Raw genomic sequence first — 55,355 nt, 5'->3', positions numbered from 1 at the left:
CACGCGGTCGCCGGGTTGCTCGACACGTACTTCGGAGTCGAGCGCGTGCCAGCCCAGCCTCTCGTACAGCGTGACGAGTGGCGGGCGGCAGAAGAGCAGGGCGTGGTCGGGGCCCAGGGTGCGGGCGTGGGACAGGGCCGTCGTGAGGACCTCGCGGGCCAGGCCCCGGCCGCGTACGTCGGGAGCGACCGCCACGCCGCCGACCCCGATCACCTCCAGGTCGGTCCCGTCGACCGACAGGGGCAGGCGGCGCAAGCCCGCGTGGGCCACCAGCCGGCCCTCATGACGTATGCCGAAGTGTTCTTCCTTGGACAGCCAGGCCAGACCGGTCTCCGCGACGCCGAACGGGTCCTCGCCGTCGCCCAGGATCTCTGCCACGTCGGCGTGTGTGTACTGGGTGAGCCGGACCGCGGCCGGGCGGTCGGAAGTGGGGTGTGCGCTCATCCCTGCATGATGACCCAGCAGGATCCCGCAGCGCACGGCAGGCCCGGAACCGGCCGCGCCCCGCTCGGGTCAAGGGGGAGGACGGGCCGGTTCCGGGCTGCGGGGCCCGGCACGGAGGGGTGGCCGGGCCCGGTACGGAGGCAGGGGGGCGCGGGCGCAGCGGGTGTCAGAGCGACTTGCGCGCTGACGGAACCGCCAGTTCCGCCGGGTCCTCCGGGTAGTGGCATGCCGTCAGGTGGCCCTCGCGGTTGCCGTCGATCTGGACCAGCGGCGGGTCCTCCGACGCACACTTGTCCGTCGCCTTCCAGCAGCGCGTGCGGAAGCGGCAGCCCGAGGGCGGGTTGACGGGGGAGGGGACGTCGCCCGTCAGGAGGATGCGCTCGCGGCGCGGTACGTCGTCCGCCGTCGCCTCGGGCACCGCCGACAGCAGCGCCTTCGTGTAGGGGTGGCGAGGGTTCCCGTACAGGCTCTCCCGGTCGGCGATCTCCACGATCCGGCCCAGGTACATGACCGCGACGCGTTGCGAGAAGTGGCGTACCACCGCCAGGTCGTGGGCGATGAAGAGGAACGCGATGCCCAGATCCTTCTGGAGCTTCTGCAGCAGGTTCACCACCTGCGCCTGGATCGAGACGTCGAGCGCGGAGACCGGTTCGTCCGCCACGATCAGTTTGGGTTCGAGCGCCAGCGCCCGTGCCACACCGATACGTTGGCGCTGGCCGCCGGAGAATTCGTGCGGGAAGCGGTTGTAGTGCTCCGGGTTGAGGCCGACCGTCTCCAGGAGCTCGCGGACGCGGGCCTCGCGGCCGCCCGCCGGGTTGATGTCGTTGACCTCCATCGGACCCGAGATGATCTTGCCGACCGTCTGGCGCGGGTTCAGCGAAGCGTACGGGTCCTGGAAGATCATCTGGATCTCCGAGCGGACCGGCGCCAGCTGCTTGCGCGAGGCGTGCGTGATGTCCTGGCCGCGGTAGGAGATCTTCCCGCCGGTCGGCTCCAGGAGGCGCGTGATCAGTCGGCCCGTCGTCGACTTGCCGCAGCCGGACTCGCCGACCAGGCCCAGGCTCTCGCCCTCGGCGACGGTGAAGTTCAGCCCGTCGACCGCCTGCACGGCACCGATCTTCCGCTTGAACGGGAACCCGCCCAGGATGGGGAAGTGCTTGGTCAGACCGCTGACATCCAGGAGAGGAGTGCTGTCGCTCATAGTGGTCAAGTCCAGTCTCTTGTACGTCAGTCGGTGCGCGCGCCGCGCCCCGCGGCACCCGCGTAGTCCGCGAAGAATTCCGCCCGCTGCTCCGCGGTGAGGTGGCAGGCCGCGCCCCGTCCCCCGGTCAGTTCGAGGAGCGGCTGCTCGCCCGAGCAGCGTCCGCCCCCGACCTGCTCGGTGAACGCGCACCGCGGGTGGAACCGGCACCCGGAGGGCGGGTTGAGGAGGCTCGGCGGCGTGCCCGGGATGGGGGAGAGAGGTACGTCCACCGGGCCTTCCAGCGACGGCATCGAGCCGAGGAGGCCCCACGTGTAGGGGTGCTGCGGCGCGCGCAGCACCTCCTTCTTCGTGCCGCGCTCCACGCACCGCCCGCCGTACATCACCAGGACGTCGTCCGCGATGTCGGCGATCACGCCGAGGTCGTGCGTGATGAAGATGATCGCCGTGCCGAACTCCTGCTGGAGGTCCTTCAGGAGGTCCATGATCTGGGCCTGGACCGTCACGTCCAGCGCCGTGGTCGGCTCGTCGGCGATCAGCAGCGCCGGGTTGCAGACCAGCGACATCGCGATCATCGCGCGCTGGCGCATACCGCCGGAGAACTGGTGCGGGTAGTCGTCCACGCGCAGATCGGGCTGCGGGATGCCGACCTTCGTCAGCATCTCGATCGACCGGTCCCTGGCCTCCTTCTTGGAGGCGCCGGTGTGCTTGCGGAACGTCTCGCCGATCTGCCGGCCGATGGTGTGGTACGGCGACAGGGACGCGAGCGCGTCCTGGAAGATCATCGCCATCTTGTTGCCGCGCAGCCGCTCCAGCTCCCGCTCGGTGGCGCTGAGCAACTCCTGGCCGTCCAGCAGGATCTCGCCGTCGATGGCGGTGCTGTCCTTGTGGTGCAGACCCAGGATGGCGAGGTTGGTGACGGACTTGCCGGAGCCGGACTCGCCGACGATGCCGAGGGTCTTGCCCTTCTCCACTTCGAAGTCGAGGCCGTCCACGGCCTTGACCATGCCGTCCTCGGTGGAGAAGTGGACGCGCAGGTCGCGTACGGACAGGAAGGGGGTGGTGCTCATCAGATCTGTCTCCCTGAGCCCTAGGCGAGGCGTACGCGCGGGTCGATGAGGGCGTAGACCGCGTCGACGATGATGTTGAAGACGACGATCGCCGTGGCGGCCACCAGGACGACGCCCAGCAGCATGGGCAGGTCGCTGGTGTAGACCGCACGCACCGACAGGTCGCCGATGCCGTGCAGGGCGAAGGTCTTCTCGGTGATGATCGCGCCGCCGAGCAGTACGCCCAGGTCGAGGCCGAAGATGGTGATGATCGGCCCCATCGCCCCTCGCCAGGCGAACCGGAAGAAGACCGACCGGGTGGAGAGCCCCTTGGCGCGCGCCGTGCGGACGTAGTCCTCGCTGAGGGTCTCGACCATCTGGGAGCGGGTCATGCGGGTGTAGTTCGCCGTGAAGATCAGCGAGAGCACCAGCCAGGGGATCAGCAGTCCGGAGAACCATTCGCCGGGGCTCTCGGTGATCGGGGTGTACTGCGGCCGGTCCATCCACTGCAGCTGGTACACGAAGAGGTAGACGGCGAAGACGCCGACGACGTAGATCTGCAGCGAGGACGCGATCAGCGAGGCGGACGACGCGATCTTGTCGATGAGCTTGCCCTGCTTGGAGGCGGCCAGCATGCCGGTGCCCACACCGAAGACGACGAAGACGGCGGAGGCGCCGAGCGAGAGCGACACGGTGGTCGGGAAGCGGTCCAGGATGGTGCCGAGGACCGGCTCGCGGTTGCGGAACGAGTAACCGAGGCAGGGCGCGGGGCAGTTGCCGAAGCTGGCGTAGTCGCGGCCCACGAACAGGCCCTGGAACCAGTGCCAGTACTGCACCGGCAGCGAATCGGCGATCCCCAGGTTGTGCCGCACCAGGTCCAGGGTCTCGGGCGAGCAGACCTTGCCGCAGGCCAGCCGGGCCGGGTCGCGCGGGGCGGCGTAGAAGAGAACGAAGACGAGAACGCTGATGATCAGCAGGATCACCGCGCCACCGACGATGCGGCGAAGGAGGAAGCGGAGCATGGCAGTTGGTTTTCCTGACGGATGCCGTGGGTGAGGAGGAGGTGGGGCGGTCCTCGGCGAGGAGGGGCCGCCCCACCACTGGGGCCGGTCGTCAGGCCTTGACGTACGTCTTGTAGATCAGCGTCGCGGCGAACTGCGGGTCGTGCTGCGCGCCACCGACCTTGGAGCCGTGCAGGTAGAAGCGGCGCTGGTAGGTCTCCGGGATGATCGGCACGACCTCTTCCATGATCCGCTTGTCGAGCTCGGCCCAGGCCTTGCCCGCTTCCTTCTGGTCCGAGATGACCGCGTTCTTCTTGATCGCCTCGTTGATCCAGTCGATGTCGGTCTGCGAGATGTTGTTCTGGCCGTCGCCGATGGCGTCACCGTCGAAGAGCGGCTGGATCAGGGTGTAGGCGGTCGGCCAGTCCGGGGACCAGCCGAACCACATGACGTCGAACTTGTTGTCGATGCGCTGGGCCTGGTCGTAGTAGTCCGTCGAGTTGAGCGGCTTGATGACCGGGTCGAAGCCGGCGGCCTTCAGCGCGTTCTCGATGACGACCTTGGTCTTGTCGTACGTGGGGCGCTGCGGGAAGGCGTAGACGATCTTCTGTCCGAGCTTGCCGGCCTTCTTCAGAATGGCCTTGGCGGCCGCCGGGTCACCGGCGGGCTTCTTCAGCTTGCCGAAGACGTCGAACTTCTCGCGGCCGATGATGTCGGGGCTGAGGATGGTCGTCGCCAGCTCGCCCGCCGACTCGCCGCCGTAGATCCGGCGGATCTGCTCCAGCGGCCACGCGATGTTGAGGGCCTTGCGCACCTCGACGTCGGTGATGCGCTTGGTGTTGATCGCGTAGTAGTACGTGCCGGAGGAGAGTCCGTTGAAGGACCGCTTCTTGACCGCCGGGTTGGAGAGCACCTTCTGCATGCGCTCGGCGGGGATCGGCTCGTAGATGGCGATCATCTGCTGGTCCTTGCCCTGGTCCGCGATGAAGCGGTCGCAGGAGTCAAGGCCCGTCGGCCCGAACTCGAACTCGAAGCTGTCCGGGTACGCGGTGCGGATCGGGTCGGTCTTCGGGTCCCAGTGCTTGTTGCGCGTCAGCGTCATCGACTTGTCGATGGAGCGGTGCTTGACGATGTACGGGCCGCAGGAGAACGGCGTCTTGTCGTACTTCTCCTTGGTGTCGTGCTTCACCGGGGTGGCGGCGTACGAGTGCATCGCCAGCGTGAAGTTGAAGTCCGGGCGGGCTTCCTTCAGCTTGAAGGTGATGGTCTTCTTCGCCTTGTCGATGACGATCGAGTCCAGGTGGTCACCGCCGTACGGGCCCTTGTAGCCCTCGCGCCACTTGGCGCCCTTGCCGGTCAGCGCCGTCTGGACGTACGAGGCGCCCTCGGTGATGAACGAGGCCCAGGAGCGCTCGAAGCCGTGGCGGACGTCCTCGACGGTGAGCTCGCTGCCGTCCTGCCACTTCAGACCGTCCTTCAGCGTGAAGGTCCAGGTCTTGTTTCCGTTGGACGCCTTGCCCACGTCGGTGGCGAGGTCGCCGACCAGGGTCATCTTGCCCTTGTCGTCGATGTAGTAGCCGGTGAGGGTGCGGGCGTACAGGTTGGCGACGGAGGAGTTGTACGCGAAGTAGATGCGCTGCGGGTCCATGTGCGACACGTCGTCCTCAGCGACACCGTAGATCGTGCCGCCCTTCTTCGCTCCCGGGACCTTGGGGGCGGGGCCCTTCGAGTCCTCCGCGGTGCCGATCTTGACGGTGGCGCCCGTGTACTCGGTGGCGCCGCCGTGGTTGCCGCCCCCGCCGTCGCCGGAGCCGCCGCTGCTGCACGCGGACAGGACCATCGATCCACCGGCCGCGACCGAGGTCGCGACGACGAAGTTTCTGCGGGAGAGAGACATGTGGCTACCAACCCTGATTGTCGAAGAAAGCTGAATGAAGAGGAGCGGAGGAACGGCCCGGCACTGCCCCGTCGCGTGTGCCGGACCTGGGGAGTGTCAGCGTTTGGTCTTCGGGTCCAGCGCGTCGCGCACCGAGTCACCGAGGAGGTTGAAGGCGACGACGAAGATCACCATCGCGATGCCGGGGAAGGCCATGTACGTGATGTCCTGCTCGTACACCTCGGAGGCGCGCTGGATCATCACGCCCCAGTCGGGGGTGGGCTCCTGAAGTCCCACGCCCAGGAAGGCGAGTCCGGCCTCGGCGGTGACGAACATGGGCAGGGCGAGCGTGGCCTGGATGAGGATCGGCGTCCACAGGTTGGGCAGCAGTTCCTTGAAGATGATCCTGGCCGGTGAGGCGCCCGTGACCTTCGCCGCCTCCACGAACTCCCGCTCGCGCAGTGCCAGTACCTCGCCGCGGAGCAGGCGGGCGATGGATGCCCAGCCGAAGGCCGTCATCACCGCGATGAGGCTGGTGACCGTCAGCCAGGTCGGCGTCTTGTCCTCGGGAGCGACCACCACCGAGATCATCACGGGCCAGAAGGCGATGAAGAAGAGCGTCGAGGGGAAGGCGAGCAGGATGTCGATGACCCGGCCGATGAAGTAGTCGGTCTTGCCGCCGAGGTAGCCGGCCGTGATGCCGACGGCGATGCCGATGAGCGTCACGAGGATCGTGGTCGCCGCGGCGATGAGCAGCGAGTTGCGCATGCCGTACAGCAGGAAGGTCAGGACGTCCCGGCCGAGCTGGGGCTCGATGCCGAACCAGAACTCGCTGTCGATGCCACCGTTCGGCTTGATCGGATAGCTGAACTCGTTGAACAGGCTCGGGTCGTTGACGCCGTACGTCGTGTACGGGTCCTTGCCGTACACCTTCGAGATCAACGGCGCACACAGCGCGACGACGAAGAAGAACAGCACGACACACGCGGCGACGACGCCGGACTTGTCCCGCTTGAACCGGGTCCAGGCGAGCCGACCCGGCGAACGGCCCTTGCTGCCCTGGTCCTTGGGCGAAGAAGGCGTGCCGTCTGTTTTGTCCGTCACTTCAAGCGTGGCGGCAGCGGCGGGAGTTGGCGAGGTCATGGCGCTCCAGGCCCGGAGGGGTCATCAGGAATCCGCAGGACAACCAGCACCCACGGGCTAGGCGCGACTTTCGCAAGGCGTTTCCCACGCGGTCAATGAATCGTCAGGCGCTTTGGGTCGCTCTTGGGTTTCTTGAACAAGTCTTTGCGTGAACATGGGCATGCCATTACGTGGGCGTAATCATGCGTGATGGACAAGGGTGGGCACGCCGGGGCAACCAGGGCAATGAGTCCGATATGCGGGCGCCGACGTCTCGGAATGCGTACATCCGGATGGGCTCGCACTCGTACGGGCGGGGTAAATGTGCGGTTCGTTCAGCTTGCGGCGATATTTGGCGGTACGTGAGCCACTCAGTCGGAACGTACAGCCGGAACAGGAGGACTCCATGCGTGGAGCCACGCACGCCAAATGGGCCGCATGCGCGGTGGCGGTCGCTCTCGCGGCGACGGCCTGCGGGGGCGGGGGAAGCAGCGGCGGCGGCGGTGGCGACGGCTCCGGCATCGTGAGCTCCTCCTGGGGCGACCCGCAGAACCCGCTCGAACCGGCGAACACCAACGAGGTCCAGGGCGGCAAGATCCTGGACATGGTCTTCCGCGGCCTCAAGCGGTACGACCCGAAGACCGGCGAGGCCAAGGACATGGTCGCCGAGTCGATCGAGACCAAGGACGCGCAGAACTTCACGGTCAAGATCAAGGACAACTGGAAGTTCAGCAACGGCGAGAAGATCACCGCCAAGTCCTTCGTGGACGCCTGGAACTACGGCGCGAACCTCAAGAACAACCAGAAGAACGCCTACTTCTTCGGTTACATCGAGGGGTACGACAAGGTCCACCCCGAGAAGGGCGACCCGAGCGCCGAGACCCTCTCCGGACTGAAGGTCGTCGACGAGCGGACCTTCACGGTAAAGCTCAGCCAGAAGTTCTCCACCTGGCCCGACACCCTCGGCTACCCGGCCTTCGCACCCCTGCCCAAGGCGTTCTACGACAACCACGACGCGTGGCTGTCCAAGCCCGTCGGCAACGGCCCGTACACCGTGGACTCGTACACCAAGGGCTCGAAGATGTCCCTGCGCAAGTGGGACGGCTACCCCGGCGAGGACAAGGCGCGCAACGGCGGGGTGGACATGAAGGTCTACACCGACAACAGCATCGCCTACACCGACCTGATGGCCGGCAATCTCGACCTCGTCGACGACGTCCCCGCCTCGCAGCTCAGGAACGCCAAGAACGACCTCGGCGACCGCTACATCAACACCCCCGCCGGCATCATCCAGACCCTCGCCTTCCCCTTCTACGACAGCAAGTGGAAGAAGGAGGGCACGGAGAAGGTCCGCCAGGGCCTGTCCATGGCCATCAACCGCGAGCAGATCACCGACACCATCTTCCAGAAGACGCGGACGCCCGCCTCCGACTGGACCTCGCCGGTCCTCGGTGAGAAGGGCGGCTTCAAGAAGGGGCTGTGCGGCGACGCCTGCACGTACGACGCGGCGAAGGCCAAGAAGCTGGTCGAGGAGGGCGGCGGCATCCCCGGCGGCACCCTCAAGGTCACGTACAACGCGGACACCGGCTCCCACAAGGAGTGGGTCGACGCCGTCTGCAACTCCATCAACAGGGCCCTCGGCAACGACAAGGCCTGCGTCGCCAGCCCCGTCGGCACCTTCGCCGACTTCCGCAGCAAGGCCTCCAAGCAGGAGCTCGACGGCGCCTGGCGCGCGGGCTGGCAGATGGACTACCCGCTGATCCAGAACTTCCTGGAGCCGGTCTACTTCACGGACGCCCCGTCCAACGACGGCAAGTTCTCCGACAAGGAGTTCGACAAGCTCGTCAACGAGGCCAACGGCGAGACGGACACGAACAAGGCCACGGCCAAGTTCCAGGACGCCGAGAAGATCCTCGCCCGCGACATGCCCGCCATCCCGCTCTGGTACCAGAACGGCAGCGCCGGCTACTCCGACAACGTCTCCGACGTCTCCCTCAACCAGTTCAGCGTGCCGGTCTACAACGAGATCAAGGTCAACTGAGACGCCGGGAGCCCTCATGGGACGTTATGTGATCCGGCGTCTGCTGCAGATGATCCCGGTCTTCATCGGCGCCACTCTGCTGATCTTCCTGATGGTGAACGTGATGGGCGACCCCGTCGCGGGCCTGTGCGGCGACCGCAAGTGCGACCCCGCCACGGCCGACCGGCTGAAGAAGGAGTTCGGCCTCGATAAGCCGGTGTGGCAGCAGTACCTGACGTACATGGGCAACCTCTTCACCGGCGACTTCGGCACCGCCTTCAACGGCCAGAAGGTCACCGAGCTGATGTCGGCCGCCTTCCCCGTCACCATCCGGCTGACCGTCGTCGCCATCGTCTTCGAGATCGTCATCGGCATCTCGCTGGGCGTCCTGACGGGCCTGCGGCGCGGGCGCCCCATCGACACCGTGGTGCTGCTGCTCACGCTCGTCGTGATCTCCATCCCCACCTTCGTCACAGGACTCGTCCTGCAACTCCTGCTCGGCGTCCAGTGGGGCGTCGTCAAACCCTCCGTGTCGAGCGAGGCCCCCTTCAACGAACTGCTGATCCCGGGACTCGTGCTCGCCTCGGTCTCCCTGGCGTACGTGACCCGCCTGACCCGCACCTCCATCGCGGAGAACCGGCGCGCCGACTACGTGCGCACCGCCGTCGCCAAGGGCCTGCCCCGGCGCCGCGTCATCACCCGGCACCTGCTGCGCAACTCACTTATCCCGGTGGTCACCTTCATCGGCACCGACGTGGGCGCCCTGATGGGCGGCGCGATCGTCACCGAGCGGATCTTCAACATCCACGGCGTCGGCTTCCAGCTCTACCAGGGAATCCTCCGCCAGAGCACGCAGACCGTCGTCGGGTTCGTGACCGTGCTGGTGCTGGTCTTTCTGGCGGCGAACCTGATCGTCGACCTCCTGTACGCCGTACTCGACCCGAGGATCCGCTATGCCTGAACCACAGGAGCCGGAGCGGGCCATGGCCGCCACCGGCATGGGCGGCGCGATGGACCTCGCCACGAGCGAGGCGACGTCACTGGAGAGGACACCGGGCGGCCCCGACGGCAGCGGCCCCTCCACCCCGGCCCGCAGCCTGTGGTCCGACGCCTGGCGGGACCTGCGGCGCAACCCCGTCTTCATCGTCTCGGGCCTGATCATCCTCTTCCTCGTCGTCATCTCCCTCTGGCCCTCGCTCATCGCCTCCCGCAACCCGCTCGACTGCGACCTCGGCAACGCGCAGAAGGGCTCGGCACCCGGCCACCCCTTCGGCTTCAACGAACAGGGCTGCGACGTCTACACCCGGGTCGTGTACGGCGCCCGGGTCTCGGTCACCGTCGGCGTCTGCGCCACCCTCGGCGTCGCGGTCATCGGCAGCGTGCTCGGCGGGCTCGCCGGGTTCTTCGGCGGGGCGTTGGACGCGGTCCTCTCCCGCATCACCGACATCTTCTTCGCCATCCCCGTCGTCCTCGGCGGCCTGGTGCTCCTGTCGGTGGTCACCAGCTCCACGGTCTGGCCGGTCGTCGGCTTCATGGTGCTGCTCGGCTGGCCGCAGATCTCCCGCATCGCGCGCGGCTCCGTCATCACCGCCAAGCAGAACGACTACGTCCAGGCGGCACGGGCCCTCGGCGCCTCCAACTCACGGATGCTCCTGCGCCACATCACCCCGAACGCCGTCGCCCCGGTCATCGTCGTCGCGACCATCGCCCTCGGCACGTACATCGCCCTGGAGGCCACGCTCTCCTACCTCGGCGTCGGCCTGAAGCCGCCGACCGTCAGCTGGGGCATCGACATCTCGGCCGCCTCCCAGTACATCCGCAACGCCCCGCACATGCTGCTCTGGCCTGCCGGGGCCCTCGCGATCACCGTGCTCGCGTTCATCATGCTCGGCGACGCGGTGCGCGACGCCCTCGACCCGAAGCTGAGGTAGGCGCCCATGGCAACCGTGGCATCCGAGGCACCCGCCCCCGAGGGACCCCACTCCGCCAAGCTGCTCGAGGTGCGCGACCTGCACGTGGAGTTCCGCACCAGGGACGGGGTGGCCAAGGCCGTCAACGGCGTCGACTACAGCGTCGCCGCGGGCGAGACCCTCGCCGTCCTCGGCGAGTCGGGCTCCGGCAAGTCCGTGACCGCGCAGGCCGTCATGGGCATCCTCGACACCCCGCCCGGGAAGATCACGAGGGGAGAGGTCCTCTTCCGCGGCCAGGACCTCCTCAAGCTGAAGAAGGAGGAGCGGCGCAAGGTCCGCGGCGCCGGCATGGCGATGATCTTCCAGGACGCGCTGTCCTCCCTGAACCCGGTGCTCAGCGTCGGCGACCAACTCGGCGAGATGTACGTCGTGCACAAGGGCATGTCGAGGAAGGACGCGAAGGCCAAGGCCGTCGAGCTCATGGACCGCGTGCGCATCCCGGCGGCCAGGGAACGCGTCGGCCAGTACCCGCACCAGTTCAGCGGCGGCATGCGCCAGCGCATCATGATCGCCATGGCGATGGCGCTCGAACCCTCGTTGATCATCGCCGACGAGCCCACCACCGCCCTCGACGTGACGGTCCAGGCGCAGGTCATGGACCTGCTCGCGGAGCTCCAGCGCGAGATGAACATGGGCCTGATCCTCATCACCCACGACCTCGGCGTCGTCGCGGACGTCGCGGACAACATCGCCGTCATGTACGCGGGCCGCATCGTCGAGCGGGCCCCCGTCCACGAGATCTACAAGGCGCCCGCTCACCCCTACACCCTCGGCCTGCTCGAATCCATCCCGCGCCTGGACCAGAAGGGCCAGGAGCTCTACGCGATCAAGGGCCTGCCGCCGAACCTCATGAACATCCCGCCCGGCTGCGCCTTCCATCCCCGCTGCCCCATGGCCCAGGACATCTGCGTGACCGACGATCCGCCGCTCGCGAAGGTCACGTACGAGGGACTGACCGCCGAGCGCAGGAGCGCCTGCCACTTCTGGAAGGAGACGCTCGATGCGTCACGGTGACGGCGGCGCGCACGTGAGCGGCCCGGGTCCGGCGGGTGAACCGGTCCTTCAGGTCCGCGGCCTCGTCAAGCACTATCCGCTGACCCAGGGCATCGTCATCCGCAAGCAGGTCGGCGCGGTCAAGGCCGTGGACGGTGTCGACTTCGACCTGGCGCGGGGCGAGACGCTCGGCATCGTGGGGGAGTCCGGCTGCGGCAAGTCGACGGTCGCGAAGATGCTGGTCAACCTGGAACGGCCGACCGCGGGCGAGATCCGCTACAAGGGCGAGGACATCACCAAGCTGTCGGGGCGCGCGCTGAAGGCGGTGCGCCGCAACATCCAGATGGTGTTCCAGGACCCGTACACCTCGCTGAACCCACGGATGACGGTCGGCGACATCATCGGCGAACCGTACGACATCCATCCCGAGGTCGCGCCGAAGGGCTCGCGGCGGCAGAAGGTGCGGGAGCTGCTCGACGTGGTCGGGCTCAACCCCGAGTACATCAACCGCTATCCGCACCAGTTCTCCGGCGGCCAGCGCCAGCGCATCGGCATCGCCCGCGGCCTGGCCCTGCGGCCCGAGATCATCGTCGCCGACGAACCGGTCTCCGCGCTCGACGTCTCCGTCCAGGCGCAGGTCATCAACCTCCTGGACAAGCTGCAGAACGAGTTCGACCTGAGTTACGTCTTCATCGCCCACGACCTCTCGATCGTGCGGCACATCTCCGACCGGGTCGGTGTGATGTACCTCGGCCGGATCATCGAGATCGGCTCCGACGAGGAGATCTACGAACACCCCACGCACCCCTACACCCAGGCGCTGCTCTCCGCCGTGCCGGTCCCCGACCCCGAGGCGCGTGAGCACCGGGAGCGGATCATCCTCTCCGGAGACGTGCCCTCGCCCGCCAACCCGCCCTCGGGCTGCCGGTTCCGCACCCGCTGCTGGAAGGCCCGGGAGCGGTGCGCGCTGGAGGTCCCTGCGCTCGCGGTGCCCGCGGAGTTCCGGTACGAGGACGGGCCCGCGGCGCACGACTCGGCCTGCCATTTCGCCGAGGAGAAGCAGGTCGTGCCGTAGCCCGCGGGCCTGCCGTAGCCCGCGGGCTCGCGGCCGGTCACATCCCGGGTCACATCCCCAAGGAGCGCTTCAAGAAGTCGACCTGGAGCAGCAGCAGGTTCTCCGCGACCTGCTCCTGCGGGGTCATGTGCGTGACGCCGGACAGGGGCAGGACCTCGTGCGGGCGGCCCGCGGCGAGCAGCGCCGAGGAGAGCCGCAGGGAGTGCGCCACCACCACGTTGTCGTCGGCCAGGCCGTGCACGATCAGCATCGGGCGGTGCGGCTCGACCGCGTCGACCAGGCCGTCGTCCCAGATCAGGGAGTTGTGCCGGTACGTTTCCGGGGTGCGGGCCGGGTCGCCCAGGTACCGCTCCTCGTAGTGCGTGTCGTAGAGCCGCAGGTCCGTCACCGGGGCGCCGACCACCGCGGCGTGGAACACGTCGGGGCGGCGCAGCGCGGACATGCCGGCCAGATAGCCGCCGAAGGACCAGCCGCGGATCGCCACCCGGTCCAGGTCGAAGGGGAACCGGTCGGCGAGGGAGTGGAGCGCGTCGACCTGGTCCTCGAGCGTCAGGGTCTTGTCGTTCTTGATCGACTTTTCCCAGGCGGGGGAGCGGCCGGGGGTGCCGCGGCCGTCCGCGACGAGGACCGCGAAGCCCTGATCGGCGAACCACTGCGAGGTCAGGAAGATGTTGTGCGCACGCTGGACGCGCTGACCGTGCGGGCCGCCGTACGGATCGAGCAGCACCGGAAGGGGCCCGTCCGTCTCCTTGTAATCCGTGGGGAGCAGGACGGCGCACGGAATCTTCCGCGTGCCCCCTTCGGTGAGCGTCACGCGCGGAGTGAGCCCCGGGCGCTGGGCGTGTGAGGCGACGGTCGCCACCTGCTTGCCCTCGCGCAGCACCTGGACCTGAGCGCCGGGACGGTCGAGAGTGGCGGACACCAGTACGGTGAGGCCGCCCGCGCGGACCGCGGAGTGCACACCGGGCTCCCGCGACACACGCTCCACACCCAGTTCGTTCACTCTGTACACATGGATCTCACCGGTCTCCGGGTCGGCGGCGGCCGCACCGGCCGACGCCGAGATCAGAATGTCCTCCTCGGTGACGTCCAGCACCGCGCGTACGTGCAACTGAGCACCTGTCAGCGGCCGTTCGCCCCACGCCAGAACGCGCGCGCCGCCCTCGTCCACGATCCGCACCAGCTTGCCGCTGGGCGACCAGCACGGCACACCAGGGAAAAGTTCCAGCCATTCTGCGTCCTCCTCGGCATGCACCATCCGAGTCGAACCGCTGTCCGGGTCCACCGCCAGATACAGCTGGCCGCACTGGTCCCGCGACTGCACGAGCAGCAGCGGCGCACCGTCCGCCGACCAGTGCACCCGCGCGAGATAGGGGAAGCGGACGCGGTCCCAGATCACCTCGGTGCGCGACCCGTCCAGGCCCAGGACGAACAGCCGCACATCCGCGTTGGGCGTGCCCGCGGCCGGGTACGCGACCTGCTGCGGCTCGCGGTCCGGGTTCGCCGGGTCGGCGATCCACCAGCGCTGCACAGGGGCGTCGTCCACCCGCGCGACGAGCAGCCGATCGGACTCCGGCGACCACCAGAAGCCCCGTGAACGGCCCATCTCCTCGGCCGCGATGAACTCCGCGAGCCCGTACGCGACGGTCTCCTCCTGGCCCTCCTCGGGCCCCGCGAGGGCCCGGTCGCCCGCACCGTCGGCGCCGGTCACGCGCAGGGCGCCCCGTGCGACGTACGCGATGTGCCGCCCGTCCGGCGAGGGGCGCGGGTCGATCACGGGGCCCGGCGTGGGCAGTTCACGTGCCGTGCCCGCACGCAGCTCGGCCGTGAAGAGCCGGCCCGACAGCGCGAACGCGGCCAGTTCGACCGCCGCGTCCGTCGCGTACCCCACGATGCCCGCGCCCCCCTCACGGCTGCGCTCGCGCCGTGCGCGCTCCTCGGCGGACAACCGCTCGTCCGCCCCGCCGAGCAGCAGCTGGGGATCGGCCGCCACGCGCTCGCCGCCGCCGTCCGACACGTCAAGGACCCAGAGCCGGTTCGCCCGGTCGGTGCCTTCCGACGAGCGCAGGAAGACAAGGCGCGAACCGTCCGGCGCCACCGTGAACGCACGGGGCGCACCGAGGGTGAAGCGTTGCGTGCGGGCGTGCTGACGCGGGAAGGAGAGCCGCTGCGCCGGGCTCTCGTCGGGCCTGGGATTTCCGGGGTTCTCGGTGGTCATCCCCCGAGCCTATGGCGCATGCGCCCCCTTGTGCTGCTGTGCTCCGAGTCATGCGTCCGCACGGATAGTTATGATCCGTAGCGCTTGGTGGGTATGTACCTGCTGGCGTCCGCACTGGGTTACGGCAACGACTTGGAGGTGACCGCCGTGGCACTCTCGATTTCGGCGGTGGTGCTGCTGGCGATCATCGTCTTCCTGCTGGTCAAGAAGTCAGGTCTGAAGGCGGGGCACGCGGTCGTCTGTACGCTGCTCGGCTTCTACCTGGCGAGCTCGTCGATGGCACCGACCATCAACGAGCTGACGACGAACGTGGCAGGGATGATCGGCGACATCAAGTTCTGACCGGTGCTCGTAGGGTGGTCCCATGACGGAACTGCCCGCCCGGCGCCTGCTGCTCGTGCACGCGCACCCCGACGACGAGTCGATCACCACCGGCGCGACCATGGCCAAGTACGTGGCCGAGGGCGCGCATGTCACCTTGGTGACCTGCACGCTGGGCGAGGAGGGCGAGGTCATCCCGGCCGAACTCGCCCATCTCGCCGCCGACCGCGAGGACTGCCTGGGCGCCCAGCGCATCGGGGAGCTGGCCGCCGCCATGAAGGAAGTGGGCGTCACCGATCACCGCTTCCTCGGCGGCCCCGGGCGCTACCGCGACTCCGGAATGATGGGTGCCGAGCAGAACACCCGCCCCGGCTCCTTCTGGTCGGCGGACCTCGACGAGGCCGCCGCCCATCTGGTCGAGGTGATCCGCGAGGTGCGCCCGCAGGTCCTCGTGACGTACGACCCCGACGGGGGGTACGGCCACCCGGACCACATCCAGGCGCACCGCGTCGCCATGCGCGCCGCCGACCTCGCGTCCGAGCCCGCCTTCCGCGCCGACCTCGGCGAACCCCACACCATCGGCAAGATCTACTGGAACCGTCTCCCGCGGACCGTGGCGGAGGAACGGTTCCTGCGGATGACGCAGGAGCTGCCGCACTCGGCGTTCGACACGCCCGCCGTCGTCGCCGACGTGCCCGGCGTCACGGACGACGAGCGGATCACCACGGAGATCGACGGCACCGCCCACCGGACCGCCAAGACGGCCGCGATGCGGGCCCACGCCACCCAGGTCACCGTGGACGAACCCCTCTTCGGCCTCTCCAACCTGCTCGCGCAGCCCATTTTCGATGTGGAGTACTACGAGCTGGTGCGGGGAGAAACGTCGGCAGAGGGAACGTCCCGCGAGACGGATCTCTTCGCGGGACTCGAAAGGGTGACGGATGTGGCTGAGGTGACCGCACTGTGAGTACGCGATCCCGTGCGTCGTCGGGGGCGGGTTCAGGGGCGGGGGCCGGTACGGCACACGGGCCGGGCTCTGGCTCTGGTTCTGGCTCTCGTTCTGGTTCGACGTCATCCGGCGGGGGCGGGGGCGCGGCGTCCGCGGGGAGCTTCCTCGCCCAGCCCCTGCGGGTGGGCCGGCTCGCCGCCTACGCCGGGCTCTTCGTGCTCGGCGCCGTCGTCGGAGCGGCCGGCTCGCTCGTCCAAGGCGGCTTCTTCCCCGCCGGGTTGCTGCTCGCGCTCGTCGGCGCCGCCGGCGCCTTCTACGGCGGGTCGCGGGCGATCGGCGGCAAGGCGGGGGCCGTCGCGCCCGCCGCCGGCTGGCTGGTCGTGGTGATGCTGCTCACCGCCACCAGACCCGAGGGCGACTTCCTCTTCGGCGCGGGTCTCGGCTCGTACGGCTTCCTGCTCGGCGGAATGGCCGTCGCTGTGATGTGCGCCACGCTCGGGCAGGGGGCGCAACCGAGCGCGTCCGCCGCCCGACTTGGCAAGTGACGTACCACTTCGGCCCGTGGCCCGCAGGGGTTTGACGCCGGTCACGGGAGGAGTGCCGACGGCGGCCAGTATGGTGGTGCGGCCGCCGAGCCTCCCCCAACCTCCGGCCGGGGGGACCCCGGACGAGGTCGAGACGGGCGGCGGAGTCAACCAGGAGAACCTGCCTTGAGTCGTGAAACTGACAGTTCGTCCTCCGGGCCCCAGGGGCGCGGTGGAGCCGCATACCCCTCGGGGACGCCGCCGTACGGCTCCCCGGCCCAGGGCGCTGCCGCCGACGGCGGAGCGGACGGAGCGCGGCGGCAGGCCGCCGACGAGCGGCCCGACGAACCAGAGACCCAGACCACGCTGACCACCCGCATCCGGATCAACATCCCCGGCTCGCGGCCCATCCCGCCGGTCGTCATGCGTACGCCCGTCGGTGACGAGGGCCCACGCGGGGAATCGTCGCCCCTGGACGACGAAGGACGCCGTGACGGTGCCGCGCCGGGGGCCGGAGACACGGCTGCCTCGGGTTCCGGTTCCGGTTCCGGTTCGGTCCCGCGTGACGGGGGCGCGGGGGCGGGGGCGGGCGCGGCTGCGTCGCCGCCGAACGCGTCGCCCTCATCGGCTCCCTCGTCCTCCTCGGCCGACGAGAAGACGAGCGATTGGTTCGCGCCGCGCAAGCCCTCCCGGGGGGATGGCAGTTCGGCCGGTTCGGCCGGTTCGGCCGGTTCGGCCGGTTCTGGTGGTTCGACCGGTTCCGGTGGTTCCGGTGGTTCCGGGGCGAATGGTTCCGGCACAGGGTCCTACGACGTGTCCGGCGCCGTGGCGTCGGGCCCCCTCGGCACGGGCGCACCGCAGGGCGGCGACCCGCACCGCGGCGACCTGCCGTACTTCTCCGGCGGCGCGGGCGGCGCGAGCGGCTCCGGGGACTCCAGGCCCGCGGGGCCGACCGGCGGCCCCGTCACGGGCGACAGCCCGCTGGCGCCTCCGGGACGCCCCGGCGACCCGGGCCCGCGGCCGCCCCGTTCCGGTGCCATGAGCGACGACACCGCGATCCTCACGCCGCAGAAGGCCGGTCCGCTCTCGCCGCCGCCCGGTGGCCCGCGTCCGCCCGTCGGTGGCGGCCAGGTTCCCGGCGGACCCGGGGGACCCGGTGCGCCCGGCGCTCCGGGCGGCCCCGCGGGCCCCGGCGCTCCCACGCCCGGCGGCAACGTCTCCGGTGAGACCCTCACCAGCGGCATCCCCGTCGTGCCGCCCGCGCACGACAACTCCCCGTTCGCGCCCGGACCGCAGGGCGAAGGACCGGTGCCGCACACCCCGCCGAAGCTGCCCGAGCCGGTGCGTTCGGACGTTCCGCCCGCCGCCCCCGCGGCCAAGAAGGCGAAGAAGAAGGGCCGCAACAAGCTGGTCCTCCTCGCGGTCGCCGTCGTCGTCGTGGGCTGCGGGGCGTACGGCGCGGGCCTGTTGATGAACCACGCCGACGTCCCGAAGGGCACCACCGTGCTCGGCGTCGACATCGGCGGCGGCACCCGCGACGAGGCCGTCAAGAAGCTCGACGCGGCCCTCGACGAGCGCGTCACCAAGCCTCTGAAGCTGTCCGTGGACGGCGACACGGTCACGCTCAAGCCGGACCAGGCGGGCCTGACCCTGGACAGCCAGGCCACCGTCCGCGAGGCCGCGGGCAGCGACTACAACCCCGTCTCGGTGATCGGCTCGCTCTTCGGCGGCCAGCGCGTCGTCGAGCCCGTCATGCCCGTCGACGAGGAGAAGCTCGCGGCCGCCCTGGAGCGCTCCGCGGGCGGCTCCGGCACGGCACAGGAGGGCACGGTCAAGTTCGTGCCCGGCAAGGCCCAGCCCGTCTACGGCAAGGTCGGCAAGGGCATCGACGCCGAGGCGTCGACGAAGGCGGTCGCCGAGGCGTACGAGAAGCAGGTCGAGACGGGCAGCGCGGGCACGGTCCAGGTGCCGGTCACCACGCGCAAGCCGACCGTCTCCAAGACCGAGGTCGACAAGTTCATGACCCGGTTCGCCGAGCCGGCCATGTCCGCCAACGTCACCATCAAGGCGGGCGCCAAGTCGATCCCCTTCGGCCCCGAGAAGTCGCTGCCGAAGATCCTCGAGACGAAGACGCTCACGGGCGGCACCCTTGAGGTGCGCTACAACCTCGAAGAGCTCAAGAAGCTGTACGGCAACGTCTTCGACGGCGTCCTGATCCAGCGTGGCGACGGCTCCAAGACGCCGGTCCAGCCGACCGACGTGGCCCAGGCCATGGGCAAGGCGCTGATCGGCAAGACGCCCGCGGAGCGGATCGGCGTCATCGAGACGAACGCGAGCTGATCCTTCCCGGCTGACGGCTGACGGCTGACGGCCTCACGAACTCCGGCATGACATCTGTCATGCCGGAGTCAGCACAACCGACACTGCCGCCGCGACCTGCGCTTTTGTGACGATGGTCGGCATGACGACGACCACAGCACCGCCTGACACCTCCGCGGTGAACTTCGAACGGGTGACCAAGAGCTTCGGGGACGTCCGCGCCGTCGACGGCCTGACCCTCGACCTCCACCCGGGCGAGACCGTGGCCCTCCTCGGGCCGAACGGCGCGGGCAAGTCCACCACCCTCGACCTGCTGCTGGGCCTGCGCCGCCCGGACAGCGGCACGGTGCGGATCTTCGGGACGGAACCGCGCGAGGCGATCGCCGCGGGCCGGGTCGGCGCCATGCTGCAGAGCGGTGGCCTGATGGGCGAGGTCACCGTGCGCGAACTGGTCACGCTCGCCTGCGACCTGCACCCCAGGCCGTACCGCGTGAACGACGTGCTCGTCCACGCGGGCATCACGCAGATCGCGGACCGCAAGGTCGACAAGCTCTCCGGCGGACAGGAGCAGCGCGTCCGTTTCGCGCTCGCCACGGCGGGCGCCCACGACCTGATCGTGCTCGACGAGCCGACCACCGGCATGGACGTCACCGCGCGCCAGGCGTTCTGGGCCACCATGCGGGAGCAGGCGGGCCGGGGCCGCGCGGTCCTGTTCGCCACGCACTACCTGGAGGAGGCCGACGCGATCGCCGACCGCGTCCTGGTCCTGCACCGCGGCCGCCTCCTCGCGGACGGCACCGCGGCCGAGATCAAGGCCCGCGCGGGCGTGCGGAAGGTCGCGTTCGACCTGGAGCGGATCGACCCGGCGCTCACGGAGCGGCTCCGCGCGCTGCCCTCCCTGACCGCGCTCGACATCGCGGGCCACACGGTCCGCCTCCAGTCGGCGGACGCCGACGCCACGGTCCACGCGCTGTACGGGCTCGGCGTCCACCCCCGCAACCTCGAAGTCGCCGGGCTCGGCCTGGAGCAGGCCTTCGTGGCGATCACCGAGGCCGAGGAGGCCAGGACCGCATGAACAGCCTGATCAAGCTCGAGATCACCCGCGCCCTGCGCAACCGCAAGTTCCTCTTCTTCTCCGTCATCTATCCGTCGGTGCTCTTCGTGATCGTCTCGGGCACGCAGAACGGCTCCGACGAGGTCCCCGACACGGGCCTGTCCGTTCCCGCGTTCATGATGGTCTCGATGGCCTCCTTCGGCGCCCTCACCGCCGTACTCATGGGCAACAGCGAACGCATCGCCAAGGAGCGCGAGAGCGGCTGGGTGCGGCAGTTGCGCCTGACCGCGCTCCCCGGGCGCGGCTACGTCCTGGCGAAGACCGCGAGCGCGGCCGTGGTCAGCCTGCCGTCCATCGTCGTGGTGTTCGCGGTCGCCGCGCTCTTCAAGGACGTCCGCTTCGAGGCCTGGCAGTGGCTGGCGCTGACCGGCTCGATCTGGGCGGGCAGCCTCTGCTTCGCGGCGCTCGGCGTAGCCATCGGCTATTTCGCGACCGGCGACGCCGTCCGCCCGATCACGATGATCATCTACTTCGGTCTCTCCGTCCTCGGCGGGCTGTGGATGCCGGTGACGACGTTCCCGCACTGGCTGCGGGAGACCGCGTCCTGGTTGCCCACCCACGCGTACGCTGCCCTCGGGCAGGCCATCGAACTGGGCGACGCACCGCACGCGAAGGACGTCATGCTCCTGGTCGCCTACTTCCTTCTCTTCGCGGGTGGCGCGGCCTGGCTGTACCGGAAGGACACACTGAAGGCGTGAGCGAGACAGACGCCACGGGCGGCGAGCTGCACCCCGTGTACACGTTCGGCCGCCCGCCCCAGGGCCGCCGTCAGCTCCTGGTGAAGTCGGGCTGGATCGGTGTCTGGCTCATCTTCCTGAGCTGGCCGATCAAGGACCTGGCCGACGGCCGGCACACGACCGTCGCCACCATGCTCGGCGCGTCGGGCCTCGCGGTCTTCGTGGCCTGCTACCTGACGCTCGTCTTCCGCTACACCACCAGGATTCTGCGGTGGGGCCCGGTCATCGTCTCCTTCGCGCTCCTCGTGGTCCTCGCGGCGGTGCTCGCCTTCAGCCTCGGCGACCACTGGCTCGGGCTCTTCGTGTACGTCTCGGTCTCCGCGGGCGCCGTCCTGCCGATCCGGTACTCCCTCTGGATCATCCCCGCGGTCACCTTCCTGATGATTCTGGTGGGGCTGCGCTACGACGGCCTCGGGGACCTGGTCACCAACCTCGGGGTGATCGCCCTCCTGGTGGGCTTCGCGATGTCCGGCGTACGCGAGTTGGTCCGCACCACGCTCCAGCTGCGGCAGGCCCGTGCCACCGTCGCCCAACTGGCGGCCAACGAGGAACGGCTGCGGCTCGCCAGGGACCTGCACGATCTGCTCGGCCACTCGCTCTCCCTGGTCACGCTCAAGAGCGAGCTCGCCGGGCGGATGCTCCCCGACCACCCCGACAAGGCGGCCCGGCAGATCGCCGACATCGAACAGGTCAGCCGCCAGGCACTGGTGGACGTACGCGCGGCCGTCTCCGGGTACCGCAGGCGCACCCTGGCCGACGAACTGGCCGGCGCCCGCACCGCGCTGACCGCCGCGGACATCGAGGCCGTCCTGCCCCCGGAGCCGCCCGCCGCTCTGCCGGGGGAGGAGGCGGAGGCGGCGCTCGCGTGGGCGCTGCGGGAGGCCGTGACCAACGTCGTGCGGCACAGCGGGGCCCGGCGCTGCACGGTGGCGTTCACGGCACGGCAGACGCTCGGCGGACCGCTCCTCGAACTCTCGGTGGAGGACGACGGAGTGGGCAGTTCCGGTGCTGCCGGAGCCGCCGGTGCCGCCGCGGGAAACGGTCTGACGGGTCTCGCCGAACGCGTGGAGGCCGTGGGCGGGGCCCTGGAGACGGGGCCGGGCGCCCGCCGCGGCTTCCGCCTCGTGGTCCGCGTGCCCGTGACGGAGACGGTCCCCATGACGCCTCGGTAGGCCGGTAGATCCATGCGCCCCCTTGTGCCACCGTGCCCCGATCGATGCATGGAGACGGATGGTTACGATCCGTAGCGCTCAGAGGGAACGATCGGAACATGTTGCTTGGCCCCGTCGATCAGGGAGAGCGCTATGGCATCCGCACCACCTCGCCCCACACCGCCCCACTCCGCGCCCCCGCAGTTCGAACTCCGTTGCGGGGGCCTGCACGTGACCGTCCAGCGCGTGCCCGTGTGGCTGGTCCCACTCGTCACCACCGCCGGTGGCATCGGCGCCGCGTGGTGGGCGCGATGAGCGCCGGCCGTAGCCTGATGACCATGCAAGAGACGCCCCGGGACCCCGGCCACCGCCCTGCCGCATCCGTGCGAGTCCTCCTCGCCGAGGACCAGTCGATGGTCCGTGAGGCCCTCGCGGCGCTGCTCGGCCTGGAGCCGGACATCGAGGTCGTCGCCCAGGTGGCCCGCGGCGACGAGGTGCTCGCCGCGGCCCGCGCACACGCCGTGGACGTGGCGCTGCTCGACATCGAGATGCCGGGCACGACCGGTATCGAGGCGGCGGCCGAACTGCACGCGGCGCTCCCCGCGGTGAAGGTGGTCGTGCTGACCACCTTCGGCCGCCCCGGCTATCTCCGCAGCGCCATGGAGGCCGGCGCCCACGCGTTCCTGGTGAAGGACGCTCCCGCAGCCCAGCTCGCCGCGGCGGTGCGCAAGGTGCTCGCGGGGGAGCGGGTCATCGACCCCACACTGGCGGCGGCCGCCCTCGCGGAGGGCGCGAACCCGCTGACGGACCGCGAGCGGGAGGTGCTGCGCGCGGCCGCCGACGGTGCCACCAACGCCGAGCTCGCCGCGGCCCTGCACCTCTCCCACGGCACGGTCCGCAACTACCTCTCCATGGCGATCCAGAAGCTCGCCGTCCGCAACCGTGCGGAGGCGGTCAGGGCCGCCAGGGACAAGGGCTGGCTCTGACGACCCGCCTGCGGCGCCGCCCGTCAGTTCAGCCCCGCCTGTCAGTTCAGCATCGCCCGCGCCCCCAGCGCCTGCCGCCGAGCCCGGTCGGCCGTCGCCGGGTCGAGGACGGCCACCTCGTCGGCGTACGTGTCCAGCCCCCGCGCCCCCGCCAGGAACTCCCCTTTCTGTACGAGGAGCTGGGCGCGCTCGTAATGCAGCCGGGGCGGCGGTGACGGCAGGAGCAGGCAGAGGTCGACCGCCCAGAGCGAGACGTCGGAGCGTTCGGGGCGGGGCGCGGCCCAGGCGCGGATGTTGTTGAGGATGCGCGCCACGATGTCGAGCGGACCCGTGGGGCCCAGCATCGACGGCGTGAGCGGGGAGCCCGTGGCCGCCGCGACGAGGAGTTCCGCGTCCGTGCCGGTCAGCAGCCGGCCGCCGGCGAAGGGGTCGGCGAGGATCTGGTCGTCGGGTGGTCCGAAGCCGACGACGAAGTGTCCGGGCAGCGCCACTCCGTGGACGGGGGCGCCCGCGCGTCGCGCCACTTCCATCCATACGACGGAGAGCAGGATCGGCAGGCCCCTGCGGCGGCGCAGGACCTGGTGCAGGAGCGAGGAGTCAAGGCGCTGGTAGTCGCCGGGTCTTCCCTTGAACCCGCAGCGTGTGCCGAGGAGTTCGGCCAGGGAGGCGGCCCAGGCCCGCGGGTCGTCGGCCCGGCGGGAGCGGCGGCCGAGCTTTGCCTGTTCCGCGAGCCGGTCGAGCAGGCGCCGTGCGGCGTCGATGCCCGCCTCGTCCAGGGAGGGGTCCGTCTCGGTGCCGATCAGCAGGCACAGCAGCGTCAGGTCGGGCCGCGAGGACTCGGCCTCGGCGGCGAACAGCCGCCGCCACTCGGTGGTTCCGGGGGGTCGGGGGTGCATACGTCCGTGGTGCCCGGTCGCCTCGATCGATACGTCCGTCCGGGCGGTCCTGGCCGTCCGGGCCGGGTCAGTTCAGCATCGACCGTGCGGCCCGCGCCTGCTGGCGCACCCGCTCCGCCGTGGTCGGCTCCACCGGGGTCACCACATCCGCGTACGCGTCGAGTTCCGCGGCGCCCCCCAGGAAATCGCCCCGCTGGACGAGGAGTTGGGCCCTCTCGTAGCGCAGTCGCGCCGGATGTGAGGGCAGCAGGAGGGACAACTCCAGGGCCCACAACGCTACTTCGGACCGCTCGGGCCGGGCGGCGGCCCAGGCGCGGATGTTGTTGAGGATGCGCTGCACGATGTTCTGCGGGTCGGCGGGCGTCAGCATGGACGGCTGGATGCCCGTGCCCGCGGTGCCCGCGACCAGGAGCTCCGCGTCGGTCCCTGTCAGCAGCCGTCCGCCGTCGAACGGGTCGGCGAGGACCTGGTCGTCGCGTGGTCCGAAGCCGACGACGAAGTGCCCCGGAAGCGCCACTCCGTATACGGGGGCACCCGCACGCCGCGCCACTTCCATCCATACGACGGAGAGCAGGATCGGCAGGCCCCTGCGGCGGCGCAGGACCTGGTGCAGGAGCGAGGAGTCAAGGCGCTGGTAGTCGCCCGGCGTGCCCTCGAACCCGCACTGTTCACCGAGGAGTTCGGCCATCGCGGCCGCCCACGCGCGCGGCCCTCCGGGGCGGTACGGCAGCAGCCCGGCGAGACGGTCGAGCTCGATCTCGGCGGCGTCGATCCCCTCCTGGTCGAGTGAGGGGTCCGCCTCGGTGCCGATCAGCAGGCACAGCGGCGCGAGACCGGGCCGCTCCGCCCTCGCCTCTTCGGCGAACCGCCGCCGCCATTCGCCGGACTCCGCGTGCATACGTGCCTCGTGTCTGCCCTCGCAGGGCGCTGTTTCCGTGCCGTGCTCTGCTCTGTGTGCTCTGTTCTGCTCTGCCGTGCCGTGCTCCGTCGGGCCCCGCCGCTTCCGTTCAGGCAGGGCCGTACCGGTAGTGGTGGTAGGCGTGATGAGCGGCGAAACCCATCCCGCCGTACAGCGCCCGCGCGCCGTCGTTGTCGTCCTCGACCTGCAGCCAGGCCGCCGAAGCGCCCTCGGCCAGGGCCTGCCGGGACAGTGCGGTCATCACCGCGGTGGCGAGCCCCTGACGCCGGTGCTCCGGGTCCACCTCGACGGCCATGAAGCCCGCCCAGCGCCCGTCCACCACGCACCGCCCGATGGCGGCCGGGGCGTCACCGCTCCCGGGCACGGAAGCGAACCATACCGAGGGCCCGCCCGCCAGCACCTTGAGCACATGCGGTCCGGGAACGCCGAACCGCTTGTACCGCCGCAGCCACGACTCGTCGAAGGACCGGGAGAGCCGCACCCGGTCGACGTCCGCGTCCAGGTCGGCGACCGGGGCGAGCCCGCCGACGTGCAGCTCCGCGCTCACCTCACGCACCCAGCCGCGCTCCTCCAAGCCGGAGCAGAGCAGTTCCTGCGCGCCCTCGGCGCCGGTCGCGGTCTGGACGTACGGCGGCAGATCACGGGCCGCGTACCAGTCGCGTACGTACGAGAGCGCCTCGTCCAGCGGCCGCCCGGGATCGCCCAGCGGCAGAACGGAGTTGGCCCGCCGAGTGAACCCCGCCGCCGACCTCAGCTCCCACTCCCCGAGCCGCTCGCTCTCCACGGGCTGCCAGGCCCGCGCGGAGGCGCGCGCCAGCTCCTCGTACGAGGCCGCGGGCCCCCGCCTGCGCGCGGGGGCGGCCGGCACGACCTTGCCCGCCACCAGGGAATCCTCCGGAATGTGGACGCTCTCGCCGTTCCTTCGTGTGATGAGCACCACACCGTTGTCCCACGATGTGAGAACACCGACCGCGTCGGTGAACTTCTCGCCGGGTGCCGAGGCAGCGCTCAGACGCCGGATCGATACGCGTTTGCCCACGTCAGCAGGGGTGATGCGGACCTCGAGTCGTCCGCCGCCGGTGAATTCCACAGCTCTGTAAGCCCCTCCTGTTCGGATCATGCCCAGGAACGGAGATACTAGGGGCGGGCATCGACGACGCCGCGCTCCCGCGCGCCAGGCGAGCGGAGCCTGAGGACGGCCCGCCAACGCCCGTATCGAGGAGGAACGACAGCGTGACCTACGTCATCGCGCAGCCTTGTGTCGACGTCAAGGACAAGGCGTGCATCGAGGAGTGCCCGGTCGACTGCATTTACGAGGGCAAGAGGTCCTTGTACATCCACCCGGACGAATGCGTCGACTGCGGAGCCTGCGAACCGGTCTGCCCGGTCGAGGCGATCTTCTACGAGGACGACACTCCTGAGGAGTGGAAGGACTACTACAAGGCGAACGTCGAGTTCTTCGACGAGCTCGGTTCGCCCGGTGGCGCGAGCAAGCTCGGCCTGATCGAGCGCGACCACGCCTTCATCGCCGAACTGCCGCCGCAGAACCAGTAACGGCAGCCTGAGCGTCGCCCCGGTCCCGTACGGCATCTGTGCCGCACGGGACCGAGGCGTTTGCAATTCGACCAGCACCAGCACGGGAGTCCCCACGTGTCCGCAGTCTCCGACCGGCTTCCCACCTTCCCCTGGGACAAGCTCGAGCCGTACAAGGCCACGGCGGCCGCCCACCCCGGTGGCATCGTCGACCTGTCGGTGGGCACCCCGGTGGACCCGGTTCCCGAGCTGATCCAGAAAGCGCTGATCGCGGCCGCGGACTCGCCGGGCTATCCGACGGTGTGGGGCACGCCGGAGCTGCGCGACGCGCTCACCGGCTGGTGTGAGCGACGGCTCGGCGCCCGCGGCTTCACGCACCGCAACGTCCTGCCGGTCGTCGGCTCCAAGGAGCTGGTGGCCTGGCTCCCGACGCAGCTGGGCCTCGGCCCTGGCGACGTGGTCGCCTACCCGCGGCTCGCCTACCCGACGTACGAGGTCGGGGCGCGCCTGGCCCGCGCGGAGTACGTCGCCTACGACGAGCCGACGTCGCTCGACCCGACCGGCCTCAAGCTGCTCTGGCTCAACTCGCCCTCCAACCCCACCGGTCGCGTCCTGTCCAAGGAGGAGCTGACCCGCACCGTCGCCTGGGCGCGCGAGCACGGCGTGCTGCTCGTCAGCGACGAGTGCTACCTGGAGCTGGGCTGGGAGGCCGAACCGGTCTCGGTCCTGCACCCGGACGTGTGCGGCGGTTCGTACGAGGGCATCGTCGCCGTCCACTCGCTCTCCAAGCGGTCCAACCTCGCGGGCTACCGCGCGGCGTTCGTCGCCGGTGACGCGGACGTTCTCGGGGACCTGCTGCAGATCCGCAAGCACGGCGGCATGATGACCTCCGCGCCGACCCAGGCCGCCGTCGTGGCGGCCCTCGGCGACGACGAGCACGTGCACGAGCAGCGCCAGCGGTACCTGGCGCGGCGCACCGCCCTGCGCGACGCCCTGCTGAAGCACGGCTTCCGTATCGAGCACAGCGAGGCGAGCCTGTATCTGTGGGCCACCCGCGACGAGTCCTGCTGGGACACCGTCGGCCATCTCGCGGAGCTCGGCATCCTGGTGGCGCCCGGCGACTTCTACGGCCCGGCGGGCGACCGCTTCGTGCGCGTGGCGCTGACGGCGACGGACGAGCGGGTCGCGGCGGCGGTCGAGCGCCTGGCGTGACGCGCCTCCGAGCACGGCGGAGGGCCCGGAGCCAATGGCTCCGGGCCCTCCGTGCGCGTGCCGGGTGGATCAGCCGAGCGGCAGGCTCTTGACCGGCAGCTGGTCGGTCGGCAGGCCGCCCTGGGTCAGCGAGTCGGTGGGCAGGCCCCCGCCCGCGACGTCGTCGGTCGGCAGGCCGCCCTCGGTGGCCGAGTTCGCGGTCTCGCCGAGCACCTCGCCCGCGCTGCCCGTGACCTCACCGGCGGCGTTCTGCGCGGCGGGGGTCGCCGTCTTGCCTGCCCGGCCGACGGCCTTGGTCGCCGCCGGGACGGACTTCTTCACGGCCTTGCTTCCGGTGTCACCCGCGAGGGTGCCGACGTTCTGAGCCGCGTCGTCGACGGTGTTGCCGAGGCCGTCGCCGTCCAGAGCGGTCACTCCGCCGAGGTCGGAGGAGGCCGGGAGGTCAACGGCGCTCGCGGAGCCGGCCGCACCGACCACGGAAGCTGCACCCGCTGCGCTGAGCAGCGCGGCACGGGCGATCCGGCGGGTCAGGGGGAGGGACATGATGCTCCTTCAAACGGGAGAGAACGTTTGGGTTGTCCGGCCGGATCGGCTCCGGCTTCCCACCGGACGGCTTCCGGTGATCGGACGCAGTGACTACCGCTCGAAGCCCGCGAAGGTTGCGGTGCGCCAACGTAAAGAGTTGGCAATGCGTCGCATTATCGGCTGCGGAGAAAAAGGGGCAAACGGCTTACGGGCCGATTCGCTGCAGAAACCTTAATCCTCTTTGCCCTCAAGGGATTTGGGGATTATGCGTGGCCCCGGCGGGAAACTCGGTCACGGTGTCGCTCTGTCACACCTGGTGTCCCCCGAACGAGCGAAGCGCCGTACTACTGCCCAGTGACGATTCGGACCTCGTCCGCGCCCCCGCCCGCTTTCGCGGACCCGGCCCCCCGCGCCTCCTCCACCTTCCGCCACTCTCCCGAACCCCCGGCACGCCATTCCCGGCCGCCGTACGAGACTCGCTCGACGTGCAGCGCCGACGACTGCGCCACGGCCCAGTGCGCCAGCTCCCAGCCGCGCCGCGGAGAACGGTCGTCGGCCAGGGGAGCGGGCACCCGGACCGTCACCGTGCGCCCCCGGGCGGCACCGGGACGCACCTGGCCGCCGAAGTCACGGGCGAGGGCGGCCCGCACCTTCGCCGGGCCGCCGGGGTCCGTCCCGGGACGGCCCTCGCAGCCGAAGGCGGCGGGCGCGCGGCCCGTGAGCGCGGCGGCGAGCAGCGCGGCCTCCGGCTCGTGCTTGGCGTACGCCTGCGGATAGCCGCTGCGCTGCACGCGCTGCGCGGCGACCGTGAGGGGCAGGCGCGAATAGCCGGGGACGCCGGCCAGATGCTCGTAGAAGCGGCCCGCCGAGTACGCCGGGTCCATGATCTGCCGCTGGTCGCCCCAGCCCTGCGAGGGGCGCTGCTGGAAGAGGCCCAGCGAATCCCGGTCCCCGTGCGTGATGTTGCGCAGGCCGGACTCCTGCAAGGCGGTGGCCAGGGCGATGGTCACCGCACGCTCGGGCATCCCGCGCGAGGTGCCGGCCGCGACGACCGTCGCGGCGTTCTCCGCCTGCCCGGCCGTGAAGGTGTACGAGGCGCCGTCACCCGTGCCGGACACGACCGTGCACTGCGGCTCGCGCTTGCCCCCGTACACGTACTGCAGCGCGACATAGCCCACGACGGCGAGCAGCACGGCGGCCGCGGTCCCGATACGCAAGGGGCGGCCGCGCCGGACGAGGGTGGGGGGCTCAGGCACGCGTCCAAGGTACTGGAGTCCACCGACCGGTCGGCGCGCCCTCTGGCGTTAGGGTCGCCGCATGCCTCAGACACCGCTTGACCTCACGCTCGACGCCGCGGAGCTCACCGCGCGACTGGTCGATTTCCCGTCCCCGAGCGGCGAGGAGAAGGCGCTCGCCGACGCCATCGAGACGGCCCTGCGCGCCCTGCCGCACCTCACGGTCGACCGGCACGGCAACAACGTCGTGGCCCGCACGAACCTCGGCCGCGCCGAGCGGGTCATCCTCGCCGGGCACATCGACACGGTGCCGATCGCGGACAACGTGCCGTCCCGCCTCGACGAGAACGGCGTCCTCTGGGGCTGCGGCACCTGCGACATGAAGTCGGGCGTCGCCGTGCAGCTGCGTATCGCGCAGACGGTGACCGAACCCAACCGCGACCTGACCTTCGTCTTCTACGACAACGAAGAAGTCGCCGCACACCTCAACGGCCTCGGACACGTCGCCGAGGCCCACCCCGACTGGCTGGCGGGCGACTTCGCCGTCCTCCTCGAACCGACCGACGGCCAGGTCGAGGGCGGCTGCCAGGGCACCCTGCGGGTCCTCCTCAAGACCAAGGGCGTGCGGGCACACTCCGCGCGCGCGTGGATGGGCTCCAACGCCATCCACGCGGCCACCCCGATCCTCCAGAAGCTCGCCGCGTACGAGCCCCGCAAGCCGGTCGTGGAGGGCCTGGAGTTCCACGAGGGCCTCAACGCCGTCCGCATCGAGGGCGGCGTCGCCACCAACGTCATCCCCGACGAGTGCACCGTCACCGTCAACTTCCGCTACGCCCCGGACCGCAGCGAGGAAGAGGCCCTCGCCTTCGTCCGCGACTACTTCGCGGACTGCGGCGTCGACGAGTTCGTCGTCGACGACCACACGGGCGCGGCCCGCCCCGGCCTGACCCACCCGGCGGCCGCGGCCTTCATGGCGGCCGTCGGCGGCGAGGCCCGCCCCAAGTTCGGCTGGACGGACGTCTCCCGCTTCAGCGCGCTCGGCGTGCCCGCGGTCAACTACAGCCCCGGCAACCCGCTGCTCGCCCACAAGATCGACGAGCGCGTCGAGGCGTCGCTGATCCCGGTGGCGGAGGAGAAGCTGCGGGCCTGGCTGACGTCGTAGGTGCCTGTGCCGCTCTTGGTGCCGGACATCCCGAGGTCCCTCGTACGTAACCCGCGTAGATCTACGCTGTGAGTCACGTACGCATGGAGGGAGCAGACGATGAGCCACCCCGACAACAGCGCCGAGCGCGCTGCCCACGCTGCCAGGAAGCGTCCTGAGGAGCAGCGGCTCGGCCCGGTGCTGCGCCGGCGGGACAAGGTGCAGGCGGGTACCACCGATCAGCGTCTCCTCGACTCCGACGGACCTTCCGAGTGGGTGCACACGGACCCCTGGAGAGTCCTGCGCATCCAGTCCGAGTTCATCGAGGGCTTCGGCACCCTCGCGGAACTCCCGCCCGCGATCAGCGTGTTCGGCTCGGCGCGCACGGGGGAGGGCTCTCCGGAGTACGCGGCTGGGGTCGAGATCGGCAAGGCCCTCGTGGAGGCCGGCTTCGCCGTCATCACGGGCGGCGGGCCCGGCGCCATGCAGGCCGCCAACCAGGGCGCCGTCGAGGCGAAGGGCACATCGGTCGGCCTCGGCATCGAGCTGCCCTTCGAGCAGGGCCTGAACCCGTACGTCGACATCGGCGTGAACTTCCGCTACTTCTTCGTCCGCAAGACGATGTTTGTGAAGTACGCGCAGGGCTTCGTGGTCCTGCCCGGCGGCCTCGGCACGCTGGACGAGCTCTTCGAAGCGCTCACCCTCGTCCAGACCCGCAAGGTCACACGCTTCCCGATCGTCCTCTTCGGATCGCAGTACTGGGGCGGCCTCGTCGACTGGCTCAAGAACACCGTCATCGCCCAGGGCAAGGCGTCCGAGGCCGACCTGCTCCTCTTCCACGTCACGGACGACGTCGAGGAGGCCATCTCTTTGGTGACGAAGGAAGTCGGGAAGTAGCCCGGAAGTAGCCCGGACCTAGAACTCCCCGAAGGGGAGTTCACGCAAGCCCTCGGCGGGCGACCGCCGGGGGCCTGTGCCCGGCAATCGTCGCCACCATGTCCAGGACCTGCTTCGTCTCCGCGACCTCGTGCACGCGGTACACCTGCGCGCCGAGCCAGGCCGAGACCGCCGTCGTCGCGAGGGTGCCGAGGACGCGCTCCTTGACCGGCTTGTCGAGGGTCTCGCCCACGAAGTCCTTGTTGGACAGGGAGACCAGGACGGGCCAGCCCGTGTCCGTCATTTCGCCGAGGCGCCGGGTCGCCTCCAGGCTGTGCCGGGTGTTCTTGCCGAAGTCGTGCCCCGGATCGATCATCACGGACTCGCGCGGAACACCCAGCGCCACCGCGCGCTCGGCCAGGCCGACCGTCACGCGCAGGATGTCGGCCATCACGTCGTCGTACGTGACGCGGTGCGGCCTCGTGCGCGGCTCCGCGCCACCCGCGTGCGTGCAGACCAGACCCGCCCCGTACCGCGCGGCGACCTCCGCGAGCTTCGGATCGACGCCGCCCCACGCGTCGTTGAGCAGATCGGCGCCCGCCTCGCAGACCGCCTCGCCGACATCGTGCCGCCAGGTGTCGACACTGATCACCACGTCGGGGAACCGCTTGCGGACCTCCGCGACGAAGCCGACCGTGCGGCGCGCCTCCTCCTCGGCGGTCACCTCCTCGCCAGGGCCCGCCTTGACCCCGCCGATGTCGATGATGGCGGCACCCTCCGCCACGGCCTGCTCCACGCGGGCGAGCGCGGGTTCGTCGCGGAACGTGGCTCCCTGGTCGTAGAAGGAGTCCGGGGTCCGGTTGACGATCGCCATGATCACCGGCTCGTGCGCGTCGAACTCGCGCCTGCCAAGCCTGAGCATGCCCTGTGGCCCTCCTGGGTCCTTGTCGCGGTTCGGCCGCCTGCGACCTTAACTGTCAGAGCCGCATGGCACGATCGGACCCTGACAGTTTCAGCACGGGCAGTCGAGCGTGAGGGCCTGAAGAGATGGTCTTGTTCTTGTTCCTGGTCATCGCCCTCGTCGTGGTGGTCGGCGCGGTGACCCTCGCCGTGATCGGCGGCGGCGAGAGCGGTGCGCTGCCCGACGCCGCGCCCGAGCGGTTCACCGACCCGCTGCCCCCGGACCGCCCGCTGCGTCGCGCCGACGTCGACGCGGTGCGCTTCCCGATGACGCTGCGGGGTTACCACATGGCGGAGGTGGACGACGTGCTCGGCCGCCTCGGCGCAGAGCTGGCCGAGCGGGACGCCCGCATCGCCGAGCTGGAGGCGGCCCTGGCCGGCGCCCAGGCCACGGCGGTCGCGGGCCGCGCCCTCTTCGAGGGGTACGAACCACGCACGGCCGAGGAGCGGAAGGGCGACGACCAGTGAGCACCGGGAGCGGCGCTGTCCCCGGCCCCGACGGCGGCCTCCGCTGCCCGTGGGGCCTGTCCACCGCGGACTACGTGGCGTACCACGACGACGAGTGGGGCCGCCCGGTCCACGGCGACGACGCGCTGTACGAGCGGCTCTGCCTGGAGGCCTTCCAGTCCGGCCTGTCCTGGATCACGATCCTGCGCCGCCGCGAGGGCTTCCGTGCCGCCTTCGCCGACTTCAGGATCGCCTCGGTCGCGGAGTTCACCGACGCGGACCGCGAGCGGCTCCTCGCCGACCCGGGGATCATCCGCAACCGCGCCAAGATCGACGCCACCCTCGCCAACGCGCGCGTGCTCGCCGACTGGCCAGAGGGCGAACTGGACTCGCTGATCTGGTCCTTCGCGCCGGACCCCGCGACCCGCGAGGCCCCGCGGAGCATCGCCGACGTGCCCGCGATCACCGACGAGTCCACGGCCCTCTCCAAGGCGCTCAAAAAGCGCGGCATACGCTTCGTCGGCCCCACCACGGCGTACGCACTGATGCAGGCCTGCGGTCTGGTCGACGACCACCTCGCGGACTGCGTGGCCCGCGAGGCCGCGTAACCGGATCAGCGCCCCAGGTACTTCGGCTTCTCCTTGGCGATGAAGGCCTGCACGGCGATGGCGTGGTCCTCCGAGGCGCCCGCCTTCGCCTGGAGCTCGTCCTCCTTGTCCAGCGCCTCGTCCAGGGTGTGGCCCGCCGCGTAGGCGAGGGACTCCTTGAGTGCCGCGTAGGCCAGGGTCGGGCCCTCGGCCAGGGCGCGGGCCACCTGCGCGGCCTCGGCGGCGAGGTCGTCGGTGGGCACGATCCGGTTGGCGATGCCCAGCTCGTACGCCTCCTGCGCGCCGATGTTGCGCGGGAAGAGCAGCAGGTCGGCGGCCCGGCCGGGGCCGATCACGCGCGGCAGCGTCCAGGAGACGCCGGAGTCGGCGGTCAGCGCGACGCCCGCGAAGGACGTGTTGAACTTGGCGGTGTCCGCGACCACCCGGTAGTCGGCGGCGAGCGCGAAGCCGAGCCCGGCCCCCGCGGCGACGCCGTTGACCCCCGCCACGACCGGCTTCGGCATGCCGGTCAGCGCCCGCACGATGGGGTTGTAGTGCTCCCTGACCGTGCTCATCGTCTGCCCGGTGCCCGCCTCGCGGTCCGCGGCGAGGGAGCCGATGTGCTCCTTGAGGTCCTGCCCCACGCAGAAGGCGCGGCCCGTCGCGGTGAGCAGCACCGCGCGCACGGCGTCGTCGGCGGCGGCCGACCGCACGGCCTCCCGCAGGGCGACCTTCGCCTCGGTGTTCATGGCGTTCATCGCCTCGGGACGGTTGATCGTGATCGTCGCGAGTCCGTCGCTCACCTCGTAGAGCACGCTGTCGGCCATGGTGGTCCCCTCCGCTGGTCCAGTACGTAGAAGCTCAGCATGACGGAGATCATCGGGGTCCGGCATGAGCCCGGTCATGTGACCTGCGTCAAAGAATTTCGGGCTCACGGAGCGTATGGGACGGCGAAGTATCGCAGCCACATCGCCGAAATGAGGGGTTTTGCGGGCGCGCGTTGCCCAAGCGATGCCGACCGATGTTGGTCATCGGGTCCTGCCATGCGGGATAATGACCTGGAAGCAATGTGTTCGATGCCGGTGACACCTGGGTTGTCGGCTGCGATGAGCTGGTTTCAGGAAGGGGAACGAGCATGGCGGCCATGAAGCCGCGGACGGGCGACGGCCCGCTCGAGGTGACCAAGGAGGGGCGGGGCATCGTCATGCGCGTTCCGCTCGAAGGCGGCGGACGACTTGTCGTCGAACTGACTCCGGACGAGGCCGACGCGCTCGGCGACGCTCTGAAGAAGGTCGTCGGCTGACGCGGAAGCGCCCACACTTTTCCACTGCCCGGCATCGTACGACGATGCCGGGCAGTGCTGTATCCGGGCCGGGGGCCTTCACCGGTCCGGGGCCGAGGGAGTTTTGAGGGCGAGGGGGCCGACGGGGGCGCGAGGTCTCCGGGGGTGCGGGCCCTCCAGGGGCGCGGGGAACTGCGCGACCAGCCACAGCGAACCCGCAGCCGGGGAACCCGCCCCGGCCGGGGTTGTTTCAGGGGCGCGGGGAACTGCGCGACCGGCCACGGGCGGCCCGTGGAATATGAACCGCCCAAGACAGCGCAGCGCTACCGTTTGACGGCACAGAGGAGACCGTCTCCCACAGGGAGCAGCGACGGCACCAGGTCAGGACTCTCCCGCACCGCACGCAACAACTCGCGCAGGTGCAGAACCTCGACCGGCTGCGGCCCGGAGTCCACGGTCCTGCCGTCCGCGAAGACGCCCTCGAAGCAGACGAGCCCGCCGGGCCGCAGCAGGCGCAACGATTCAGCGAGGTAGTCGAGCGACTCCAAGCGGTCGCCGTCGCAGAACACGAGGTCGTAGCCGCCGTCCGCGAGGCGCGGCAGGACGTCGAGGGCGCGGCCCGGGATGAACCGCGCCCGGTTGCCCGCGAAGCCGGCCGCGCGGAAGGCCTCACGGGCGAACTGCTGGCGGTCCGGCTCGGGGTCGACGGTGGTGAGCACGCCGTCGGGCCGCATGCCGTGCAGCAGGTGGATGCCCGACACACCGGTGCCCGTGCCGATTTCGGCCACCGCTTTCGCGTCAGCCGTGGCGGCGAGCATGCGCAGCGCGGCGCCGGTGCCGGGCGACACCGAGGGCAGGCCTGCCTCCCGGGCCCGGTCCCGGGCCCAGCGCAGTGCCTCGTCCTCGGCGACAAAGGCGTCGGCGAACGCCCAGCCCGTCTGCCGGTTGCCGGTAATGGCCCTCTCCTGTCCCCGTGGTTGCCTGGCCGTGACTGTATCCGTTGGGGCCGGGAACCCGCAGATGAGGCCGGGCGTTTATAGGGGGTGGGAGCGCGACGGGGGTAACGGATGGATCAAGAGCAGAAGCGGACGGCTCGCAGGGGCAGGACACCTGCAGAGAAGCCCGTACCAAATTCACGTAAAAACGCTTATCCGGAGCTAACGGGCGAGGTGGTTATGGTAGGGGCTCCGCTGGACACCACCAGAGCCGACAGGGGAGGTGCGGCTGCGTCTGCGAATCGGGGAGGAGCGCTCCGGCGTTTTCTCGGATTGGCGGGTGAGCCGAAATCCGTGACCGACACCGCTGACCGCATCCGTGCCAACGACTCCGCTCAGACCGCGACCTTTGCCGCTGACGCGGAATCGCAGGCGTGGACTCCGCCCACCTGGGAGGAGATCGTCAGCACGCACAGCGGCCGCGTATACCGCCTGGCGTACCGCCTGACCGGCAATCAGCACGACGCCGAGGACCTCACGCAAGAAGTCTTCGTCCGTGTCTTCCGGTCCCTCTCGACCTACACCCCCGGCACGTTCGAGGGCTGGCTGCACCGCATCACCACGAACCTCTTCCTGGACATGGTGCGCCGAAAGCAGCGCATCCGCTTCGACGCGCTCGGGGACGACGCCGCCGAGCGGCTGCCGAGCCGCGAGCCGTCGCCGCAGCAGGTGTTCAACGACACGCACTTCGACGCGGACGTCCAGCAGGCGCTCGACACCCTCGCGCCGGAGTTCCGCGCGGCCGTGGTCCTCTGCGACATCGAGGGCCTTTCGTACGAGGAGATCGCAGCCACCCTCGGCGTCAAGCTCGGTACGGTCCGCAGCCGTATCCACCGGGGCCGCTCGCAGCTGCGCAAGGCCCTCCAGCACCGGTCTCCCGAGGCCCGCGCCGAGCGACGCTCGCTCGCGGTCACCGGGGCCGTGGCGCTGGGAGGAGGGGGCGCGACCGCGTGAGTGGATCACGGTCGAATCCTGCCGAACGGCAACTAGCCGAGGCCGAGCAGCATCTGGGGGACCGGCTCGCCGCCCTTGTGGACGGCGAGTTGGGCCATGACGCGCGCGAGCGCGTCCTCGCACATCTGGCGACCTGTCCGATGTGCAAGACCGAGGCCGACGCGCAGCGTCGCCTGAAGAACGTCTTCGCGCAGACAGCCCCGCCGCCACCCACCGAGAGTTTCCTCGCCCGCCTCCAAGGTCTTCCAGGAGGCGGTTCCGGACCGTCCGGAAGACCCGGCGCCGACGACGGATTCGCCACCGGAGCCACTGATTCCGCCGGGCTGCCGCGGAACGGGATCTTCGGCGTGAGCACCGACCCCTTCGTGGAGTACGCGCCGACGGGCGCCCACGCCGCCGTGCTGCCCAGCGAGCAGCGGGGCTTCCGCATCCACGACGTCACGCGGCACGAGCCGGACCGTCAGACCTGGCGCGGGCGCCGCTTCGCGTTCGCGGCGGCGGGCGCGGTGTCGCTGGCCGCCATCGCGCTCGGTGGCGTCACGGTGGGCGTCCCCGCCGATTCGAGCGACCCCCGCGCGAGCGGCTCCGGAAGCAACGTCACCCCGCAGCGCACCCAGGGGTCCGGCACGGCCGCGACCCCCGACTCCGTGCGCCGCCGGGGGAGCGGCAATCCGCTGTCGGTGCAGGGACAGCGCCCCGGTGCCCTGTCGGCGCCGGTCGCGCCGACCGAGGTGACGGGGCCGCTGCTGCCCGGCGCCCCCACGCATCCACTGCGCTCCCGCGATTCTGTGTACGAGCTGACGGCCCCGATGCTGGCGGGCGCCGCCACCATCTCCCCGCTGATACGCCCGGTGCAGCCAGGCCGCCCCCTGGCGGAGAACCGCCTGGTGCCGGGAGACGCGGATCCGGTGCGGACAGCCGCGGCACCTCCGGGCGCCGGACCGTTGCAGGGCACGTCACAGATGCGCTGAGGTGCGCTGAGGTGCGCTGACAGGACGGTGCCCTGCGCTTTCGAGGGGGAACCTGGTTGAATCCTCGGTGGGCCGTGCCCGCCGGGGATTCGGCGAGCGCGGGGTTGAGCATGCAAACGGCGTCCGCCGCGGGCCAGTTGTGGGGAGAACATGGACGAGGGGAAGCCCACGAAGGCGAATTGGTGGAGCCGCCCCCGGCCCAAAGCGCCGGGCACCACGGACCAGCCGCCCCACTCTCCGGAGCAGGCCCCTCCGGCCCCGCAGGACGCGGCGCCGGACGCCTCACCACCGCCGTCACGGCCCGCTGAGGCCCCCGTCGCCCCTGCCCCGCAGGGTGCCGCGCAAAGTGGGTTCATACCGGGCGCCGATGCCCCGCACGGGACGTCGCCCGAGGGCGGCCCCGCCCAGGGCGCCGAGCCCCGGGAGCGGCCCCGCCCCCTGCACGACCCGGACCCGTACAGCACCCCGCCCTACGGCGAGCCAGGACCATGGGCCCCCGCGCCCCCGGTGCAGCACCCCGCGGCGACCCCGGCCCACGGCACCCCGCTCTCCGCGGCCCCGCACGAGGGAACCCCGGCCCACGGCACCCCGGCCCACGGCGTGCCCACCCCTGGTGCCCCGAACCCGGCCCCGCACGGAACCCCCGGCCCCGTCCCGCCCCCGGCGCCGTACGCCGGTGGCCCCCACGTCCAGGCACAGACACAGGCACAGACACAGGCGCAGGCACACGGCGCACAGGGCGCGCCCCGGCAGGTCTACGACCCCTGGAACGTGCCGTTGCAGCAGATCGGGTCGCTGCCTCCGGAGACCAGGGAGAAGCGGGAGAAGCGAGGGCGGCGGGTGCTCGTCATCGGGGTCGCGCTCATCGCCCTCGTGTCCGGGCTCATCGGCGGTGCGACCGGGTCGTACCTGGAGCGCAACGGCACGGGCGATGTCGAACTCCGGCAGCCGGCGGCCGACGAGTCCACGGACCGCCCCAAGGGCAGCGTCGCGGGCATCGCGTCGGCCGCCCTGCCCGGCGTCGTGACCCTGCACGTCAGCGGCGACTCCGCACAGGGCACCGGCACCGGTTTCGTCCTCGACGGCAAGGGCCACATCCTCACCAACAACCACGTCGTCGAGCCCGCGGGCACCGGCGGCGAGGTGTCGGTGACGTTCAGCGGCGGCGAGACCGCCAAGGCCGAGGTCATCGGCCGCGACTCCGGCTACGACCTCGCGGTGGTCAAGGTGTCCGGCGTCCGCGGCCTGAAGCCCCTGACCCTCGGCAACTCGGAGAACGTGCAGGTCGGCGACCCCGTCGTGGCCATCGGCGCCCCCTTCGACCTGGAGAACACCGTCACCTCGGGGATCATCAGCGCCAAGGAGCGGCCCATCACCGCGGGCGGCGAGAAGGGCGACGGCAGCGACATCTCGTACGTGGACGCCCTGCAGACCGACGCGCCCATCAACCCCGGCAACTCCGGCGGACCCCTCGTCGACTCCAGGGCCCGCGTCATCGGCATCAACAGCGCCATACGCTCCGCGGACGACGGCTCGGACCGGGACGGCGGCCAGGCGGGCTCCATCGGCCTCGGTTTCGCCATCCCCATCAACCAGGGCAAGCGCGTCGCCGAAGAGCTGATCAACTTCGGCAAGGCGACGCATCCCGTGATCGGTGTCACGCTCGACACCGAGTTCACCGGCGACGGCGCCCGCATCGCGGACAAGGGCAGGGACGGTGGCCCCTCCGTCAACGAGAACGGGCCGGGTGACAGGGCCGGCCTCGAACCGGGGGACATCATCACGGAGGTCGACGGCCGTGCCGTGCACTCCAGCGACGAACTGATCGTCAAGGTCCGCGCGCACCGCCCGAAGGACCGCCTGAAGCTGACGGTCGAGCGCGACGGCAACGACCGCGACGTCACACTGGTGCTTGGTTCGGCCGGAGGGAGCTGAGCGAGGGGTCTGAGCGAGGGGTCTGAGTAGAGGGGCGTGAGTAAAGGACTGGCCACGTCTACTCCGCGTTGTCGTGCAGCGGCTACCGGACAGACATCAGCGCCGGGTACCGTGGTCACGGTCCAGACCTCGGACGACGACCTGTTGCCGACGACCTGCTGCGGGCTGAGGACATCGCAAGGAGCTCTAGGTGTTCAATGACATTGGCGCACTCGAGATAGTGGCGCTGGTCGTCCTCGCCGTGCTCATCTTCGGTCCGGACAAACTGCCGAAGGTCATCCAGGACATCTCCCGCACGATCCGCAAGATCCGCGAGTTCTCCGACAGCGCGAAGGCGGACATACGCGAGGAGCTCGGCCCGGAGTTCAAGGACTTCGAGTTCGACGACCTGAACCCGAAGAAGTTCATCCGCAAGCAGCTCGACAACGACGAGCTCGGGCTCAAGGAGATCCGCAACGGGTTCGACCTGAAGAAGGAGATGAACGAGGTCGCGGACGCCGTGCACGGCCGCGACAGCGACTCCTCCGAAGGCGGCTCGGACGCCCCGGCGGCCTCGTCGGCGGCCTCGGGCGGAGGTGCCCGCGTGGACATGCAGAAGAAGCCCGCGGAGGCCGGGAAGACCGACTCCGGCGACCGTCCGCCGTTCGACGCGGACGCCACCTGAGGCCTCACCTGAACTGCCGTCGCCAACCGGTGTGGCTATCCTGCCTTGTTGTCCGGGGTGAGGACGCCCGAGGGGGGCGGGCCGCTCCGGACACACGAGAGCGAGGAGGCGGCCGGGTACATGGAGACGACAAGTCGCGTAGGCGCACAGGTGCCGACCGCGGACGGCACCGCACAAGCGGTGCCCTCCGCCCGGCGCACGGTCGACGGCTACCTGCTGGCGCCCTTCCCCTGGTACGGCCTCGACGAGGCGTACACGGGGCATCGCTGGCTGATGCCGGTCGGCGCGTCGGCGGACGGCGCCGTGGAGCACGGTTCGATCGGACACGGTGACGAGCCGTCGGTCCGCGCCGAGGGCACCCTCGGCAACAGCGACAAGGAGCGCTTCGCGGTCGTGGTGACCGTCGCGGCCAACCCGGTGCGGCGCAGCGCGGACGGCACGGGCGTCCTTGAGGCCACCTCGGTCTCCTCGGCGGCCTGGCTCGCCGGGGTCGGCCTGCTGTCACTCACCTGGCCCGGCCAGATGGACCACACGCTGCGCGACGACTGGCTCGACCAGCAGACGGAGACGGCCTGGTTCCTCGCCGACGACCTGGAGGGCTCCGACTGGTCGTCGCTGTCGCTTCCGGTGGACGGGGCGCCGACCCCGTTCCACTACCGCGAGTCCGAGTACGGCTGGGTCCTCGCGGGCTCCACGAAGGAGGGCGTCCACCTGGGTGCGTACGGGCGCGGTATGAGCGCGTATGGGTTGGGGTTCTCGGTCATCACGGACATCAGCGCGTACGCCTAGGCGGCGGGCGGAGCGGAGAGGGGGCGCCGTCGGGTGACGGTGACCCCTCTCCGTGGGTGCGGTCTGGGCGGCCTGTGCGGTCGGGTGCGGGTCCGCTGTGGTTGCTCGCGCCGTTCCCCGCGCCCCTGAAAGATTGCGCCGTTCCCCGCGCCCCTGAAAAGGCTGCGCCGTTCCCCGCGCCCCTGAAAAGATTGCGCAGTTCCCCGCGCCCCTGGAAGATTGCGCCGTTTCCCGCGGCCCCAAAAAAACTGCGTCGTTCCCCGCGTCCCCAAAAAAGACTGCGTCGTTCTCCGCCTCCCTTGTGGGGTGGGGCGGCTTAGAACTTGTTGCGGGGGGTGATGCCCAGGGTCATGCCTGCCAGGCCGCGCTGGCGGCCGCCCAGTTTGCCGGCGATGGTGCGCAGGGCCGAACCCGCGGGGGACTCGGGGTCGGTCAGGACGACCGGCTTGCCGTCGTCGCCGCCCTCGCGCAGGCGGACGTCGATCGGGATGGAGCCGAGGACCGGCACCGTCGCGCCGGTCGTCTTGGTGAGGCCTTCCGCGACCTTCTGGCCGCCGCCCGTGCCGAACACGTCGACCATCTCGCCGCAGTGCGGGCAGGGGAGACCCGACATGTTCTCGACGACGCCGACGATCTTCTGGTGGGTCTGCACGGCGATGGAGCCGGCGCGCTCGGCGACTTCGGCCGCCGCCTGCTGAGGCGTCGTCACGACCAGGATCTCGGCGTTCGGGACGAGCTGCGCGACCGAGATCGCGATGTCGCCCGTGCCCGGCGGCAGGTCGAGGAGCAGGACGTCCAGGTCGCCCCAGAAGACGTCCGCGAGGAACTGCTGGAGCGCGCGGTGCAGCATCGGGCCGCGCCACACGACCGGCGCGTTGCCCGGGGTGAACATGCCGATGGAGATGACCTTCACGCCGTGCGCCGAAGGCGGCATGATCATGTTCTCGACCTGGGTGGGCTTGCCGTCGACGCCCAGCATGCGCGGCACCGAGTGGCCGTAGATGTCGGCGTCCACGACACCGACCTTCAGGCCGTCCGCGGCCATCGCGGCCGCGAGGTTCACCGTCACCGAGGACTTGCCGACGCCGCCCTTGCCGGACGCGACCGCGTACACACGGGTCAGCGAGCCGGGCTTGGCGAAGGGCACCTCGCGCTCGGCGGTGCCGCCGCGCAGCGCGGACGCCAGCTCCTTGCGCTGCTCGTCACTCATCACGTCCAGGGTCACGTCGACGCGCGTGACGCCCTCGACGGCGGCGACCGCGTCGGTCACGTTCTTGGTGATGGTCTCGCGCATCGGGCAACCGGAGACCGTCAGGTACACGGTGACCGCTACTGCCCCCTCGGCGGAGATGTCCACCGATTTGACCATCCCCAACTCGGTGATGGGTCGCTGGATCTCGGGGTCGTTCACCGTCGCCAGTGCTTCACGCACCGCGTCTTCCGTAGCCATACGACCGATAGTACGGCGCGGTAACCCCGGCCGGGAAAGGCCTGTCAGCGGTCGCCTACATCACTCCCGCGCGAACCGTCCCGCGGGAATACCGGACGGGACTCCTCCAGCTCCTTGACCAGGTCCTGGAGCTCGGAGCGGATCCAGTCACGGGTCGCCACCTCGCCGAGGCCCATGCGCAGCGAGGCGATCTCGCGGGTGAGGTACTCGGTGTCCGCGATGGACCGCTCGTTCTGCTTGCGGTCCTGCTCCAGGTTGACGCGGTCCCGGTCGTCCTGGCGGTTCTGCGCGAGGAGGATCAGCGGGGCGGCGTACGACGCCTGCAGCGACAGCATCAGCGTGAGGAAGATGAACGGGTACTGGTCGAAGCGCAGGTGGTCGGGGGCCGCGATGTTCCACACCACCCACAGGATGATGACGACCGTCATCCAGACGATGAACCTGCCGGTGCCCAGGAACCGCGCGATCCGCTCCGAGAGCCGTCCGAAGGCCTCCGGGTCGTAGTCGGGCAGGAGCTTGGGGCGCGGGGTCCTCGGCTGGTCGAGTCGGAATCGTGGGTTCCGCGGCTCGGGGCGGTTCTCGCGCTCGCGGTCAGCCGCCATGGTCCGTCCCCTCCTCCAGATGGAACTCCGTCTCGCGCCAGTCGTCGGGCAGCATGTGGTCGAGTACGTCGTCGACGGTGATCGCCCCGAGGAGCGAACCGCCCTCGTCGACGACGGGCGCCGCCACCATGTCGTACGTCGCGAAGTACCCGGCGACGGCGGGCAGCGTCGTGCCCGGCGCGAGCGGCAGCAGATCGTCGTCGAGGATCGAGCCGACCAGCGTGTACGGCGGATCGCGCAGCAGCCGCTGGAAGTGCACCGTGCCCAGGTACTTGCCGGTCGGCGTCTCGTCCGGCGGGCGGCACACGTACACCTGCGCGGCGAGCGCGGGGGACAGGTCCTGCTGGCGCACCCGCGCGAGGGCGTCGGCGACCGTCGCGTCGGGCCGCAGCACGATCGGCTCGGTCGTCATCATGCCGCCGGCCGTGCGCTCCTCGTACGCCATCAGACGCCGCACGTCGGCCGCGTCGCCCGGCTGCATCAGGGTGAGCAGCCGTTCCTTGTCGTCCTCGGGCAGCTCGGCGAGGAGGTCGGCGGCGTCGTCGGGGTCCATGGCCTCAAGGACGTCGGCCGCGCGTTCCTCCTTGAGCTTGCCGAGGATCTCGATCTGGTCGTCCTCGGGCAGCTCCTCGAGGACGTCGGCGAGCCGGTCGTCGTCGAGGGCGGCGGCCACCTCGGCCCGCCGCTTGGGGGTGAGGTGGTGCAGGACGTTGGCGAGGTCGGCGGGGCGCAGCTGTTCGAAGGTGGCGAGGAGGTTCTCGGCACCCTGGCCGTGCTCCTCCACGGAGAAGCCGTCGACGGCGGACCATTCGACGGTGAGGGTCTCCCCCTTACGGCGGAACGTTCCGCCTTTTCCCTTGCGCGCGAAGACCCGGTCGATCTCCCAGTCGCGGCGGGCGGGGAGCTGCTGGACGGACACGTCGAGGACGGTGACCTCCTCGCCTGTCTCGATGAGCCGCACCCGCCGGTCCAGCATCTCGCCGAGGACGAGCCGCTCGGTGGGCCGCTGCTCGAAGCGCCGCACGTTCAGTACGCCGGTGGTGATGACCTGGCCCGACTCGATGCCGGTGACGCGGGTCATGGGCAGGAAGATGCGGCGCCGGGTGGCGAGCTCGACGACGAGGCCGAGCAGCCGCGGCGGCCGCTTGGCCACCCTGAGCATCGCCACCAGGTCGCGCACCCGGCCCACCTGGTCGCCGTTCGGGTCGAAGACCGGGGTGCCGGAGAGGTGCGACACGAAGACCCGGGGGGCGCCTGCCGCCATGGGTGCGCCTCCTTCTGGTCGGTGGTTTCATGCTGGTTTGCCCGTCAATACGGGCTTCAGGCTAGCCCGTCCCGGTCGGATACGCCCCGGCGGAGGGTCCGGAAGGACTGCCGCCGATCGGCTCGGCCGGCACGGGTACGCTGCCGTACTCCCGAAACCGTAGAGGTCGTCCGCACGAGAGGCAGCGCCACCTGTGACCGCACTTCCCCTGGCCAGCCGCGCCCGCAGGGCAGCGTTCGTGAGCGCGATGTGCGCGGGCCTGGTCGCGGCGGCCACGAGTCTGTCGGGCTGCAGCAGCGGCGAGGACCCGGACGCGGGCACGAACGGTGTCGGCAAGCTGTCCGCGCCGAAGATCCAGGGCAAGGCGAGCAAGGCCGCCGAGGCGGCGTCGGCGGTGCGGCTCTCCGGCACGCTGGTGGTCAAGAACCACACGTACACCCTCGACATGCGCCTCAAGGGTGAGGGCGGCACCGGTACGGTCACCTCCAAGGGCCAGACGTTCCAGCTGCTGCGGGTCGGCGAGGCGCTGTACCTGAAGGCCGGCTCGGAGTTCTGGACGCACGAGAGCGGCAAGGGCGACGGGACGTCCGGGCAGGCCGACGAGACGGCCGCGGCGAAGCTGGACGGCAAGTACGTGAAGGTCCCCGAGGGTGACCCCGCCTACCAGCAGCTGAGCGGCTTCACGGACAAGGACAAGCTCCTGGGCGGCATGCTCACGCTGCACGGCGGCCTCGCCAAGGGCGACCGCGGCACGACGGGCCGGCTCCGCAGCATCAAGATCACCGGCGACGAGGGCGCGGGCGGCACGCTCTCCGTCTCCCTGGAGGGCAAGCCCTACCCCCTGCGCCTGGAGCGCGGCGGCCACGCGGGCACCGTCAAACTCACCGACTGGAACAGGGACTTCCCGCTCAAGGAGCCGGCCAAGGACGAGATGGTCGACTACGGAAAGCAGCTCCCGACGTCGTAAGGGCGCCCCCGAAGGGGCGCGAGCCCCTGTCAGGGGCGCGGGGAACTGCGCGAGCAACCACGACGCACCCGCAGAGCAGAGCGCCGCAGACCTCAACGGCGCTTGCGCTTGAAGAGCATCCGCGGCAGCCCGCCGGGCAACGGCTCACGCGTGGTCGCCCCTGTGGGGAGGGGCGGGGCCGCCAGCGACCCCGAGGGCAGCTCCGTCACCGCCTCACGCGGAGTGAGCCGTACGACCCGACACTGCTCGGCCCACCGCACGGTGACCCGCTCGGCGTCCGGCGCGTTCAACCGCTTGCCCTTCAGCTCGGCGACGGCGGCCTCCCACTCCTGGGAGCCGGGCGAGAGCTCACTGACCGTCGCCGTCCAGGCGACGACCCGGCCGCCCTTGTCCTTGCTGCGCACGGTCACCTCGGCGAGCCCGCCGTCGACGAGCCCGGGCAGGGGCTGCTCGCCGGGCCCGTCGCCGACGAGGTGCACGGCACCCTCGTACCAGACATGCCAGAGCGCCCGGTCGGGCGAGCCTTCGCCCCGGACCCAGATGAGGCCGGACTTCTTGGTGGCCTCCTCGACGAGCGCGCGGTCGAGCAGCGGGTCAGCAGTCATGGCGGCAGCCTACCGAGTGCCGGTCGTGGCCGGCCGGGGCCGTCACAGCCAGCCGTTGCGCTTCAGGGTGCGGTGGATGGCGAAGCAGACGCCGCCGATGAAGGCGAGCACCATCGGGTAGCCGTAGCGCCACTCCAGCTCGGGCATGTGGTCGAAGTTCATGCCGTAGACCCCGCAGACGGCCGTCGGCACGGCGATGATCGCCGCCCACGAGGTGATCTTGCGCATGTCCTCGTTCTGCGCGACGGCGGCCTGTGCGAGGTTGGCCTGCAGAATCGAGTTGAGCAGTTCGTCGAAGCCGATGACCTGTTCCTGGACGCGCGTGAGGTGGTCGGCGACGTCCCGGAAGTACTTCTGGATGTCGGGGTCGACGAGCCGCATCGGCCGCTCGCTGAGCAGCAGCATCGGCCGAAGGAGCGGCGACACTGCGCGCTTGAACTCCAGGACCTCGCGCTTGAGCTGGTAGATCCGCCCGGCGTCGACGCCGCGTGAGCTGCCCTTGCCCTTGCTGGGTGCGGAGAACACCTCGCTCTCCACGTCGTCGATGTCGTCCTGCATGGCGTCGGCGACCGCGATGTAGCCGTCGACGACGTGGTCGGCGATGGTGTGCAGCACGGCGGAGGGGCCCTTGGCGAGCAGCTCCGGGTCCTCCTGGAGGCGGCGCCGCAGGGCGCGCAGCGAGCCGTGGCCGCCGTGCCGGACGGTGATGAAGAAGTCCCGTCCGGTGAAGCACATCACCTCGCCGGTCTCCACGACCTCGCTGGTGGCGGTGAGTTCGGCGTGCTCCACGTAGTGGATGGTCTTGAAGACGGTGAACAGCGTGTCGTCGTACCGCTCCAGCTTGGGCCGCTGGTGGGCGTGGACGGCGTCCTCGACCGCGAGGGGGTGCAGCCCGAACTCGGCGGCGATACCGGCGAATTCGGCCTCGGTCGGCTCGTGCAGGCCGATCCAGGCGAAGCCGCCCTGGCGGCGCACCTCCAGCATCGCCTCGTGCGGGGTGAGGGCGTCGGCGCACTCCAGGCGCCGGCCGTCGCGGTAGACGGCGCAGTCGACGACGGCCGAGGCGGCGTCGCGGGTGGCGTCGTAGGTGTCGTACGAGGCGGGGGAGGAGGGGAAGGCGGTGCCGTCCTTGCGCAGCGAGGGACGGACGGCGGCACGAAGGTCGCGGATCATCGACATGGGCAGGCTCCTTCGAAGGAGGCCGCCTGCGACGGTTGGAACTGCCCGGAATGGGGACGTCCTACTGCGGAATGTTTGGCACGTCCACAAAGCGGGGAGCACCGCACCGTCGCGGTGGCAGCTTCGCTACTGACACAGATCAGGAAACTCAGACAGATCAGGTGGGAACGAAGTGCTCTTCCGTCGCACACGGCACGAACAGTGCTCGCGGTGCGTGCGTGTGCTTGCGCAGCTATGGAGCTGCGTGATTCACCGGGCGGAAGAGCGGGTGGTACTGCACGGTCGACTTCGTTCCATTGCAGCCCCACCTCCTCCGGCCGGTCCCCCGTAAGGGAAGTCCCATGCGCCCTTCACACCTGTGGCGCAAAGTCAGTGTCTGTCTGCAGGGCTTGAAAGCGACGCTTCTGCGTGCTGCCCTGAGCCAGCGGCCAACACTATCAGCCGACTGAAGTGTCAAGCCCCCGCTTTGCCGTTCCCTGACGAGTTCTATGCTCGCGTCATGGCTGATGTTCTTGCGCTGGTCGAGGCCCGTCTCCGTACCGGCCTGGGGGAACCGGACGCGCGCGCCGCGGTGACCTTCCTCGGGACCGACCGCGTCGAAGTGCTGCGGTTCACGGACGGCGGCGACAGCGACCTCGTGCGCTACGCGACGCTCGGCATGTCCGCCCAGCCGATGGCCGATCCCACCGCCGTGCTCGCCGATCCGGTCAAGGGGCCGCGCGCCGAGCTGGTGCTTTCGGTACGAGGAGGGCTCGCCGACACCGACAAGGTGCTGCGGCCGCTCGCCGTCCTCGCCGCCTCACCCCAGGTCGAGGGTTTGATCGTGGCGCCCGGCGCGTCGCTGGACGTCGGCGAACCGCTGTGGCCCGGCGCCCCGTTCACCTCGGTGCTCGTCGCGGAGTCCGGCGGCCTCGTCGAGGACCTGGACCTCGACGCCCCCATGGAGCCCGTACGGTTCCTGCCGCTGCTGCCCATGACGCCGAACGAGGCGGCGTGGAAGCGGGTGCACGGCGCGGCGGCCCTCCAGGAGCGCTGGCTGAACAGCGGAACGGACCTGCGCGATCCGCTGCGCAAGTCCGTGTCCCTGGACTGAAGTCCGCCTGTTCGAGCCTCAGTTGGCGAAGACCGTCACACTGTCCTCCGTCGCGTGCCGCGGCTCAAGCTCCTCGGCCTCGTGCGTGAGCGCGTTCCGGCGTACGTAGACCACGACCGCGCCGAGCACCGCTGTGACGGTCGCGACGACGAACGGGATGTGGATGTTGCTCCACTCCTCGATCTTCGGCGCGAAGAACGGCGCGGCGGCGGCCGCGAACCACCGGACGAAGTTGTAGCCGGCGCTGGCCACCGGCCGCGGGGCGTCGGAGACCCCGAGAGCGAGCTCGGTGTAGACGGTGTTGTTCACGCCGATGAAGGCGCCGGACAGGATCGTGCAGACGACGGCCGTGGTGTGGTCGCCGTAGCCGAGCACCAGCACGTCGGCGGCGAGCAGGACCAGTGAGGCGCCGAGGACCTTCAGCGAGCCGAACCGCGCCTGCAGCCGTGGCGCGACGAGCACCGAGAACACCGCGAGCAGCACGCCCCAGGCGAAGAACACCGCGCCGGACTTGTACGGGGACATGTTGAGCACGAACGGCGTGAACGCCAGCACGGTGAAGAACGTGTAGTTGTAGAAGAAGGCGGAGGCGGCCGCGGAGGCGAGCCCGCCGTGACCGAGCGCCTTGAGCGGGTCGAGCAGGGACGTCTTCCTCGCGGGCTTCGGCTGTTCCTTGAGGAACGCGGTGATGCAGAGGAAGCCGATCGCCATCAGGGCGGCGGTGCCGAAGAACGGGTAGCGCCAGCTGGCGTCGCCGAGCAGCGCGCCGACGAGGGGTCCGCACGCCATGCCGAGGCCGAGCGCCGACTCGTACAGCAGGATCGCGGCCGCGCTGCCTCCGGCCGCGGCGCCGACGATGACGGCGAGGGCGGTCGAGACGAAGAGCGCGTTGCCGAGTCCCCAGCCCGCCCGGAACCCGACGAGCTCGCCGACCGAGCCCGACGTGCCGGAGAGGGCCGCGAAGACCACCACGAGCGCGAGGCCGAGCAGCAGGGTCTTCTTGCCGCCGATGCGGCTGGAGACGAAGCCGGTGACCAGCATCGCGACCGCGGTGATCAGGAAGTACGAGGTGAAGAGGAGGGAGACCTGGCTGGCGCTCGCGTCCAGGCCCTTCGCGATGGAGGGCAGGATCGGGTCGACGAGCCCGATGCCCATGAAGGCCACCACCGACGCGCCCGCCGTGGCCCACACGGCCTTCGGCTGCCGCAAGAGGCCGCCGGCCCCCGCGTCGAATGGGTCCCCTTCGGCGGGGCCTCCTGTGCTGCTGTTCATACAGCCGCTCCTTCACTGCTCCCAGAGAGGTCGTTGATGTATACACATATTAAGTTAGGGAGCCTAATTGATGCAAGCTACACTTAATTTTACCTGGTGACAGGGCCACCGGACGGGTGATCGTCCTTGACGGGGCGGCGACCGGGGAGGACCGTTGGTCGCTATGAGGGGCGAACCCAGTTGCCCGAAGTGTGGTGGCCGGGTCAGGGCTCCCGGTCTCTTTGCCGACTCCTGGCAGTGTGATGTGCACGGCACCGTGCATCCGCTGCAGCCCGTGATCCCGCCCAGCGTCGAGGCCCTCCAGGTCGTGGTGCACCGGACGCAGGTTCCGGTGTGGATGCCGTGGCCCCTGCCCGTCGGCTGGCTGTTCACGGGCGTGGCCTGCGCGGGGGACGACAGGAGCGGTGGCCGGGCGACGGCCGTCGCCTGCTCGGGACCCGCGCCGCTCGGTGGCGTCGGCGAGCTGGTGCTCGTCGCCGAGGAGCTCGGCGTGGGCCTCGGCGCGCGGTACGCCGGCATCGACGGCCCCGACCCGGGTCCCCACATGAGCGTCGAGAAGCCGCCGCAGACCAAGGTCCTCGCCGCCGGACGGCCGACACCCATGTGGCACGTCTCCGGTACGCCGGACGACCGTGCCGTCTTCGCGGGGGAGGCGCGCGGCCTGTGGCTGTGGGCCGTCGCGTGGCCGGAGCAGTCGGGGCTGATGATGTACGACGAGCTGGTCCTCACCGACCTGCGGGACGCGGGCGCGGAAGTGGACCTGCTGCCGTGCGGGGCGCTGTCGCCGCGACTGCTCACGCCGTGAGGGGCGCTGTCGCCGGGACTGCTCACGCCGTGAGGGGCGCAGCGGCGGCCCGTGCCGTCGTGCCGTGAGGGACGCCTCTTCCGTGGCGGGCGGATGGAGCGTTCGATTCCCGTTATCCTTGAGCGTCCCCTTCGTCCGTCCCGTCTTCGTCCGTCCCGTCTTCGTCCGCCCGTCTTCGTCCGCCCCGTCAGACCCTGGAGTCCGCGTCGTGCGCATCGATCTGCACACCCACTCCACCGCGTCCGACGGCACGGACACCCCGGCCGAGCTGGTGCGCAACGCCGCCGCCGCCGGGCTCGACGTCGTCGCGCTGACCGACCACGACACGACCCGGGGTCACGCGGAGGCGATCGCCGCCCTGCGCGAGTTGCCGACGGACCTGACCCTCGTCACCGGTGCCGAGCTCTCCTGCCGCCTCGACGGCGTGGGTCTGCACATGCTGGCGTACCTCTTCGATCCCGAGGAGCCGGAGCTCGCCCGCGAGCGCGAGCTGGTGCGCGACGACCGCGTGCCGCGCGCGAAGGCGATGATCGGCAAGCTCCAGGAGCTCGGTGTGCCCGTGACCTGGGAACAGGTCGCGCGCATCGCGGGGGACGGCTCGGTCGGCCGCCCGCACATCGCCGAGGCGCTCGTCGAGCTGGGCGTCGTGCCCACCGTCTCCGACGCCTTCACGCCCCAGTGGCTCGCCGACGGCGGCCGCGCGTACGCCGAGAAGCACGAGCTCGACCCCTTCGACGCCATCCGCCTGGTCAAGGCGGCCGGCGGAGTCACCGTCTTCGCGCACCCCGCCGCCGTCAAGCGCGGCCAGGTCGTGCCCGAGGCCGCGCTGGCCGAGCTCGCCGCGGCGGGCCTCGACGGTGTCGAGGCCGACCACATGGACCACGCGCCCGAGACCCGCGCCCGGCTGCACGGACTCGCGGCGGACCTCGGCCTGCTGGCCACCGGGTCGAGCGACTACCACGGCAGCCGCAAGACCTGCGTGCTCGGTGAGTTCACCACCGACCCCGAGATCTACGGCGAGATCACGCGCCGGGCGACCGGGGCGTTCCCCGTGCCGGGCGCGGGCGGAAGCCCCGCCGCGTAGCTCTCCGAGACGCCCTCACCCCACTGCCTCACTACTTCACCGCGCCGTTCCCTCCGCGGCGGTGGCTGCCGTGCCCTGTGCCGTCCGGCGCCGTCCGGGGGCGGTCTCCCGGTCCCCGCCCCTCCTTCGTACGACTCTCTGCAAGGCCATCACTGTGTTCGACGTCGCCGTTTTCGGATCCCTCTTCCTCACGCTGTTCGTGATCATGGACCCCCCTGGGATCACCCCGATCTTCCTCGGTCTGACCGCGGGCCGCCCCGCCAAGGTGCAGCAGCGGATGGCCTTCCAGGCCGTGTGCGTCGCCTTCGGCGTGATCGCGGTCTTCGGCCTCGTGGGCCACCAGATCCTCGACTACCTGCATGTCTCGGTCCCCGCGCTGATGATCGCGGGCGGCCTCCTGCTGCTGCTCATCGCCCTCGACCTGCTCACCGGCAAGACGGACGAGCCGAAGCAGACCAAGGACGTCAATGTCGCGCTGGTGCCGCTCGGCATGCCGCTGCTCGCCGGGCCAGGCGCGATCGTCTCGGTCATCCTGGCGGTCCAGGACGCCGACAGTGTCGGTACGCAGATCTCCGTCTGGGCGGCGATCGTGGCCATGCACGTGGTGCTGTGGCTGGTGATGCGCTACTCGCTGCTGATCATCCGGGTCATCAAGGACGGCGGTGTGGTGCTCGTGACGCGCCTCGCCGGCATGATGCTGTCCGCGATCGCCGTGCAGCAGATCATCAACGGCGTGACGCAGGTCATTCAGGGCACCTGACACGCCCGTACGCACACGAAGGGCCCCCGTACGGCTTCCGTACGGGGGCCCTGCGACGTCTGCGTTATGAGGCCGAGGTGTCGGCCGGGCGGATGTAGATGCGCTGGCCGATCGCTGCGGCCTGCTGCACGATCCGATTGACGGAGGCGGCGTCCACGACGGTGCTGTCCACGGCGTTGCCGTCGACGTCGTCGAGTCGCATGATTTCGAAGCGCATAGGGCTTCTCCCTTCGTCTGGTCATCCTCCTGCAAGGAGAACTGCTGGGTTGCTGCTGTCTTTCTGTCGGGTACAACGAGTTGCCTGATGCAAACATTCCCTACGCTAAAGAAATTTTTCGAGAACCTAATTACTTGCGAGTAGCGCGAGCAGTTGTGTTCGCAGCGTGACGGACGGGAGACTGGGGACCATATGAACGACGCCGACCCCAGTGCAGCCGACCCCAGTGCAGCCGACCCCAGTGCAGCCGACGCCGGTGCAGCCGAGAGCAGCCCGGCCGACATCAGCACGGCCGACATCAGCACGGCTGACATCAGCGCTCAGCTGGAGCGCACCAACGGCTTGCTCGAACGCGTGCTCGCCGAGGTGGCGAAGACCCCGTCCACGCACGCGATCTTCGTCGACGCCGGATACCTGTACGCCGCCACGGGCCGGCTCGTCACGGGGACCGAGGACCGCCGGGCCTTCGACCTCGACGCGGAGGGCCTCATCGAGGCGCTCATCGACAAGGCCCGCACGATCTTCGCGGACAGCCGGCTGCTGCGTGTCTACTGGTACGACGGGGCCAGGCGCCGCATCCACACGACCGAGCAGCAGTCGATCGCGGAACTGCCCGACGTCAAGGTCAGGCTCGGCAACCTCAACGCCAACAACCAGCAGAAGGGTGTCGACTCCCTGATCCGCAGCGACCTGGAGTCCCTGGCCAGGCACCGCGCCATCAGCGACGCGGCGCTCATCGGCGGCGACGAGGACCTCGTGTCGGCGGTCGAGGCGGCACAGGGGTACGGCGCGCGGGTCCACCTGTGGGGCATCGAGGCACCCGACGGCCGCAACCAGGCGGAGCCGCTGTTGTGGGAGGTCGACAGTCAGCGGACGTTCGACCTCGACTTCTTCAAGCCGTACGTCACGCGGCGCGCCGTCACGACGTACGAGGCGGGCGCCACGGGGCACCGTCCCTCACGGGAGGACGTCCGCTTCGTCGGCGCGCAGATCGCCGCGAAGTGGCTCGGGGCGCGGGGGCGCGAGGCGCTGGTGGGCCTGCTGCCCGGGCATCCCTATCTGCCCGGGTCCGTGGACCAGGACCTCCTGGTGGAGGCGGAACGGCTGCTGCAGTATTCGTTGCGCGGGCAGTCGGACCTGCGCAGGGCGCTGCGGGACGGCTTCTGGGAGCACTTGCAGGCGCAGTACTGAGTCCTAGGCGCCGGGGTCGGGTCCGGGGCCGAGGCCGAGGCCGGGGTCCGTCGCGTCCGATCCGGGTCAGACGTGGGGCCGGTTCCAGAAGTCGATCAGGGCCGCGGCTGTCTCCTCGGGGCGGTCGGTGTTGGGGGAGTGCTCGGCACCGCGGATCACCGTGCGGTGGGCGTGCAGGCGGTGCGCCATGTCGTCCAGGAGCGGGAGGGGCCAGGTGTCGTCGCGCTCGCCGGAGATCACGTGCTTGGGCAGCGGCAGTGCGGCGAGCTCGGCCACGCGGTCCGGTTCCGTGGACAGCTGCCTGCCGGTGGCGATGAGCTGGGCCGGACGGTGCAGCAGCCAGCGAGCACGCAGCGCGTCACGGAGCACGCTGCCGCTCTGGCCACTGCGGTCGTGCCCGCCATCCCGGCCATCCCGGCCACCCCCGCTGTCCCCGCCGTCCCCTCCATCCCCGCCGTCCCCTCCATCCCCCGTCTGGGCGTCCTGCGGAGGCGGCGGCTCCATGGCCTGCATCGCCTGCCACACCTCGTCCATCGACAGCGCCGACAGGGCGTCCGAGAGCATCTTGACGCGGGTCTGCTGCTCGGGCGTGATGGCGGCGGGACCCGAGGACATGAGGGTGAGGGTGGCGAAGGCGCCGGGTTCGAGGAGCAGGGCGGCACGGGCGATCTGCCCCCCGAGGGAGTGCCCCAGGAGGTGGAGGGGCTCCGAGCCCCCCAAGGCCGCCGCCTGGGCCAGGACGTCGCGGGCCAACTCGTCCTGGGCGTACGCCGATGCGTCGTCCGGGCCGGGCGTCTCGTACTGGCCGCGGCCGTCGACGGTCACCGCGCGGTAGCCCGCGTCGGCGAGCGGCTCCAGGAGGGCGATGAAGTCCTCCTTGCTGCCGGTGAAGCCGGGAACCAGGAGGACGGTTCCTCTGCGCCGGACGTCCGCCGCGGGGGCCGCGTCGAGGACGGCGAAGTCCCCACGGGCGGTGCGAAGGGCGTACGCGGTGGCGCACGGGGGCGGTACGAAGGTCGGGGGCCTGCTCATGAGCCGAGGCTAACGGTTCCCCCAAGCGGGCCCCGATCCCCACCCCACCGGGCACGCCCACCTTCGTCCGCCTACCCGCGCCGGGCACGCCCACCTTCGTCCGCCTACCCGCGCCGGGCCGTCCGCCTTCGGCCGCCTGCTCGCGCCGGGCCGTCCGCCTTCGGCCGCCTGCTCGCGCCGGGCCGTCCGCCTGCGGTTGCTTGGCGGTGGCGGGCGGCTCGCGACCCCGTTCGCCGGGCGGGTGCCGAGTTCCGCCGCGTCGGGTGTGCCCGGCTTCGGCCGCTGGCCCACGTTGGCCCGCCCGCGCCCGCCCGCGCCTGGCCGCTTGGCGGTGGCTGGCTGTGCACGGCCCGCTGGTCGAGCGGGTCCCGAGTTCCGCCGCGTCGGGTGTGCCCCGCTTCGTCCGCTGGCCCGCGTTGGCCCGGCCGCGTCCGGTCGCTTGCCGGTGGCCGGCGGCTCACGACCCGTTCGCCGAGCGGGTGCCGAGTGCCGAGTCCCTCCGCGTTGGGTGTGCTCACCTTCGGCCGCTTGCCCGTGTCGGCCCGCCCGCGTCCGGCCACCTCGGCTGCTTGGCGGTGGCTGGCTGTGCACGGCCCGCTGGTCGAGCGGGTCCCGAGTTCCGCCGCGTGGGGTGTGCCCGGCTTTGGCCGCCTTCCCGCGTCGGCCCGCCCGCGTCCGGCTGTTCACGATTTGCTCGTCGAGCGGGTCCCGAGCCCTGCCGTATCGGGTGCGGCTTTGGACGCTTGCCGCTTGCCCGTGTCGGCCCGCCCGCGTCCGGCCACCTCGGCTGCTTGGCGGTGGCTGGCTGTGCACGGCCCGCTGGTCGAGCGGGTCCCGAGTTCC

The 55,355-nt window shown here is 70.6% G+C and carries 55 protein-coding genes (1 of these 55 cut by a window edge); 32 read left to right on the top strand and 23 right to left on the bottom strand.

From position 1 onward, the window contains the following. From AB0N81_RS17295 to AB0N81_RS17270, 6 genes are all read right to left on the bottom strand, one after another. A protein-coding gene (locus AB0N81_RS17295) for a GNAT family N-acetyltransferase (RefSeq protein WP_365358961.1) crosses the window boundary here: on the bottom strand, positions 1-444 show its 5' portion. Its footprint begins 93 nt before the window's first position; only the first 444 of its 537 coding nucleotides appear in the window; the start codon lies at positions 442-444; its stop codon lies off the left edge, out of view. A gap of 166 nt (positions 445-610) precedes the next feature. Then, positions 611-1,645 (bottom strand): dipeptide ABC transporter ATP-binding protein, encoded by a 1,035-nt coding sequence (locus AB0N81_RS17290; protein ID WP_365358959.1) that lies wholly within the window; start codon positions 1,643-1,645, stop codon positions 611-613. Between the two features lie 26 nt (positions 1,646-1,671). Beyond that, positions 1,672-2,715 carry an ABC transporter ATP-binding protein gene (locus tag AB0N81_RS17285; RefSeq protein WP_365358957.1) on the bottom strand — a complete coding sequence of 348 codons (1,044 nt, stop codon included), beginning with the start codon at positions 2,713-2,715 and terminating at the stop codon, positions 1,672-1,674. A gap of 20 nt (positions 2,716-2,735) precedes the next feature. Continuing rightward, a complete protein-coding gene (locus AB0N81_RS17280; RefSeq protein WP_365358955.1) occupies positions 2,736-3,716 on the bottom strand; it encodes an ABC transporter permease in 981 nt (326 codons plus the stop codon). Between the two features lie 91 nt (positions 3,717-3,807). Beyond that, positions 3,808-5,592 carry an ABC transporter substrate-binding protein gene (locus AB0N81_RS17275; protein ID WP_365358953.1) on the bottom strand — a complete coding sequence of 595 codons (1,785 nt, stop codon included), beginning with the start codon at positions 5,590-5,592 and terminating at the stop codon, positions 3,808-3,810. Between the two features lie 96 nt (positions 5,593-5,688). Next, positions 5,689-6,714 (bottom strand): ABC transporter permease, encoded by a 1,026-nt coding sequence (locus tag AB0N81_RS17270; protein WP_365358951.1) that lies wholly within the window; start codon positions 6,712-6,714, stop codon positions 5,689-5,691. A gap of 385 nt (positions 6,715-7,099) precedes the next feature. Here AB0N81_RS17270 and AB0N81_RS17265 point away from each other — a divergent pair, with 385 nt between their 5' ends. The 5 genes from AB0N81_RS17265 to AB0N81_RS17245 are packed head-to-tail and all read left to right on the top strand — an operon-like array spanning position 7,100 to position 12,751. After that, positions 7,100-8,734 carry an ABC transporter substrate-binding protein gene (locus AB0N81_RS17265; RefSeq protein ID WP_365358949.1) on the top strand — a complete coding sequence of 545 codons (1,635 nt, stop codon included), beginning with the start codon at positions 7,100-7,102 and terminating at the stop codon, positions 8,732-8,734. Between the two features lie 16 nt (positions 8,735-8,750). After that, positions 8,751-9,674, top strand: coding sequence for an ABC transporter permease (locus AB0N81_RS17260; RefSeq protein ID WP_365358947.1), 924 nt, complete (start codon positions 8,751-8,753; stop codon positions 9,672-9,674). Further along, entirely contained in the window at positions 9,667-10,644 is a 978-nt protein-coding gene (locus AB0N81_RS17255; RefSeq protein ID WP_365358945.1) for an ABC transporter permease, read from the top strand. Before AB0N81_RS17260 ends, AB0N81_RS17255 begins: the two co-directional genes overlap by 8 nt. 6 nt (positions 10,645-10,650) lie before the next feature. Continuing rightward, positions 10,651-11,697, top strand: a complete 1,047-nt coding sequence (locus tag AB0N81_RS17250; RefSeq protein ID WP_365358943.1) for an ABC transporter ATP-binding protein — start codon at positions 10,651-10,653, stop codon at positions 11,695-11,697. Beyond that, positions 11,684-12,751 carry a dipeptide ABC transporter ATP-binding protein gene (locus tag AB0N81_RS17245; protein ID WP_365358941.1) on the top strand — a complete coding sequence of 356 codons (1,068 nt, stop codon included), beginning with the start codon at positions 11,684-11,686 and terminating at the stop codon, positions 12,749-12,751. Before AB0N81_RS17250 ends, AB0N81_RS17245 begins: the two co-directional genes overlap by 14 nt. A 49-nt stretch (positions 12,752-12,800) precedes the next feature. Here the strand turns inward: AB0N81_RS17245 and AB0N81_RS17240 are convergent, their stop codons facing one another. Continuing rightward, entirely contained in the window at positions 12,801-14,969 is a 2,169-nt protein-coding gene (locus tag AB0N81_RS17240) for a prolyl oligopeptidase family serine peptidase (protein WP_365358939.1), read from the bottom strand. Between the two features lie 147 nt (positions 14,970-15,116). Here AB0N81_RS17240 and AB0N81_RS17235 point away from each other — a divergent pair, with 147 nt between their 5' ends. From AB0N81_RS17235 to AB0N81_RS17195, 9 genes are all read left to right on the top strand, one after another. Next, positions 15,117-15,311, top strand: coding sequence for a hypothetical protein (locus tag AB0N81_RS17235; RefSeq protein WP_362996229.1), 195 nt, complete (start codon positions 15,117-15,119; stop codon positions 15,309-15,311). Positions 15,312-15,333: 22 nt separating this feature from the next. Next, positions 15,334-16,257, top strand: coding sequence for an N-acetyl-1-D-myo-inositol-2-amino-2-deoxy-alpha-D-glucopyranoside deacetylase (gene mshB, locus AB0N81_RS17230; RefSeq protein ID WP_365358937.1), 924 nt, complete (start codon positions 15,334-15,336; stop codon positions 16,255-16,257). A 158-nt stretch (positions 16,258-16,415) separates the two neighbouring features. After that, complete coding sequence (locus tag AB0N81_RS17225; protein ID WP_365358996.1) at positions 16,416-16,784, top strand: DUF6113 family protein; 369 nt, start codon at positions 16,416-16,418, stop codon at positions 16,782-16,784. A 165-nt stretch (positions 16,785-16,949) separates the two neighbouring features. After that, positions 16,950-19,103 (top strand): hypothetical protein, encoded by a 2,154-nt coding sequence (locus AB0N81_RS17220; protein WP_365358935.1) that lies wholly within the window; start codon positions 16,950-16,952, stop codon positions 19,101-19,103. A gap of 112 nt (positions 19,104-19,215) precedes the next feature. After that, entirely contained in the window at positions 19,216-20,157 is a 942-nt protein-coding gene (locus AB0N81_RS17215) for an ABC transporter ATP-binding protein (RefSeq protein ID WP_365358933.1), read from the top strand. Continuing rightward, a complete protein-coding gene (locus tag AB0N81_RS17210) occupies positions 20,154-20,894 on the top strand; it encodes an ABC transporter permease (RefSeq protein WP_365358931.1) in 741 nt (246 codons plus the stop codon). The genes AB0N81_RS17215 and AB0N81_RS17210 overlap by 4 nt, the downstream gene beginning before the upstream one ends. Then, entirely contained in the window at positions 20,891-22,105 is a 1,215-nt protein-coding gene (locus tag AB0N81_RS17205; RefSeq protein ID WP_365358929.1) for a histidine kinase, read from the top strand. The genes AB0N81_RS17210 and AB0N81_RS17205 overlap by 4 nt, the downstream gene beginning before the upstream one ends. A 132-nt stretch (positions 22,106-22,237) precedes the next feature. Then, positions 22,238-22,399, top strand: coding sequence for a hypothetical protein (locus AB0N81_RS17200; RefSeq protein WP_365358927.1), 162 nt, complete (start codon positions 22,238-22,240; stop codon positions 22,397-22,399). A gap of 23 nt (positions 22,400-22,422) precedes the next feature. Then, positions 22,423-23,070 carry a response regulator transcription factor gene (locus tag AB0N81_RS17195; protein ID WP_365358925.1) on the top strand — a complete coding sequence of 216 codons (648 nt, stop codon included), beginning with the start codon at positions 22,423-22,425 and terminating at the stop codon, positions 23,068-23,070. Positions 23,071-23,111: 41 nt separating this feature from the next. On the opposite strand, the gene AB0N81_RS17190 is transcribed toward AB0N81_RS17195, so the two are convergent. The 3 genes from AB0N81_RS17190 to AB0N81_RS17180 all read right to left on the bottom strand — a co-directional run bounded on the left by AB0N81_RS17190 (position 23,112) and on the right by AB0N81_RS17180 (position 25,975). Continuing rightward, on the bottom strand, positions 23,112-23,966 hold the full coding sequence (locus tag AB0N81_RS17190; RefSeq protein WP_365358923.1) for a transglutaminase-like domain-containing protein: 855 nt from the start codon (positions 23,964-23,966) through the stop codon (positions 23,112-23,114). Between the two features lie 67 nt (positions 23,967-24,033). Next, on the bottom strand, positions 24,034-24,864 hold the full coding sequence (locus AB0N81_RS17185) for a transglutaminase-like domain-containing protein (RefSeq protein WP_365358921.1): 831 nt from the start codon (positions 24,862-24,864) through the stop codon (positions 24,034-24,036). Positions 24,865-24,973: 109 nt separating this feature from the next. Further along, positions 24,974-25,975 carry a GNAT family N-acetyltransferase gene (locus tag AB0N81_RS17180; RefSeq protein ID WP_365358919.1) on the bottom strand — a complete coding sequence of 334 codons (1,002 nt, stop codon included), beginning with the start codon at positions 25,973-25,975 and terminating at the stop codon, positions 24,974-24,976. A gap of 143 nt (positions 25,976-26,118) precedes the next feature. Between AB0N81_RS17180 and fdxA the strand changes: the two genes are divergently transcribed. Together fdxA and AB0N81_RS17170 are read left to right on the top strand one after the other, a co-directional pair. Continuing rightward, positions 26,119-26,439 carry a ferredoxin gene (fdxA, locus tag AB0N81_RS17175; RefSeq protein ID WP_282541490.1) on the top strand — a complete coding sequence of 107 codons (321 nt, stop codon included), beginning with the start codon at positions 26,119-26,121 and terminating at the stop codon, positions 26,437-26,439. A gap of 96 nt (positions 26,440-26,535) precedes the next feature. Beyond that, complete coding sequence (locus tag AB0N81_RS17170) at positions 26,536-27,630, top strand: bifunctional succinyldiaminopimelate transaminase/glutamate-prephenate aminotransferase (RefSeq protein WP_365358916.1); 1,095 nt, start codon at positions 26,536-26,538, stop codon at positions 27,628-27,630. A 69-nt stretch (positions 27,631-27,699) separates the two neighbouring features. Here the strand turns inward: AB0N81_RS17170 and AB0N81_RS17165 are convergent, their stop codons facing one another. After that, positions 27,700-28,173 carry an ATP-binding protein gene (locus tag AB0N81_RS17165; protein WP_365358914.1) on the bottom strand — a complete coding sequence of 158 codons (474 nt, stop codon included), beginning with the start codon at positions 28,171-28,173 and terminating at the stop codon, positions 27,700-27,702. A gap of 326 nt (positions 28,174-28,499) precedes the next feature. Then, the gene (locus AB0N81_RS17160; RefSeq protein WP_365358912.1) at positions 28,500-29,411 is read right to left on the bottom strand and encodes a heavy metal transporter; all 912 of its coding nucleotides are present in this window, start codon (positions 29,409-29,411) and stop codon (positions 28,500-28,502) included. A gap of 61 nt (positions 29,412-29,472) precedes the next feature. Here AB0N81_RS17160 and dapE point away from each other — a divergent pair, with 61 nt between their 5' ends. Together dapE and AB0N81_RS17150 are read left to right on the top strand one after the other, a co-directional pair. Then, entirely contained in the window at positions 29,473-30,552 is a 1,080-nt protein-coding gene (gene dapE, locus AB0N81_RS17155) for a succinyl-diaminopimelate desuccinylase (RefSeq protein ID WP_365358910.1), read from the top strand. A gap of 99 nt (positions 30,553-30,651) precedes the next feature. Beyond that, the gene (locus tag AB0N81_RS17150) at positions 30,652-31,428 is read left to right on the top strand and encodes a TIGR00730 family Rossman fold protein (protein ID WP_365358908.1); all 777 of its coding nucleotides are present in this window, start codon (positions 30,652-30,654) and stop codon (positions 31,426-31,428) included. 40 nt (positions 31,429-31,468) lie between these two features. Here the strand turns inward: AB0N81_RS17150 and folP are convergent, their stop codons facing one another. Then, positions 31,469-32,329 carry a dihydropteroate synthase gene (folP, locus tag AB0N81_RS17145; RefSeq protein WP_365358906.1) on the bottom strand — a complete coding sequence of 287 codons (861 nt, stop codon included), beginning with the start codon at positions 32,327-32,329 and terminating at the stop codon, positions 31,469-31,471. 125 nt (positions 32,330-32,454) lie between these two features. On the opposite strand from folP, the gene AB0N81_RS17140 reads away from it, so the two are divergent. Then, positions 32,455-32,835, top strand: a complete 381-nt coding sequence (locus AB0N81_RS17140) for a DivIVA domain-containing protein (RefSeq protein ID WP_365358904.1) — start codon at positions 32,455-32,457, stop codon at positions 32,833-32,835. Next, positions 32,832-33,422: a DNA-3-methyladenine glycosylase I gene (locus AB0N81_RS17135; RefSeq protein WP_365358902.1), complete on the top strand. Its 591-nt coding sequence runs from the start codon at positions 32,832-32,834 to the stop codon at positions 33,420-33,422. Before AB0N81_RS17140 ends, AB0N81_RS17135 begins: the two co-directional genes overlap by 4 nt. A gap of 5 nt (positions 33,423-33,427) precedes the next feature. Here the strand turns inward: AB0N81_RS17135 and AB0N81_RS17130 are convergent, their stop codons facing one another. Further along, positions 33,428-34,228 (bottom strand): enoyl-CoA hydratase-related protein, encoded by an 801-nt coding sequence (locus AB0N81_RS17130; RefSeq protein ID WP_365358900.1) that lies wholly within the window; start codon positions 34,226-34,228, stop codon positions 33,428-33,430. Positions 34,229-34,536: 308 nt separating this feature from the next. On the opposite strand from AB0N81_RS17130, the gene AB0N81_RS17125 reads away from it, so the two are divergent. Further along, positions 34,537-34,704 carry a DUF3117 domain-containing protein gene (locus tag AB0N81_RS17125; protein WP_003966491.1) on the top strand — a complete coding sequence of 56 codons (168 nt, stop codon included), beginning with the start codon at positions 34,537-34,539 and terminating at the stop codon, positions 34,702-34,704. Between the two features lie 302 nt (positions 34,705-35,006). Here AB0N81_RS17125 and AB0N81_RS17120 read toward each other — a convergent pair whose 3' ends face one another. Further along, positions 35,007-35,705 (bottom strand): O-methyltransferase, encoded by a 699-nt coding sequence (locus tag AB0N81_RS17120; protein WP_365358994.1) that lies wholly within the window; start codon positions 35,703-35,705, stop codon positions 35,007-35,009. Between the two features lie 153 nt (positions 35,706-35,858). Here AB0N81_RS17120 and sigE point away from each other — a divergent pair, with 153 nt between their 5' ends. From sigE to AB0N81_RS17095, 5 genes are all read left to right on the top strand, one after another. Beyond that, positions 35,859-36,632 (top strand): RNA polymerase sigma factor SigE, encoded by a 774-nt coding sequence (gene sigE / locus AB0N81_RS17115; protein WP_365358898.1) that lies wholly within the window; start codon positions 35,859-35,861, stop codon positions 36,630-36,632. A gap of 89 nt (positions 36,633-36,721) precedes the next feature. Continuing rightward, the gene (locus AB0N81_RS17110) at positions 36,722-37,603 is read left to right on the top strand and encodes a zf-HC2 domain-containing protein (RefSeq protein WP_365358992.1); all 882 of its coding nucleotides are present in this window, start codon (positions 36,722-36,724) and stop codon (positions 37,601-37,603) included. Positions 37,604-37,753: 150 nt separating this feature from the next. Continuing rightward, positions 37,754-39,538 (top strand): trypsin-like peptidase domain-containing protein, encoded by a 1,785-nt coding sequence (locus AB0N81_RS17105; protein ID WP_365358896.1) that lies wholly within the window; start codon positions 37,754-37,756, stop codon positions 39,536-39,538. Between the two features lie 190 nt (positions 39,539-39,728). Continuing rightward, entirely contained in the window at positions 39,729-40,202 is a 474-nt protein-coding gene (locus tag AB0N81_RS17100; protein WP_365358894.1) for a sec-independent translocase, read from the top strand. Positions 40,203-40,322: 120 nt separating this feature from the next. Then, positions 40,323-40,991: a hypothetical protein gene (locus AB0N81_RS17095; RefSeq protein WP_365358892.1), complete on the top strand. Its 669-nt coding sequence runs from the start codon at positions 40,323-40,325 to the stop codon at positions 40,989-40,991. Between the two features lie 316 nt (positions 40,992-41,307). Here AB0N81_RS17095 and AB0N81_RS17090 read toward each other — a convergent pair whose 3' ends face one another. From AB0N81_RS17090 to AB0N81_RS17080, 3 genes are read right to left on the bottom strand one after another with little or no spacing between them, the layout of a single operon-like run. After that, positions 41,308-42,441 (bottom strand): Mrp/NBP35 family ATP-binding protein, encoded by a 1,134-nt coding sequence (locus AB0N81_RS17090; protein WP_365358890.1) that lies wholly within the window; start codon positions 42,439-42,441, stop codon positions 41,308-41,310. Positions 42,442-42,485: 44 nt separating this feature from the next. Beyond that, positions 42,486-43,043: a DUF1003 domain-containing protein gene (locus AB0N81_RS17085; RefSeq protein WP_365358888.1), complete on the bottom strand. Its 558-nt coding sequence runs from the start codon at positions 43,041-43,043 to the stop codon at positions 42,486-42,488. Next, positions 43,033-44,307, bottom strand: coding sequence for a CBS domain-containing protein (locus tag AB0N81_RS17080; RefSeq protein WP_365358885.1), 1,275 nt, complete (start codon positions 44,305-44,307; stop codon positions 43,033-43,035). Before AB0N81_RS17080 ends, AB0N81_RS17085 begins: the two co-directional genes overlap by 11 nt. A 193-nt stretch (positions 44,308-44,500) precedes the next feature. On the opposite strand from AB0N81_RS17080, the gene AB0N81_RS17075 reads away from it, so the two are divergent. Next, positions 44,501-45,274, top strand: a complete 774-nt coding sequence (locus AB0N81_RS17075) for a hypothetical protein (protein ID WP_365358883.1) — start codon at positions 44,501-44,503, stop codon at positions 45,272-45,274. Between the two features lie 92 nt (positions 45,275-45,366). Here the strand turns inward: AB0N81_RS17075 and AB0N81_RS17070 are convergent, their stop codons facing one another. Together AB0N81_RS17070 and AB0N81_RS17065 are read right to left on the bottom strand one after the other, a co-directional pair. Next, entirely contained in the window at positions 45,367-45,879 is a 513-nt protein-coding gene (locus AB0N81_RS17070) for a hypothetical protein (RefSeq protein ID WP_365358881.1), read from the bottom strand. Positions 45,880-45,921: 42 nt separating this feature from the next. Then, positions 45,922-47,058 carry a magnesium and cobalt transport protein CorA gene (locus AB0N81_RS17065; RefSeq protein WP_365358879.1) on the bottom strand — a complete coding sequence of 379 codons (1,137 nt, stop codon included), beginning with the start codon at positions 47,056-47,058 and terminating at the stop codon, positions 45,922-45,924. Positions 47,059-47,557: 499 nt separating this feature from the next. Between AB0N81_RS17065 and AB0N81_RS17060 the strand changes: the two genes are divergently transcribed. Beyond that, positions 47,558-48,151 carry a suppressor of fused domain protein gene (locus tag AB0N81_RS17060; RefSeq protein WP_365358877.1) on the top strand — a complete coding sequence of 198 codons (594 nt, stop codon included), beginning with the start codon at positions 47,558-47,560 and terminating at the stop codon, positions 48,149-48,151. An 18-nt stretch (positions 48,152-48,169) separates the two neighbouring features. On the opposite strand, the gene AB0N81_RS17055 is transcribed toward AB0N81_RS17060, so the two are convergent. Continuing rightward, positions 48,170-49,423, bottom strand: coding sequence for an MFS transporter (locus AB0N81_RS17055; protein ID WP_365358875.1), 1,254 nt, complete (start codon positions 49,421-49,423; stop codon positions 48,170-48,172). A gap of 163 nt (positions 49,424-49,586) precedes the next feature. On the opposite strand from AB0N81_RS17055, the gene AB0N81_RS17050 reads away from it, so the two are divergent. The 3 genes from AB0N81_RS17050 to AB0N81_RS17040 all read left to right on the top strand — a co-directional run bounded on the left by AB0N81_RS17050 (position 49,587) and on the right by AB0N81_RS17040 (position 52,072). Further along, on the top strand, positions 49,587-50,228 hold the full coding sequence (locus AB0N81_RS17050) for a DUF6758 family protein (protein WP_365358873.1): 642 nt from the start codon (positions 49,587-49,589) through the stop codon (positions 50,226-50,228). Positions 50,229-50,436: 208 nt separating this feature from the next. After that, a complete protein-coding gene (locus AB0N81_RS17045) occupies positions 50,437-51,312 on the top strand; it encodes a PHP domain-containing protein (protein WP_365358871.1) in 876 nt (291 codons plus the stop codon). Between the two features lie 154 nt (positions 51,313-51,466). Beyond that, positions 51,467-52,072: a MarC family protein gene (locus AB0N81_RS17040; RefSeq protein WP_365358869.1), complete on the top strand. Its 606-nt coding sequence runs from the start codon at positions 51,467-51,469 to the stop codon at positions 52,070-52,072. A gap of 64 nt (positions 52,073-52,136) precedes the next feature. On the opposite strand, the gene AB0N81_RS17035 is transcribed toward AB0N81_RS17040, so the two are convergent. Then, positions 52,137-52,289 (bottom strand): hypothetical protein, encoded by a 153-nt coding sequence (locus tag AB0N81_RS17035; protein WP_365358867.1) that lies wholly within the window; start codon positions 52,287-52,289, stop codon positions 52,137-52,139. Positions 52,290-52,481: 192 nt separating this feature from the next. Between AB0N81_RS17035 and AB0N81_RS17030 the strand changes: the two genes are divergently transcribed. Next, entirely contained in the window at positions 52,482-53,480 is a 999-nt protein-coding gene (locus AB0N81_RS17030; RefSeq protein ID WP_365358865.1) for an NYN domain-containing protein, read from the top strand. A 66-nt stretch (positions 53,481-53,546) separates the two neighbouring features. Here the strand turns inward: AB0N81_RS17030 and AB0N81_RS17025 are convergent, their stop codons facing one another. Next, entirely contained in the window at positions 53,547-54,512 is a 966-nt protein-coding gene (locus AB0N81_RS17025) for an alpha/beta hydrolase (protein ID WP_365358863.1), read from the bottom strand. Positions 54,513-55,355: the final 843 nt, after the last annotated feature.

The organism is Streptomyces sp. NPDC093510 (assembly GCF_040683555.1).
GTDB lineage: Bacteria > Actinomycetota > Actinomycetes > Streptomycetales > Streptomycetaceae > Streptomyces.
Note: the sequence above shows the minus strand (reverse complement) of the source record. Positions and strands in the feature narration are given on the sequence as shown.

Excerpts from the sequence above, each read along its gene's own strand:
- AB0N81_RS17105 (WP_365358896.1), top strand. The coding sequence starts at position 37,754 with ATGGACGAGGGGAAGCCCACGAAGGCGAATTGGTGGAGCCGCCCCCGG.
- AB0N81_RS17260 (WP_365358947.1), top strand. The coding sequence starts at position 8,751 with ATGGGACGTTATGTGATCCGGCGTCTGCTGCAGATGATCCCGGTCTTC.
- AB0N81_RS17165 (WP_365358914.1), bottom strand. The coding sequence starts at position 28,173 with ATGTCCCTCCCCCTGACCCGCCGGATCGCCCGTGCCGCGCTGCTCAGC.
- AB0N81_RS17285 (WP_365358957.1), bottom strand. The coding sequence starts at position 2,715 with ATGAGCACCACCCCCTTCCTGTCCGTACGCGACCTGCGCGTCCACTTC.
- AB0N81_RS17270 (WP_365358951.1), bottom strand. The coding sequence starts at position 6,714 with ATGACCTCGCCAACTCCCGCCGCTGCCGCCACGCTTGAAGTGACGGAC.
- AB0N81_RS17080 (WP_365358885.1), bottom strand. The coding sequence starts at position 44,307 with ATGGCGGCAGGCGCCCCCCGGGTCTTCGTGTCGCACCTCTCCGGCACC.
- AB0N81_RS17065 (WP_365358879.1), bottom strand. The coding sequence starts at position 47,058 with ATGTCGATGATCCGCGACCTTCGTGCCGCCGTCCGTCCCTCGCTGCGC.
- AB0N81_RS17090 (WP_365358890.1), bottom strand. The coding sequence starts at position 42,441 with ATGGCTACGGAAGACGCGGTGCGTGAAGCACTGGCGACGGTGAACGAC.
- AB0N81_RS17245 (WP_365358941.1), top strand. The coding sequence starts at position 11,684 with ATGCGTCACGGTGACGGCGGCGCGCACGTGAGCGGCCCGGGTCCGGCG.
- AB0N81_RS17280 (WP_365358955.1), bottom strand. The coding sequence starts at position 3,716 with ATGCTCCGCTTCCTCCTTCGCCGCATCGTCGGTGGCGCGGTGATCCTG.
- AB0N81_RS17150 (WP_365358908.1), top strand. The coding sequence starts at position 30,652 with ATGAGCCACCCCGACAACAGCGCCGAGCGCGCTGCCCACGCTGCCAGG.
- sigE (WP_365358898.1), top strand. The coding sequence starts at position 35,859 with ATGGTAGGGGCTCCGCTGGACACCACCAGAGCCGACAGGGGAGGTGCG.
- AB0N81_RS17125 (WP_003966491.1), top strand. The coding sequence starts at position 34,537 with ATGGCGGCCATGAAGCCGCGGACGGGCGACGGCCCGCTCGAGGTGACC.
- AB0N81_RS17215 (WP_365358933.1), top strand. The coding sequence starts at position 19,216 with ATGGTCGGCATGACGACGACCACAGCACCGCCTGACACCTCCGCGGTG.
- AB0N81_RS17035 (WP_365358867.1), bottom strand. The coding sequence starts at position 52,289 with ATGCGCTTCGAAATCATGCGACTCGACGACGTCGACGGCAACGCCGTG.
- AB0N81_RS17060 (WP_365358877.1), top strand. The coding sequence starts at position 47,558 with ATGGCTGATGTTCTTGCGCTGGTCGAGGCCCGTCTCCGTACCGGCCTG.
- AB0N81_RS17085 (WP_365358888.1), bottom strand. The coding sequence starts at position 43,043 with ATGGCGGCTGACCGCGAGCGCGAGAACCGCCCCGAGCCGCGGAACCCA.
- AB0N81_RS17130 (WP_365358900.1), bottom strand. The coding sequence starts at position 34,228 with ATGGCCGACAGCGTGCTCTACGAGGTGAGCGACGGACTCGCGACGATC.
- AB0N81_RS17140 (WP_365358904.1), top strand. The coding sequence starts at position 32,455 with ATGGTCTTGTTCTTGTTCCTGGTCATCGCCCTCGTCGTGGTGGTCGGC.
- AB0N81_RS17240 (WP_365358939.1), bottom strand. The coding sequence starts at position 14,969 with ATGACCACCGAGAACCCCGGAAATCCCAGGCCCGACGAGAGCCCGGCG.
- AB0N81_RS17265 (WP_365358949.1), top strand. The coding sequence starts at position 7,100 with ATGCGTGGAGCCACGCACGCCAAATGGGCCGCATGCGCGGTGGCGGTC.
- AB0N81_RS17070 (WP_365358881.1), bottom strand. The coding sequence starts at position 45,879 with ATGACTGCTGACCCGCTGCTCGACCGCGCGCTCGTCGAGGAGGCCACC.
- AB0N81_RS17275 (WP_365358953.1), bottom strand. The coding sequence starts at position 5,592 with ATGTCTCTCTCCCGCAGAAACTTCGTCGTCGCGACCTCGGTCGCGGCC.
- AB0N81_RS17200 (WP_365358927.1), top strand. The coding sequence starts at position 22,238 with ATGGCATCCGCACCACCTCGCCCCACACCGCCCCACTCCGCGCCCCCG.
- AB0N81_RS17095 (WP_365358892.1), top strand. The coding sequence starts at position 40,323 with ATGGAGACGACAAGTCGCGTAGGCGCACAGGTGCCGACCGCGGACGGC.
- AB0N81_RS17185 (WP_365358921.1), bottom strand. The coding sequence starts at position 24,864 with ATGCACGCGGAGTCCGGCGAATGGCGGCGGCGGTTCGCCGAAGAGGCG.
- mshB (WP_365358937.1), top strand. The coding sequence starts at position 15,334 with ATGACGGAACTGCCCGCCCGGCGCCTGCTGCTCGTGCACGCGCACCCC.
- folP (WP_365358906.1), bottom strand. The coding sequence starts at position 32,329 with ATGCTCAGGCTTGGCAGGCGCGAGTTCGACGCGCACGAGCCGGTGATC.
- AB0N81_RS17290 (WP_365358959.1), bottom strand. The coding sequence starts at position 1,645 with ATGAGCGACAGCACTCCTCTCCTGGATGTCAGCGGTCTGACCAAGCAC.
- AB0N81_RS17055 (WP_365358875.1), bottom strand. The coding sequence starts at position 49,423 with ATGAACAGCAGCACAGGAGGCCCCGCCGAAGGGGACCCATTCGACGCG.
- dapE (WP_365358910.1), top strand. The coding sequence starts at position 29,473 with ATGCCTCAGACACCGCTTGACCTCACGCTCGACGCCGCGGAGCTCACC.
- AB0N81_RS17050 (WP_365358873.1), top strand. The coding sequence starts at position 49,587 with ATGAGGGGCGAACCCAGTTGCCCGAAGTGTGGTGGCCGGGTCAGGGCT.
- AB0N81_RS17255 (WP_365358945.1), top strand. The coding sequence starts at position 9,667 with ATGCCTGAACCACAGGAGCCGGAGCGGGCCATGGCCGCCACCGGCATG.
- AB0N81_RS17190 (WP_365358923.1), bottom strand. The coding sequence starts at position 23,966 with ATGCACCCCCGACCCCCCGGAACCACCGAGTGGCGGCGGCTGTTCGCC.
- AB0N81_RS17195 (WP_365358925.1), top strand. The coding sequence starts at position 22,423 with ATGCAAGAGACGCCCCGGGACCCCGGCCACCGCCCTGCCGCATCCGTG.
- AB0N81_RS17030 (WP_365358865.1), top strand. The coding sequence starts at position 52,482 with ATGAACGACGCCGACCCCAGTGCAGCCGACCCCAGTGCAGCCGACCCC.
- AB0N81_RS17025 (WP_365358863.1), bottom strand. The coding sequence starts at position 54,512 with ATGAGCAGGCCCCCGACCTTCGTACCGCCCCCGTGCGCCACCGCGTAC.
- AB0N81_RS17250 (WP_365358943.1), top strand. The coding sequence starts at position 10,651 with ATGGCAACCGTGGCATCCGAGGCACCCGCCCCCGAGGGACCCCACTCC.
- AB0N81_RS17210 (WP_365358931.1), top strand. The coding sequence starts at position 20,154 with ATGAACAGCCTGATCAAGCTCGAGATCACCCGCGCCCTGCGCAACCGC.